The sequence below is a fragment of the Bacillus sp. M5A3_1b genome, from assembly GCF_053345335.1.
In genome coordinates, this window is the sequence record NZ_JBKEZY010000015.1 from 1 (window position 1) to 57,671 (window position 57,671).

Here is a 57,671-nt window from a genome sequence, read left to right on the forward strand (position 1 = left end):
CCAGGATCAAACTCTCCAATAAAGTTAGTTTGTCTAGCATCTAAAAATAAAAATTGACGTTTCACGTTGTTTGTTTCGTTCAGTTTTCAAAGAACTACTCGGTCGCTCATTTGCGACTTCCTTATGTTAACATCTTCGTTTTCCGATGTCAACTAAGTTTTTTAATTTCTTTTTTGTCGTTTTCTGCGTTTCCGCATCAGCGACGGTTATTAATATATCATGTAGTATATAAGGGGTCAATACTTTTCATAAAAAAATTTCACATCCCGTTAAAATCTTAAAACCATTATAGTCTCCCTTCATTCTGCATCATACTCCATATCTCATATCTTATCGGTTTATCACGTTTACGAACGAGTGAAAATTCTAAATTTTATGTTATATTATTATTATAGGAGTGTGATGCAAATGAGCATTAAGTATTCGAACAAAATCAATAAAATCCGGACCTTTGCATTAAGTTTAGTATTTATCGGCCTCTTCATTGCATACTTAGGTGTCTTTTTCCGTGAAAACATTATTATTATGACAACATTTATGATGGTTGGCTTTTTAGCTGTTATCGCTAGTACTGTCGTTTACTTTTGGATTGGCATGTTATCTACTAAAACTGTACAAATTATTTGTCCAAGCTGCGATAAGCCGACCAAAATGCTCGGTCGTGTCGACGCATGTATGCATTGCAACCAACCTTTAACAATGGATCGAAATCTAGAAGGAAAAGAATTTGATGAGAAATATAATAAGAAGAGCTATAAATCATAGGCATATATAGGTACAATGTGCCCTTACAAACCTAAACGTTAAAAGGTGATTTCTTAACAAAGAAATCACCTTTTGTATTTATCTTTAATTAAATTAGGTTCTTCACTGAACGTTTTAAATCCTCCTGAACCTAACGTAATTCCCATATATAATAAAGAAAGAGGGAGACGTTTACGTCTCCCTCTTTCTTTATTATATATTACGCCTTATGACACTCTGGACAAACGCCATAAATTTCTAAGCGATGACTATTAATAACGAAGCCTGTCGTTTTCGCAGCTTCCTCTTCAATCTGTTCCAAACCTCCATAAGGAAAATCAACAATCTTACCACATTTTTCGCAAATCACATGATAATGTTGACTTGTAACATAATCAAATCTACTTGAAGCGTCTCCATAAGTTAATTCCTTTACAAGTCCAACCTCTTTAAATACACGTAAGTTATTATAGACAGTTGCAACACTCATATTTGGAAACTTACCTTCTAATGCTTTATAAATGTCATCCGCTGTTGGGTGCGTCATAGATTCCACAAGGTACTCTAAAATAGCATGACGCTGTGGAGTAATGCGTACACCCGTATTTTTCAGCATTTCTAGCGCTTCTTTTAATTCTTCTTTGACCACCGTCATGCACCCCGATTCTATACGGATTATTATTTTATAATTCTTATAAAGAGTGTACTCCTTTTCTTATAAATCGTCAATATTTCTACTATAAGTATGTGGTTTATTTTTGTATATAGCCTTATTCTTATATATCCTTCCCCATTTTCTATACATTTACATAGAAAAAAAGTGCGACATAATCGCACTTGGAATACTATCATCTGAGGAGGTATGCCCTACACTTCACTTTATGTAAGACGATAAAATATGTATAGACACTCGCCTTACTTCTATATATTTTATCTCCACAATGGATTTACTTTATATAAGAAAGAACCTCTTCAGTATGTCCCTTCACTTTCACTTTACGCCACTCTTTTACAAGCTCACCGTCTTTATTAATAAGGAATGTAGAACGCTCGATTCCCATATACTCTTTTCCAAAGTTCTTTTTCAATTTCCAAACACCGTATAATTCCGCTACCTTATGATCTTCATCTACTAAAAGTACAAATGGAAGCTCATGCTTCTCAATGAATTTCAGATGTCTGTTCGCTGAATCAGGACTTACACCAAGAATAACTGTATCTTTCTCTTGAAATAATCCATACGCATCGCGAAAATCACATGCTTCAGTTGTACACCCTGGAGTCATATCTTTCGGATAAAAATATAGCACTACGTTTTTACCACGAAAATCAGCTAAGCGAACTTGTTCCCCGTTACTTCCCTCTAATGTAAATTCTGGAGCCATTTCTCCTACTGTGATCATTGTTATCACTCCTACTCTTTTCTTTTACTATATCAAATGCTACCTTATTTTTCATTGTCTATTACAGACCTCATTACAAAAGCAAACGGTAATGTATATCCAATTAGCGCTTCTGCAATCGCAATCCATCTCCCTATTCCAATTGGAGCTATATCACCGTACCCAACGGACAATAAAGTAACCGCGCTAAAATATAAGCAAATTTCTACAAGTTGAAAAGATTGGGCATGCAAGCTATCTCCATCTTCTTTCAAAACTGCAAAACCCATTTCTTCTAATACAACATAACTTAACCCAAACGCAATCAATACCGTTGTATAAATTAAAAATAAGGAGGCTAAATTATAAAGCGAAAAGAAACGCCTAGAATCTGAATATGAACTCCATAACAATTGGACACTTCTCAAAATAGCAATTGCTGCAATTAATAGAATAAATCCCCATAACATGTCCTCCACCTCATTTTATATGTATGAGACAGCCATTGGATTTATCCCTTAGAAACAAACAAGCTTCTATAATTAATTCCCAGCACCACGGTACCTTTTTACTCCTTGGTTCCAAAGAGTAATTGCAATCGTAAAACAGATAACACCAACGAATGGTGTTGCAAATGCATAGCTATTCCACTCTGTTTTTCTTAAAAAGTATGCTGCTGGATACACTCCGACAAACGCAAATGGTAAAACAAACGTTAAAATGAAGCGAATCACACGGTTATAAATGTTAACAGGATAGCGACCATAGTTACCTATGTTATACATTAGCGGCATAATTGAACTTTTCGCATCCGACCAAAAACCAAGGCTCGCAAGCGTAACAAATATCCCTCCATATACAAGTGCTCCTCCTCCTACCATCAGTAAGAATAAGAAGAAATCGTACCAGTAAAAAGATAATTGCAGCTCCACTGCTGCATATCCCATTACAATTATTCCTGTAATCGCTCCAATTAAAGATTCAAGTTCCATTCTTTCTAATATAATTTGAAATAAACTATGAATCGGTCTCGTTAATATACGATCCATTTCTCCTTTAATAATATAACGATCATTAAAGTCCCATATGTTAAAGAAAGCTGAGAAAATGGCAAACGGCACTAAAAAGAAACCATAAATAAAGATTACTTCTTCTCTACTCCAGCCCTTTAATGCTTGTGTATGCCCAAACACAACGAGAATAAAGATTAAATTAACAGCCTGTAGTGCTAAATCAGAAAGTAATCCAACGATAAAATCGCCCCGATACTCCAATTTTGTTTTTATATATTGGCTTGCATATTGCAAAAATAGGTTTATATATATCATCTCATCATCCCCCTTGTACAATTAGACGTTTTCTCGCCGTTCTCCACATGAGTACAATTGGAATAATAAGTACAATTGCCCAAATTACTTGGAATAATAATGCCTCATACAATTTACTTCCTTGTATACCTTCTGAAAAAATCATACTTGGAATATAACTAATCGCCTGAAACGGTAAAAACATCATTGCCTTTTGGGCCCATAACGGATAAAAACTAATTGGTAATAATAGACCTGAAAATAAATCAATAACAACACGTTTCGCATACATAATTCCACTATTATTAAATAGGAAGAACGTGAGCATTCCAGTCATTAAATTAATTTGTGTATTAATAATAAAACTAAATATTAAAGATAAGAAGAAATATAACCACGTTTGAAAATTCGTTGTAATTTGCAATGAAAATAATAAGGTAACGATAACCATACCTGGAATTGAAAAGAAAGCAAAACGAAATATTCCTTCACCAAGACCTTGCATCACTTTCATGCCTAAGTAGTTATATGGACGAATGAGTTCTACTGCTACACGTCCTTCTTGAATCTCCATCGCAATTTCCCTGTCTATATTATTAAAATAAAAGGCACGTGCCATCCACGCAATTGCGATATAAGTAGTCATTTGCGAAATAGATAAACTTTCAATATTCTCTTTTCCACTATAAATTGCTTGCCATAAAAAATAATACGCACCGATATTAATTGTATAAATTAAAATCCCGCTATAATAGTTTGTACGATACGCAAGCATCATTAAAAAGCGAATCCGAATCATTTCAATGTACTTACCCATGTTTAATACCTTCTTCATAAATGTTACGAATAATTTCCTCTGTAGACACTTCGTTAATTTTTAAATCTTTAATTTGAAAGGCTTGTACTACTTTAGAAATAAGCATTGAAATGACAACTTCTTCATTCGGTATTTTTGCAACCCACGCGTTTTCCTCTTTCGCTTTCGACCAAACGACATGACTATCTGGCATAACCATTGATAAAGCCTGATAGGAAACTGGTGCAATAAATTGAAAATGGATTTCCTTCTCTGCTCCCCACTGTGTACGAAGATTATTTAAAGAACCGTCATACATAATATTTCCTTCATCCAGCATGATAACGCGCTCACATAAAGCTTCAATATCAGTAATATCATGGGTTGTTAATAAAATTGTTGTTTTATAACGTTCATTCATTTCTTTTAAAAATTCACGTATTTTTAATTTCACAAGAACATCCAACCCAATTGTTGGTTCATCTAAAAATAATAACGGCGGATTATGAATTAATGCTGCCGCTAATTCACAACGCATTCTTTGACCTAGAGATAACTTTCGAACTGGCTTATCTAATAAAGGACCAATATCTAACGTTTCAATTACGTGTTCCATATGCTCTTTATACTGAGCGTCTGATACACCGTATACTTTTTTTAATAAACGAAAAGATTCTTGTACAGCAATATCCCACCAAAGTTGTGAGCGTTGACCAAAAACAACACCAATTGTTCTTACGAATTCTTCTCTCTGCTTATGCGGGTTCATCCCATTTACTAAAATTTCTCCTGATGTCGGAGTCAAAATCCCCGTAAGCATTTTAATAGTTGTTGATTTACCAGCACCGTTCTCACCGATATATCCAACCATTTCGCCTTGTTTCACATTAAAAGATACATCATTTACTGCTGGTACTATTTTATAATTACGATTTAATAAATCGCGAAAAGCACCCTTTAATCCCGGACGACTTGAATAGGCTGTAAACTCTTTACGTAACCCTTGTACCTCAATTACCGATTTCATAATCGGACCCCCTTCCTAAATGTCACAACGAATAGTTTACCCAACTGCCTTCTCTATCACAAACAATACGTCTTTTCGAAAAACATGTTAGAATAATACATAGATTTTTGTAAGGAGATGAATTGTAGTGAAATTCACAAAATCAGAAGCATTACATAAAGAAGCTTTAGAACATATCGTTGGCGGCGTTAATAGTCCTTCTCGTTCTTTTAAAGCAGTTGGCGGCGGCGCCCCTGTTGCTATGGAACGTGGAAAAGGTGCTTATTTCTGGGATGTAGACGGAAATAAATATATCGATTATTTAGCAGCATACGGTCCTATTATTACTGGACATGCTCACCCGCACATTACAAAAGCAATTACAACAGCTGCTGAAAATGGTGTACTTTACGGAACACCAACAGCACTAGAAGTAAAATTTGCAAAAATGTTAAAAGAAGCAATGCCTGCATTAGATAAAGTCCGCTTCGTAAACTCTGGTACTGAATCAGTAATGACAACAATTCGTGTCGCTCGTGCTTACACAGGCCGCACAAAAATTATGAAATTTGCTGGTTGTTACCACGGTCATTCTGATTTAGTACTTGTAGCAGCTGGATCTGGCCCTTCTACGCTAGGAACTCCAGACTCGGCTGGTGTACCACAAAGTATCGCTCAAGAAGTTATTACCGTTCCATTTAATAATGTAGAAACTTTAAAAGAAGCCTTAGATAAATGGGGACATGAAGTAGCAGCTATCCTTGTAGAACCGATTGTTGGAAACTTCGGTATTGTAGAGCCAAAACCTGGTTTCCTTGAGAAAGTGAACGAACTTGTTCACGCAGCTGGTGCACTAGTAATTTATGATGAAGTTATTACTGCTTTCCGCTTCATGTACGGTGGTGCTCAAGACTTACTTGGCGTAACACCAGACTTAACAGCGCTTGGTAAAGTTATTGGCGGCGGACTTCCGATCGGTGCTTATGGTGGTAAGAAAGAAATTATGGAACAAGTTGCCCCGCTCGGACCTGCATATCAAGCTGGTACAATGGCAGGAAATCCTGCTTCTATGGCATCCGGTATCGCTTGTCTAGAAGTTCTTCAACAAGAAGGTCTTTATGAGAAATTAGATGAACTTGGTGCGATGCTTGAAAAGGGAATTTTAGAGCAAGCTGCAAAACATAATATCGATATTACATTAAACCGACTAAAAGGTGCTTTAACTGTATACTTCACAACAAATACAATTGAAGATTACGATGCAGCACAAGATACAGACGGTGAAATGTTCGGTAAATTCTTCAAGCTTATGCTTCAAGAAGGAGTTAACTTAGCACCTTCTAAATACGAGGCATGGTTCTTAACGACAGAACATACAAAAGAAGATATTGAATATACAATTGAAGCTGTAGGCAGAGCATTCGCTGCTTTAGCGGATAATAAATAATCCCTTCATTAAAAAGGAAAAAAGAAAGCACATCTTTCTTTTTTCCTTTTTTCTATTTCATAAATCCCTTATTAATAGTATAATTATTCATAATTATCTGTTTTATTTTTCTTTTATATCCTTACTATCCTTGTATATAAGGCTGCTCACGCCTTTAATAGTAAGATTATTCAAACTTCAATAAGAGGGGGGATTGGCGGATGCTCAATAAAACAAATACATGGACACCGTCTTTATTTCGAGATTATAAAAATGCAGAACATGATGCGTGTGGAATCGTTTCCGTTATGGAGAAACGCAAAATTCCTACAAAAGAAAACATTGACCTTTGCATACAATCACTTGTCAAAATGAATCATCGAGCTGGTTTCATTAATGGTGAAGGAGATGGAATCGGAATTCACATTGATGTCCCAAAAGCACTTTGGAATGAAAAGCTGAAAAATAACGGATACAATCCAACGATTGTGGATCATCCCCACTTTATCGTTGGACATTTTTTTCTAAACAAAAACGCAAATATCGTTAATTTAAAAAATCATATTCGTACGCAATTAAATAACGAAAGTTTTACTATTATTTTTGAAAGTGATGATGTAATAAATTCCGATGCACTCGGTCCACTTGGTAAACAGGAAGAACCTTTATTTTGGCAAGTTGCTCTTATCGCAGAAAATAAAGGTGAAAATATTGAGCAAACATTATTTTCAGTAACGATAAAAATAGAGGAAAACGAAGCGATTCATGTTGCTTCATTAAGTCGTGACCATGTTGTATATAAAGTTCTAGGCGCTGGGGATACACTTGTTGCCTATTACAACGATTTACAACATCCACTTATCGCTTCAACTATGACACTAGGACATAACCGCTATTCTACTAATACATTATCTAATTTTTTTCGTGTACAACCATTTAGCATTCTCGGACATAATGGTGAAATTAACACAATTGCAAAATTACGTGATCAAGCTGACATGATTCATGTTCCACTTACTGCTGGGGGCAGTGACTCCCAAGATTTAAACCGCACCTTAGAAACTCTACTTGTTCAATACGACTACAGTTTATTTGAAGCAATGGATATACTATTCCCACCAATTATTAATGAAATGAAACTTTATGAACCGCATTTACAAGATTTATATACGTATATACGTGAAGCTTGGGGCCATTTTGCGCAAGGTCCAGCTGGTATTATTTCACGTTATAAAGATGAGGCTGTTTTCAGCGTTGATTCCCTTGGACTACGACCAGTATGGAAAGTAGAGACAGCGAGTTCTTATGTTTTCTCTTCTGAACCTGGAGTTGTATCACCAACTGAATATGTAGCAGAACCAAAACCACTCGCTCCTGGAGAAAAAGTCGGTCTAAAGTGGAATGAACAAGATGAACTTGTACTCTACGAATACGATGACTACCAAACTCAAGTATATAACCGTTTTAAAAAGCGAGTTAATACTAAAGATTATCATTTAAACTTATTTATCCCTGAAACGAAAGAAATCCCAGGATTATGTGATTCTATACAAGTCGAAACGAAACAATACGTTGCTTTTGGATGGGACCGAGAACATATTCAGCTTCTTGAACAGATGGCAACAAAAGGCGTTGAGCCAATTCGCTCACTTGGGCATGACTCACCACTTGCAGCACTCGATACTGATAGACGAAATATCGCTGATTTCATTAAGGAAAGTGTAGCCGTTGTTACAAATCCAGCAATCGATCGTGATCGAGAGGTCGAGCACTTCTCCACACGAACAATACTTGGAGAGCGCCCAAGTTTATTAAGCGGAGCTAAACAGCCATTTGTAGTTGAGATGCTTTCCCCCATTATTTTAGAAGGAAGTGTAGCACAATCTATTACAGAGGAATTACACACAATTACGTACGAACAACTTATAGAGCTATTCAATACTCATAGCTCTATCGCTACAATCTCTGCTACATTCAGTCAGGCAGAAACTTTACAATGCGCCTTAAATCGAATTAGTTCTGAAGCGATAAAGGCCGTGAACGATGGAGCTTCCCTACTATTAATAGACGATGCCAACGCTCATCTAAATGAACAGTTATGGATTGATCCGCATTTAGTTACCGCTAAAGTACATCAAGTATTAAGCGAAAATAAATTACGCCGAAACTGCTCTCTCGTTATACGTTCTGGTGCCCTTCGCTCCTTACATGATATCGTCACACTATATGGATTAGGAGCAGATGGTATGAATCCATATTTATTATTTGCAACCGTAAATGATGGAACAAAAACGCCAATTACGAATTTGTATAATGCTCTTAATAAAGGACTAGAAAAAGTCATTTCAACAATTGGAATTCATGAATTACGTGGTTACGGCCGCCTCTATTCTTCTATCGGATTACATGAGGAGATCGCAAATATATTACAAATTACGAATTTCTTCGGTTCAAATGATTTAGCTTTTTCACTTGAATCACTTGCTGAAGATGCACAATTGCGAGCGGATGATTATAACAATCCTAAAGTTAGAATGCGAAAATCTTTTCATATATTCCCGCGAATTTGGAAAGCAATCGGCGATGTCGCAAAAGGAAATTCTTATGATGATTACCGTGACAAATTAAGTGAGTTAGAAGAAAATAATCCAATCGCGATTAGACATCTTGTTCAAACGAAAGAAACAAAACATGTCGTTCCGGCTGAAGAAGTATCCATCAGCATTCAAAATCATGATTTACCATTTATTATTAGTTCCATGTCATTCGGTTCTCAAAATGAAATTGCCTTTCGTGCATATGCAGAAGCGGCCGATCAGCTAAATATGATTAGCTTGAACGGTGAAGGCGGCGAAATTAAAGATATGATTGGAAAATATCCACATACACGTGGACAACAAGTTGCATCTGGGCGATTTGGTGTAAACGCCGAACTACTAAATTCATCAAACTTAATTGAAATAAAAATTGGGCAAGGCGCAAAGCCTGGTGAAGGCGGACATTTGCCTGGTTCAAAAGTAACAGCAAAAATCGCTGAAGCGCGTAATGCTACAATTGGCTCTGATTTAATTTCACCTTCTAACAACCATGATATTTATTCCATTGAAGATTTAGCTCAAATGATTACAGAAATTAAAACGGCTAATCAACTTGCGAAAGTAGCTGTAAAGGTCCCTGTTGTCCCTAACATTGGAACAATTGCTGTCGGTATCGCAAAGGCTGGTGCTGACTTTATTAACATTAGCGGATTTGATGGTGGTACAGGTGCCGCACGTATTCACGCATTGCAACATGTAGGCCTTCCTGTAGAAATTGGTGTGAAAGCCGCTCACAATGCTTTATTAGAAGCAAATATGAGGCAAAAGGTAGAAATTTGGGCTGACGGTGGTATTCGAAGTGTTAATGATGCCTTGAAAATCATGCTCCTCGGGGCAAACCGTATTGGATTTGGTACATTATCCATGATTGCAATCGGCTGTACAACTTGCCGCGGATGTCATCTAGATACTTGTCACGTTGGAATTGCAACACAAATTGAGTCTGAAGCTCAGGCGAAAGAACACGGATTACGGCGCTTCGTCCCGCGCGAATTAGAAAGCGCCGTTGCTGGATTATTACATTTATTCACCACTTTTGGCGTAGAACTAAAACGATTAACAGGAAATCTTGGTTATACAAATTTACAAGAAATTGTCGGACATTCCGATTTATTAGAACAAGTTCGAGGCGAAAATTTATTAGACTTATGTAATTTACTACAAACGATAGAACACCCATCTGTTACAAAAAAAGAATACGTACCAGAAAAACAATTTGAAACAGTTCATTCCCCTCATTCAAAAGAATTAGTAGGCGTTGGCGTAGAGCAACGCGTTATGGGTGGTCTAGAATCTTGCTATCGCGTTCGTAGTAAATTATATGAAGACACGAAGCTTGAACCACTTACATTAAAGTATACGAATGGCTCTATTCCTGGAAATGGATTAGGTGCTTACAATAGTGAAAACTTATTTATACACGTAAATGGCGGTGCACAAGATGGTATTGGTAAAACCTCCTTTGGTGGTGGTATTTATATAACGAAAGCAAAAGGAAAAGACGGCATATATTATAACGGTTCTGTCGGAAAAGGTTTTGGGTACGGTGCACAAAAAGGATCGCTATACGTTCAAGGTAACGCTGATGCTCGCGCTGGCATTCGCCTCTCTGGAGCAGACATGATAATTGGAGGGCGAATGACAAAGCCACTCCGTGAAAAAGAGCAAGGGAATATAGGTGTATACTCTAATATTAAAGGTTTCGCTTTTGAATATATGACAAATGGGCGAGCGCTTGTTTTAGGGGATCCTGGTCCATGGATTTGTGCTGGTATGACTGGTGGTGTTGTTTATTTACGTCATGATTCAAGCTCAGGTTTAACAGAACACGCCTTAAAAAGAAGAATCGCAAAAGGGGCAAATGTTACATTACAACCAATTAGTAAAAACGGCGTGCAAGATGTGACTGAGTTATTGCTAGATTATATTCGTGTATTAAATGAACATGAGCAATACGAGGAAGTTGCTTTATTAACACCGTTACTCGATGATATGCAGCAACAGTTTTTTGAAATTATCCCGAAAAAAGAGCAGACTGATCCATCTATCTCAACAGAGTGATATACCAACTTTTCATTTTCAAGAAAAAATTGACGAAGTACACTTCTCATAGTAATCTATAGTAACAATTTGAAACCTGCTGAAATTCAGCAGGTTTTTTTACTAAAAATTGATGTTTAAAAAGAATTAGGAAAAATTATAAAATGAATCTCAATTTCTTATTAACGTCACTAAAATATCACTTGCTAACATATTGTAATGAATGTATAGTATCATGTTGTACATTCATTATGACAAGAGAAAGGATCTTATTAAGGGTATGAAACTTGGTGCTCGCATTTTAAAAACGGGTATTGCCATCACATTAGCTTTATTTGCTTGTATTTTACTTCAATTACCGAGTCCGGTATTTGCGGGAATCTCAGCTATATTCGCTGTTCAACCGTCTGTATACCGTTCGTATTTAACTGCACTTGAACAAATTCAAGCAAACGTCATTGGTGCGGTATTCGCTATCGCATTCGCTACTGCTTTTGGACATAATCCTTTTATTATTGGATTAACATGTATATTAGTAATTGCGCTTACGTTACAATTACGATTAGAAAACACAATATCAATTGCTTTAGTAACAGTTATCGCCATTATGGAGTATCAAGGCGAAGATTTCTTTAGTTTTGCCTTACTTCGCTTTGCGACAATTATGATTGGAATTATCGCGGCTTCACTTGTAAATTTAGTGTTTATGCCGCCAAAATACGAAACAAAGCTATACCATCGTATCGTTGATAATACAGAAGAAATTGTAAAATGGATTCGAATGAATAGCAGGCAAGCTTCTGATTTTACAACGCTAAAAACTGATATTGATCGTATGAAAGAAAAAATGATCAAACTAAACCACTACTATTTGCTGTATAAAGAAGAAAGAAGCTACACGAAAAAAGTACAGTTCGCAAAAATTCGTAAGCTCGTTTTATTTAGACAAATGTTAGCGACGACAAGCCGTGCTTTAAGTACGTTAAAATCATTACATCGTACTGAAAATGAACTGCGCTATATGCCAGAAGAATTTCAGGAATCTATCCAAAACGAACTTGACTCATTAACCCATTACCATGAACAAGTTTTATTAAAATTTATTGGTAAAGCAAAAAAACAACAATCCGTTGAAATGCTTGATGAAGTTGAAACAGGTAAACAAGAATTAATTGATATCTTTATGGATTATCAAAACAAGGACGATGAGGAAGCGTATAAAACATGGCTACACCTCTTCCCTCTTATTTCTGCCATTATTAACTATAGTGAAGAAGTAGAGCATTTAGATTTACTTGTGGATAGCTTCTACACATACCATAAACCAGAAGCAGAACTCCAAATCGAAGATAAAAAAGAAGACGAATAAAGAAAACAGCTCCTTTTACGCTAAAGGAGCTGTTTCTGTTATATGTTGAAGTTGATATAAATTGTAATAAAACCCTCTTTTTTTCATTAACTCTTCATGAGAACCTGTTTCTTTAATTTCACCATCTTCAATGTAAATAATCGTATCCACATGTGTAATCGTCGCCAATCGATGTGCGATTACGATCGTCGTCCGATCAGCAGCTAGCGTCTGAAGCGCCTGCTGAATATACCGTTCATTTTCTAAATCTAAAGCGGAAGTCGCCTCATCTAATATAAGTAACGATGGATTCTTTAGAAACACTCTTGCAATCGCTACACGTTGCCTTTGCCCACCGGATAACTTCACACCGCGTTCCCCAACGACAGTATCATAGCCATCAGGTAACTCTATAATAAAATCATGGATTTGCGCAGCTTTAGCAGCTGCAATCACTTCTTCCTCTGTAGCTTTCGGGTTTCCATATAAAATATTTGCCCCGATTGTATCACTAAATAACAAATTATCTTGCAGTACAATTCCAATATGACTACGTAAATTTCTCATATCATACTTTCTAACATCTATCCCATCTACATAAACTGCACCTGAAGAAACATCATAGAAACGTGGGATTAAGCTAGCAAGAGATGACTTCCCTCCTCCACTTGCTCCTACAAGTGCTACCTTCTCTCCTGGCAACATAGTTAACGAAAGGTTATGTAATATCTCTTTTTCATCCGAATTGTAACGAAAAGATACATTATCAAATATCACTTCACCATTTAATTTTGTCGTTTGTATCGCACTTGGCACATTGACAATATCGTATTTTTCATCTAACAATTCAAACACTCGATCCATCGATGCGAAAGACTGTGTTAATGTTGTAGAGGAATTGACAAGGCGGCGAAGCGGACTATACAAACTATCCATATATCCAACAAAGGCAACCATAGTCCCTAATGTTAACTGTCCCTGAATTACTTCATATGCTGCAAAACCGATCACCAGTAACGGGCCTAAATCAGTTAACGTATTCACTGCTGAAAATGTCCTTGCAGTCCAACTCGTATGCGTTAATGCTTTCGTCAAAAATTCATTATTTCTTTTTTCAAACTGCTTACCCTCATACTCTTCTAATGCAAAGCTACGTGTCACTTGCATCCCTTGAATACGTTCATGTAAATACCCTTGCATCGTTGCTAACGCTTGCGAACGCTCTTTCGTTAATTTTCGAAGACGCCCGAAAAAATATTTCACTGCCATTACATAAATAGGTAAAATTAATAACGCAACAAATGTTAATTTTATATTCATAGAAAACATAACAATAATAGCAATTGCAATTGTTGCAGTATCTAGCCAAACATTCATCAAACCAGTAATTACAAAATCCTTCGTTTGTTCTACATCATGGATTACACGTGAAATAAGCTCTCCTGTTTTTGTATTCGAATAATAGCGTAAACTCAACTTTTGTAAATGACCAAAAATATGTTTTCGTAAATCATATAGTATTGTATTTGCGATACGCTGCGCGAAATATTGACGATAATATTCAATTGGCGGTCTTACTACTGCAAAAATAAAAAAAGCAATCCCAACGGCTGTTACTAATTGGGATGTTTTATCTTGAAGTGATCCTCCCCCTTGAATTACATCATCGATAATATATTTTAATAACCACGGCATAATAAGCGGGATGCCGAATTTAACTAGACCAATCATAATCGTAATAGCAATAAGCCATCGATACGGTTTAACAAATTGCAAATATCTTTTTATACCTTGCACATAATCCCCCCTCTAATAGGACAAACCTGCCGGGAAATCCCCTGCAGGTTTGTTTTAATTTCTGTACATTAAATATCTTTCATACCACATATCTACGAAATCTGGCGCGAATGGCCCTTTTCTTTGATGAATCCATTGTGTTAATTGTGCTACATTTCGTTTTAAAATAGTATCAATAACAGGTGGATACTGCATAATTTGACTATGCTTTTCATACTCATCTTCATCTAAAAGCGTATATGTCATATCTGGATATACTTTAATATCTAAATCATAATCAATGTACTTTAATGCTTCAGAATCATATGCAAAAGGTGAGCCTAAATTACAATAATAATATACTCCCTCTTCCCTTAGCATCCCAATCACATTAAACCAATAGTTTGCATGAAAATAACAAATTGCTGGTTCACGAGTAATCCATGTTCGGCCATCTGATTCTGTCACTACTGTACGATCATTTGCTCCGATCACAAGGCTCTGTGTCCCTTTTAAAATTGTTGTCTCTTCCCACATTCTATGAATGGAGCCATTATGTTTATAACTATGTATTTGTACTTTTTCTCCTTCTTTGGGAAATCCCATATATGCTCCCTTCTTTCAACTGCAAATGCCCTTTGAGCTGCATTCACTTTTTTTCTATTATAACTTTTTTGTCGAAATTTTAAAACTAAAGCGACAAGACTCTATTTTTCACACTAAATACTATATCCCTAATCTTCTTAGGAGACGAGGCCTTCGCTGAATGATTTACAAACGAGGAAATAGAAATAGAAATAGCCCTTCCTTATTTCTATCTAAAGAAGGACCTTTCACCGGAAGGTAACAACATGCCTTACCCTAAATTCGAAATCATTTTTTCAGTCTCAAAAGATTGAATCACACTATTTGTTTGCTCTTCAAATTTCTCATGTAACAGTTTTAACGCTAATTCTGTTCTATATATTTCTTGGCGGATAAAATGTAATTCCTTTTTATCGCACGTATCCTTTTCGCTCATTTCAATTTGCTGATACTTCTCTAGATGAGCTTGTAACTTTAACAACTCATCCATCGTTTCCAATTGCTCTCCTACCAACTTATCAAAGTCGTTCATTACTTACCCCCTTTTGGACTTATTTATCAGTTATTCTTCCTCATTACATATTTCTCATCTTTAACTTCCTTCTCCTTTGACTACATTTGTTGACTTATTAGAAGTTATGTCGTTCACTTTATGTTCATTACTATGACCCAGGCACAAAGAAAACACTTCTCCCGAATTAGAGAAGTGTTTTTCTTTCATTACTGATTTGAACTAGAAGATTGTGATTGTTTTGCAGCTGATTGTGCATTTTGTTTTTTCACAGCATGCACATCTGTTTCAGTTGCGAATTCTGTACCATAACTAGCGTTTGCACTTTGTGCACCAGAAGCTTGTGCTTTCTTTGCTTCTGATTGTGCATTTGCTTGTTTTACTGCTTGTACATTTGTTTCAGTCGCGAACTCTGTACCATAACTAGCATTTGTACTTTGAATGCTAGCACCAGAAGTTGCCTTGTTATAACCTTGTTGTTTTTTACTCATCTTTCTCACCTCCACAACCAATAATGTAACCAATTCACTTAGAAGTTATCCGTGATTTTCTTTTTTTAATCTCCGTATATATCTCTTATCACTCATTCAAACTATAGGAGATGGAGGTGGAAATATGTATATAGGACGCGATATGACTGAACTAACGATGGTTTCAAAAAATGAGTGGAAAGAAGATGAATTAGCTTATTTTCATCACTCATTACAACAGATTTTGCCGTATTTAAATGCAGAAGGTCAAAGTATCTATAAAGAAATTGTAGTAGAAATTGAATCAAGAGGTGGCTTACAACAAGGTGAAGCTAATTGGACTCATGGGACAAAAATTTCTTACGATTAAAAAAGTGTTCCCAATCTAGGGAACACTTTTTTAATTTATCCCGCTTTAACGGGCAGTAAGACCCCAACCTCAAAATGCAGCGAAAGCAAAGAATTTAGGTGGGGGATCAACTGCCCATAAAAGTCCGATTGGTTCAACTAATAATCAGTGGGGGATGAAGAAAAACCCCACTGATTAAAGTTTCACTTTATTGCATTGTAATTTTCTCAACGCAATTCTCATAAATCGTACGATGCGATTTCGAGAATGGTAACTGCTCAAATGCTTCTTTCGATACAAATTTCAATGTATCTGTTTCAACAATATCACCAGTTACTTTTCCGTAAAATACGAATATATCCCAAGTGCGATGTGTAAATGTATGTTGTACATTCATTGCGTATTCTTCAATAGAAATCGAAAGCTCAAATTTTTCTTTCATATAATCTATAAGCTGTTCCTTCTGATTACGAATCCCTTCGCCAAGTTCAATATTCGGAAACTCCCACATGTTAGCTAATAAACCGGTACTTGGACGTTTATTAATGACGTAACGACCATCTTCTGTTTGAAGTACTCCTGCAACAATCGGTACCATCGTAGGGGCCTTCGCTTTACTTTTTACTGGTAACTCCTTTTGAACACCTTCAGCATATCCCCTGCAATGCTCACGTACAGGACAAAGTAAGCATGCTGGATTTTTAGGAATACAAATCAGTGCTCCTAATTCCATCAAACCTTGATTAAAATAAGATGGATTTTCAGCCGAAATAATTTCACGCACAATCTCTTCGAATACTTTTCTAGTTTTCGGTTTTGCAATGTCATCCCATACTGATAAAATGCGAGATAATACACGCATAACATTTCCGTCAACTGCCGGCTCTGGTATACCATATGCGATACTTAAAATAGCACCTTTTGTATAGGGACCGACTCCCTTTAATTTCTCAATCTTCTTTACATCACTTGGTACTATCCCGCCGTATACTTCTTTTACTTCTTTTACGGCTGCATGTAAATTTCGCGCTCTAGAATAATAGCCTAAACCTTCCCATGCTTTTAACACTTCTTCATCATCAGCATTTGCCAAAGCTTCTAGAGTAGGAAACTTCCCCATAAAATTCGCGTAATATGGTTTTACAGCTTCTACCCTTGTTTGCTGCAACATAATTTCCGAAACCCAGACGCGGTATGGATCTTTATTTTTACGCCACGGTAAGTCGCGTTGCTCTTTTTCAAACCAACCAATTAAATCATTTTGAAACTGCTCTATGTTAAAATTATTTAATATTTCAAGTGTCAAACTTGATCCCCCTCATTTTTTTGCATATAAGTACTATTATAAAGATTTTAGGAAAAAATTTAAGTAAGATGACATAGGAAATAGAAGGCAAAGGACTTGAGGTATCGAATAAAAAGAGTTACATTAATAAAAAACGGAGGTGGATTTCTATGGACACAGCCACTCACCTTGTTATGGGCGTTACTCTAGGCAGTTTGGCAACGTTAGATCCAGCCATAGCACAAAGTGATATTGGGCCACAAGCAGTTATGCTTGCTACAATTGCCGGTTCCAATATTCCTGACATCGATACAGTTTTAAAATTGCGTAATAACGCTAAATATATAAGAAATCATCGCGGGATTACTCATTCCATTCCTGCAGTGATTCTTTGGTCATTCCTTATAAGTGGCATCTCTTTCGCCTTCTTTTCAGACGCTCCATATTTGCATCTACTACTTTGGTCATTTATTGCCGTCTTTCTTCATGTCTTTGTAGATATTTTCAACGCCTACGGTACCCAGGCATTACGGCCCTTTACAAAAAAATGGGTAGCGCTCGGCATCATTAATACATTTGATACCGTCATTTTCTTTATCCACCTACTCGCGATTGCTTGTATGCTTGTAGGTTCCCATAAAGGATATACTGCCTTAGCAGCGTATATATTGATGATTATTTACTATATCGGACGGATTATGATGCATAGAAACATACGTAGCGTCGTATATAAACGTTTCAATCATGTGGAGAAAATAATCATTTCCCCTTCTTACAGATTTTATCATTACCATTTAGCAATCGTTACAACTGATTATTACTACGTTGCTAGATGGCATCGTGGTAACATCATGATATATGATAAGTTTGACCGGGTACCGTTCCCAGATAATGCTATTATGCGCGCAGCTAAACAAGATGAAAACATCTCAGCATTTCTATCTTTCTCCCCTGTGTATCGCTGGGACATTTTCGATTATGATCATTATTACGAAGTTCGCTTCATTGATTTGCGCTATCGCAGTAAAGATTATTATCCATTCGTTGCAATCGTTCAACTCGACCACAATTTAAATATTATTAGTTCCTATACAGGATGGATTTTTAGTGAAGAAAAACTTCGAAAAAAACTGGAATTACTTCCACATTAAAAAAAGCGACTTAAGTCGCTTTTTTTAATGTTTCAAATGATCTTCTTGATTGATTAAATGGCTATATTTCGGATTATTTGTACGCATTTCATGAAGGCGACCTCCATGATTATTAATCCATGTTCGTACCACTTGTTCAGTCATTTCATCACCTTGATAACGACCTGATTTAGCATAAGTTGTTTGAAAGTCTTCCCACAATAATTCAACCCACGCACGAGCTTGTGCGTAAGAAAGTTTGTCATTTTTGTCTAACAATTCTTTTGTTAATGTTTCGTGAATATCATTCATGTTCTATTCTCCTTTTACCTATTTATTCCCTTAATTTCTAAAGGATAGTTTCCTCTATTTTGCACATTCTATAAGTGATACTTCTTAAAGAGGTATCAACTGATGATGAGGAGGGCGTTCGCAATGGGTAAACAAGCCGAATTTTGGTCTGAGTCAAAAAACAACAGCAAAATCGATGGTCAGCCGAAAGCGAAATCACGCTTCGCTTCGAAACGACCTAACGGCACAATTAACACGCACCCACAAGAACGTATGCGTGCTGCAAATCAGCAGGAAGAATAGTTCAGGTACAACCTAAAAAATTAACTTCCTACACGAGGTGATAAAGATGAGCTACCGTGATCGCTTAGATAGTCGTTCTGAATTATTTAACCATACGTGGACTCGTCCGAAACATGCAAAAGCGCAAGTTAACGGACAGACGCAACAAACCCAGTCTCTCATTATACTGGCGAATGAATGTAAAAAACGCCAATTTTAGAATCTCCTATCTTCTGTAACGCCTACCAAAGATGAAAACCAGAGAGATATTCGCTCTCTGGTTTTCATTTTTCTTGCAATAAAGAAATCGGTATTCCAATCTCTTCATTATCATTTTGCTTATGTCCCCAAGCAAATACCCCGTTGAAATACGTAATTTCAAATAATATACCAGGTTCTTCTACTAATTCATATGTCTCACCAATATGGAATTTGTTTATATCAGTCATATAAGCACGAGCCATTGCCATCTTGCGCATTAATACATCGAACTCATTTACAATACCAAGCTGCTCTGCCTTTATTGCTTGCTCTTTCAAAACCCCAATTTCTTCCCTTAGCTCATGTGGTGTCATTTCACTGTAGCGCTTTGGCATATTCATCTTATTCCCCTCATCCCTCTTCACGTTTCATCTGCAAAAATATCTCTATTTCATCAATAGAGAACCCTTTGCGATATAACGCTTGTTTCATCTTATTTTCGAATGTCCATCCATCATACTTCTTATATTTCTCATAATATTTATTCCCATGATAGTGTAACGCTTCTTGTTGCTGTTCGTCATCTTTTTCGTCTTTCAATTCTTCCAAACAAATTTGAATCACATCTCTAGAATATCCTTTACGAACAAGCATTTCGTCTAACTTTAGCTTCATTTGTAAAAAGGAATGCTTTTGATAAGACCTTTTCTTCTTTTCTATAAGAAGTAAAGCATTCTCAATTTGCTTTTCCTTCGGATATTCTTGTAAACTATGTGTAATGATTAGATCCTGAACACCTTTATTTAATAACTCTCTTTTAATAACAGTCGGACCCTTTCGATTCACATTACTTTGCGTTCGCGTATATAAAACAGCGTACTCTTTATCATTAATATATCGATCATGTAATAATTTCGAAACGACTTCAGAGATGACGGCCTGTCCCACTTCTTTTTTTCGTAAATAGTCTTCTACTTCTTTTTTTGTTCTCATTTGATAGGATAGATAGGAAATTGCTTGTAAATATGCTTTTTGTACCTCTTCATTGTATAAAATATTCCCTAACGCTATTTCATCAATTTCTAATCCTTTTTGTAATCCATGTTTCATTAAGATTACTTGATCCACACTAAATCCGTATTCTTCACCTTGACCTTTATCAATATAAATATTAAATCGTTCTTTCGATCGTTTTTGCACTTCTATTTTTGTAATGACAGCCATACTCTCACCTCTCTATTATTTTAACATAGTCAAGGAACGTTTTTGCTTTTCAAGAATATATATAATGAGGAGGAAATAATTGTGAGAATCGCAATTTCCGGTGGTACCGGCTTTATCGGTAAATACCTTTCTACTTTTTTTATTCAAAAAGGATATAATGTTTACATTCTTACTCGAAACAAAACTACTGAAACTTCCCATCCTAACCTTCAGTATGTACAATGGACACCAGATTTACAAACCTTCCCCCTCTCTTCTATCGATGTAGTTATTAATCTAGCTGGAGAGTCTATTAATAGTAGATGGACAAAGAAACAAAAGGAATCCATTTTAAACAGTCGAATTCAAACAACAAAAGGACTCATTAAACAATTGCAAACACTTGGTACAAAGCCAAATACATTTATTAACGCAAGTGCTATTGGATACTATGGAACGTCTGAAACTGAGTCTTTTACAGAACAGCATGAGATTCCTGGAAATGACTTTTTAGCAAATACAGTATATTCATGGGAACAAGAAGCATCTAAAGCACGCTCTCTTGGAATGCGAACAATCTACGCAAGACTTGGAGTTGTATTAGGCGCAGACGGAGGAGCTCTTCCCAAAATGCTACTCCCCTATCAATTCTATATTGGAGGTACAATTGGATCTGGAAACCAATGGTTATCATGGATTCATATAGACGATGTCGTTCGCCTAATTGATTTCATCATACACAAAGAAGAAATTGATGGCCCTTTTAACATCACAGCTCCCCTACCTATAAGAATGAAGGAATTTGGAGAAACCATTGCAACTATAATGAAAAAACCTCATTGGTTACCTGTCCCTTCATTTATGCTTCACACTTTATTAGGTGAGATGAGTATACTTGTACTCGAAGGACAACATGTATTACCTAGTAAAGCAATTGAACATGGGTATCAATACACATTTCCGGCAATAGACCATGCATTACAAAATATACTTTCGCATACAATGTAGTACTTCTAAAATACAGTTTTACAGGGTCCCCTTTCAAAACTTTCATTTTCTAGAATCCGGAGCATTATTACACAAATAACCTTTCAGTTACTTTCCCTTAAATTCCATTAACATTGTAAAGTAACAGAAATGAGGTACCTATGAAAATATTGCTCAAACAAGCCATTGTCTATCCTATTACATCCCAAAAATTTCAAGGGGATGTACTCGTTATAGGAGAAAGAATTGCCGAGGTCAAGCCTTCCATTCAACCTACTCAAGATATGACAGTTATAGACGCTCGTGCTCTTCATCTTTTACCTGGATTTATTGATGTCCATACTCATCTTGGTCTCTATGATGAAGGTACTGGTTGGGCTGGCAATGATGCAAATGAAACATCTGAAGTTTCAACACCACATATCCGTTCTTTGGACGGAATCCACCCTTTTGATAGTGCATTTCAAGATGCTGTACAAAACGGAATCACAACTGTTCACGTTATGCCAGGAAGTCAAAACATTATCGGTGGTACGACTTGTGTAATAAAAACAGCTGGAACTTGTATTGATCATATGATTATTCAAGAACCTGCCGGCTTAAAGATTGCCTTTGGAGAAAATCCTAAAAAGGTCCATAGTAATGGAACAAAAGAATCCATAACACGTATGGGAATTATGGGATTACTTCGGGAATCATTCTATGAAGCACAGCACTACGGGCATGAAGCTGATTTTCGAATGCTTCCTATCTTAAAAGCATTACGCCGCGAAATACCCGTACGTATCCACGCTCACCGAGCAGATGATATTAGTTCTGCTCTACGCTTTGCAACAGAGTTCAATCTCGATTTACGTATTGAACATTGTACAGAAGGACACTTTATTGTTGAAGAACTTTCGAAACACAATTTGAAGGTTTCAGTTGGCCCCACTCTTACACGCCGTTCTAAAATCGAACTTAAAAACAAAACATGGGATACTTACCATATATTATCGAAAAATGGTGTGGAAGTTTCTATAACAACAGATCACCCTTATACACCAATTCAATATTTAAATATTTGTGCTGCTGTCGCAGTAAGAGAAGGATTAGACGAAAAAACTGCACTAGAAGGAATCACCATATTTCCAGCACGAAATTTACGTTTAGAGGATAGAATTGGAAGCATTGAGGTTGGAAAAGACGCTGATCTTGTGTTATGGACTCATCATCCTTTCCATTATTTAGCCAAGCCTGTACTAACCATGATTGATGGAAAAATAATTTACAAAGAAAATAAAAAAAACTAGTTTATTTTTTTGACTAGATAAAGTATTATACGATTATAAACTGAATGAAACCATAATCAATTTGTGTCGTGATTATCATTTTCAAATTGATGAATGGGGAAGGCAAATGGTGCGCCACCAGCGTTAGAAACTGGTTCTAGTGGGTTCGATTCCCACCCCGAAATTTTTTAAAGATTGATATAAAAATTTCGAGGGTGGGGTGTTTTTTCGTCATGCTACCCTCGTGTGAGGAGGAGTTAGTATGTTGAAAAAACGCGACTTACACGACAGCCACGTTCTATACGAGTTAATGGTGGACCCAGCTGTCTTCCCTTTTGTGCGTCAAAAGGCTTATTCTTATGAAGAGTATTTATTTTTAACGAAACAAACGATTGAAGCTGAAGAGCGTGGGGAATTAATTTCACGCACAATTTTAGATGAATGGGGTAACCCTATCGGAACAATTACTTTATTTGATGTGCAAGAAAAAGCCGGATTTCTCGGAACATGGCTTGGCAAACCCTATCATGGAAAAGGCTATAATAAATTGGCGAAAGATTCATTTTTTAGTGAACTTTTCTATGAATTAGATATTGAAACAATCTTTATGCGTATTCGTAAAATAAATATTCGTTCTATTAAAGCTGCCGAAAAACTACAATATGTAAATCTAGCAAACGAAACAAGAAAAGCCGTTTATGATGAAATTAACGCAAATGAAGAAGTATATAACTTATATGAAATCCCAAAAGATCAATATACACTTGCTACAATGCGAGATACAACGTTCCAAGATGCTCACCAATTAAAAGAAGCATAATCTAAATTTCCAGAAAAAATAATTAATCATTAACATTTTACCATATACGTATATCACCCTATGTCTTTGGAAACGATAGATAGTGACTTTAGGACACGAGGTGATTTGTAATGGATAAAAAGAAACGTGACAAAACAAAAAACACATTATCTAGTACACAAGAAGTTCTTTACCAACGAGAATTTCGCAAAGCAGATCGCGCAGCGGGTTATCGCTCGAAAAGTATTTAAAGTGAGAATGAATAATTAGAAGTTTTCCCCCCTGATTATTCATTCTCATTACATATTTTTTCTACGTGATAGAATAGACAAAAAGGTTCCTTATTTATAAGGAACCTTTTTTGTGTGGATAACGTTATCCACACAATTTATAGAATTGTGAATAAATTCAACAAATCCTTCACAAGTTTATATGTTGTAACGCATAGTAAATGTTCGAATTGTGGATAGTTTTCTAAAAATTGTGGACAATGTGGATATAGTTGTTAATATTTCGACTTTACTGTTTAATGAAAGCGTAATCTTCATGTGGATAAGTTACTACTTTATCTTATAAAACAATAAAGAACCCTCTTTAAACATATAAAAGAGGGTTTCATATTAAGTAAATAGTTGTGCAAGAGCAGGTGATTTAATAGGTATATGATTCGGTTCTACATGATTTTCTGTCAAAATTGTATCCACAATATGACCAGCTGGCTCCGGACGATAAATGCTTTTCATCGCTTCTTTCATTTGAAGAAGCTTCATATCATCTTGTAATAACGCCTCTGTCTTTGCAAAAACCTCACTATCATCACGAATGACAACTGCAGCTCCTTTTCTTTCAAAGTACATCGCATTTTCATTTTCTTGCCCTGGAACAGGCTTATATAAAATGACAGGTACTTGCAATGCTGCCGCTTCACTTAACGTAATACCGCCTGGCTTCGTAATCATACAAGAAGTAACACGGAATAATTCATCAATATTTTCAACATAACCAAATACTTTTAATGCATCAGGATTTTTTTCCTGTACTCCTAATAAATCCTGTTTTAACGCTTCATTCTTTCCACAAACGACAACTACTTGTAAATCAGGTAATGACATAAATGATTGGCATAGTTCTTTTACGCTTCCTAATACCCCATGAGCACCTGCTACAATTAGTAAAATCTTTTTATTCTTACATAACTGATATTTATTATATATAATGTCTGGATTGATCTTGAGCTCAAAACTACTACGAATCGGAATTCCAGTTTCAACAATTTGCTCCGAGGGCACACCAATATCAACCATAATTTTTTTCACGTGATCCGTTGCTACAAAATAACGATCTACTTCCCGATGAATCCATATTTTGTGCACACAAAAATCCGTTAATACGTTATAAACAGGAATTGAAATACCTGTTTGCTTTTTTAACTCTGGTACAGCTATGATGGGAAAAGTATTAATAACAATATCCGGTTTCTCTGCTTGTAAAAGTAATTTCAAACGTTTTCTTCCAAAGTTCGCATACCAAGATGCTATTTTTTTATCATAAATTTTTTCTACGCCATAATAAAACAAGCGGTATAATTCTTTTCCTATTGTATAACTTTTTAAATATAAATATTTTGTAATATCGGTTATAACTGGATGTGATTCTCCGAACAAATCGCATACAATTACATCTTTAATTCCTTTTTGGCGAAATGTTTGTTCTAATGTTTTCGCTACTTGCACATGACCATTACCGTAATGTGCAGTTAATATTAAAACCTTGGGGTTTTTTATCAAACAAATCCACTCCTAGCTTATTGTTTCTCCATATTGCATATACGACAATAGGAAAAACATTTTCCTTAAAAATTACATAAACAGATTCTAATACTTCTCTTTCAGCTATGTACCTGTCGTGGATATGCAAAGCATATAAGATTGACCCCTTAATCCTATCTGTGCTCATATCTTTACATTATACTTTCCTATAAGAGCTTTCGCAATAACTTACAAATGTTCTCTATTCCATAATACTCACTCTTTTACTTCTTAATTCTTTTTACTATTTTGATTTCCCTTTACAATTATGTAAATTTCTCCACTTATTCCTTACAAAAATATGGATATTCTATTTTTAGTATACTCTTTTCTATATACATACTCTAGGTTTTATTGTAAAGAAAGCAAAAAGCCTAATCCAATATTTGGATTAGACTGCTTGTAAAATATGTCTTGCTTGCTCTACATTTTTTTCAGTAGGTGGTTCTACATTCGCGAGTGGATACTTATGCCCAAGTGCCTCCCATTTATATACACCAAGCTTATGATATGGTAGCACTTCAACCTTCTGAACATTAGACAGGCTTTGAATAAAGCTAGATAATTTTTGTAGATCCTCTTCATTATCCGTAACACCAGGAACTAATACGTGTCTTACCCAAATTGGTTTATTTTTATCCGATAAATAACGAGCAAATTGTAAAATATGTTCATTTGGTTTCCCTGTTAATTTACGGTGTTTCTTTGAATCAATATGTTTCAAATCCAATAAAACTAAATCTGTGTAATCCATTAAAATATCTAGCTTATTTTGGAATTCTGGTTCTTCAGAATAACAACCACCCGAAGAATCAATTGTTGTATGAATTCCAACTTCCTTACATTTCTTAAATAATTCAATTAAGAAATCTAGCTGTAATAATGGTTCACCACCACTAACTGTTATACCGCCTCCAGAAGCTTCAATAAAAGGAAGGTAACATGTCACATCCTGCATTACTTCTTCAACTGTTATTTCTTTTCCTTTACCGATCTCCCACGTATCAGCATTATGACAGTATTGACAACGTAATAAACACCCTTGTGTAAATATGACATAACGAATTCCTGGGCCATCAACAGTACCACAAGACTCTACAGAATGAATTCTTCCTTTTATCATGTTACTTCCTCCTTTATTGAAGCAGCCCCCCTCTTCGATTTATAAAAAGCAGAGGGACACTTTTTCACTTACATACTTTCATGCATTGTACGATTAATTACATCGATTTGTTGTTCACGAGTTAATTTAATAAAGTTTACAGCGTAACCAGATACGCGAATTGTTAATTGTGGATATTTCTCAGGATGTTCCATCGCATCCATTAATGTTTCACGATTAAATACGTTAATATTTAAGTGATGGCCTTCTTTTACTGCATAACCATCAAGCATTGATACTAAGTTACGTACTTGTACATCATCCTCTTTACCAAGTGCTTTTGGAATAATAGAGAATGTATTAGAAATACCATCTTGTGCATCTTCATATGGTAATTTAGCTACAGATAATAATGAAGCTAATGCACCTTTTGTATCACGACCATGCATTGGGTTCGCACCTGGTGCAAATGGTTCTCCAGTACGGCGACCATCTGGAGTGTTACCAGTTTTCTTACCGTATACAACGTTAGATGTGATTGTTAAGATCGACATTGTATGAACAGAATTTCTGTATGTTTTATGTTTACGAAGTTTATTCATAAATGTTTTTACAAGATTTACAGCGATTTCATCTACACGGTCATCATTGTTACCGTATTTAGGGAAATCTCCTTCGATTTCAAAGTCAACTGCAATACCGTTTTCATCACGAATTGGTTTTACTTTTGCGTATTTAATTGCACTTAAAGAGTCTGCTACTACTGATAGACCCGCGATACCTGTTGCCATTGTACGAAGAACATTTGTATCATGAAGTGCCATTTCAATACGTTCGTAGCTATATTTATCATGCATGTAATGAATAACATTTAATGTGTTTAAATATAGACCTGCTAACCATTCCATTGTCATATCAAACTTACGCATAACTTCTTCATAATCTAATACTTCAGAAGTAATCGGTGCGTACTCAGGACCAACTTGTGCTTTAGATTTTTCATCTTTACCACCGTTAATCGCATATAGTAATGCTTTTGCTAAGTTTGCACGTGCGCCGAAGAACTGCATTTGTTTACCAATTCTCATTGCAGATACACAACAAGCAATTCCGTAGTCATCGCCGTATTCAGCACGCATAATGTCATCATTTTCATATTGAATTGCTGATGTTTTAATAGACATTTTCGCACAGTAGTTTTTAAAGTTCTGCGGTAATTGTTTAGACCAAAGAACTGTTAAGTTTGGTTCTGGAGCTGGTCCTAAATTATCTAATGTATGCAAGAAACGGAATGAGTTCTTTGTTACTAATGGACGACCATCTAATGCCATACCACCAATAGACTCAGTTACCCAAGTTGGGTCACCAGAGAATAATTCATTATAATCAGGTGTTCTTGCAAATTTCACAAGACGTAATTTCATAATGAAGTGATCCACAATTTCTTGTACTTCTTCTTCTGTTAAAGTACCATTTGCTAAATCTCTTTCAATATAAATATCTAAGAATGTAGAAGTACGTCCAAGACTCATTGCAGCTCCATTTTGCTCTTTAATCGCTGCAAGATATGCGAAGTATAACCATTGGAATGCTTCTTGTGTGTTTGTTGCTGGCTTAGAAATATCAAAGCCATGAGAAGCAGCCATTTGTTTTAACTCTTGAAGTGCACGCATTTGCTCAGATAACTCTTCGCGTAAACGCATTGTATCTTCGCTCATTACACCGCCAGTTAAATTCAAATCAACTTTTTTCGCTTCAATTAAATGATCAATACCATATAATGCTACGCGTCGGTAGTCACCGATAATACGTCCACGTCCGTATGCATCTGGAAGACCAGTAATTACACCTGATTTACGTGCATTTCTCATTTCTGGTGTATAAGCATCGAATACACCTTGGTTATGAGTTTTTCTCCAATCTCTAAAAATACGACTAAGCTCTTTATCCATTTCGTATCCATAAGATTCACAAGCTTGTTCCGCCATACGAATACCACCATATGGTTGTAAAGAACGTTTAAATGGTTTTTCAGTTTGGAAACCGACTACTTTTTCAATATCTTTATTTAAATATCCTGGTTCATGTGATGTAATAGAAGAAACAATTTTTGTATCCATATCAAGAACGCCACCATTTTCACGTTCTTTCGTTGTTAAATCCATTACTTGATCCCAAAGTTGTTTCGTTGCTTCAGTTGCTCCCGCTAAGAAAGATTCGTCCCCTTCGAAAACGTTTACATTATTTAAAATGAAATCGCGAACATCAATCTCTGCTTTCCATTTTTCACCTTTAAAGTTTTCCCATGCGTTTTTAACATTTTCTAATACTTGAGTCATCCTAATCTCCTCCATTTTTGATTAGTACAGGACTAAGATTTTTTATATAACAGCTTACACACTTAGAATACTACTTTTTTGCTAAAGTGAACGAAATAGTTGTGACATGTTTGTGAAATGTTGAGCAAACTACTATATGCATAGTGTTAACTTCACTTGAAAGTCTTTATAATTAACCCTTTCCTTAATTGTATTTTTTTGGTATCCTTATATACGAGTCCTATTTTGTAATATAAGAACAATACCCATTGTAGAGCTGTAATACTCTTATCTCCTAATCTGTTATAGTTTTTATAACAGAACAAAAAAGTGTACATATGTTGTACACTTTTTTTGTTACTACTCTAAAACATCTCTTTTTCTATTCCCATCATAGAATCCACCACGGCTACCTTCTAATACAATTAATTGCTCTAATCCTTCTATATGATCACCTATAATTCGCAAGACAGCTGGAGGATGACCTATTTTTGCAAAATGTTCACTGGGACGAATGCGGTTCATCTTATCGACCTCTACACGACTTACACACGCAATTTCGAATCCTGAAAGAATAGCTTTCACTTGCGCTACGCAAGGTGACAATAAAGACCTATACCCAATTGATTTCAAACACTTCTGGCTAAACGCATTAGGTACAGCGATAAGAGATCCTACTCCTAAATCTTTTCTATCACAAGCTAAATTTAATGCATATTTAAATGCAGTTACAAGATGAAGCGGTACTCTTAAATCTAAATAATGATTTAGATCATTTAATGCGACATCCATTCCATCTGCAATAGCTTTTGTAAATGGATATAGCTCACTAGCTGGAATAACAAAATCACCGTCTATAAATAATACAATTTCTCCTTTGGCGAAATAAGTCCCAAGCGAACGTCCCACATCGTTGCCAAGTGCTTCTTTATATACAATTGTTGTTGCTCCCTTGTCTTTTGCAATCGTTGCTGTTTGATCAGACGAACCATTTACAACAACGATAATTTCAAAAGGTTCAATTTTGCGAAGCTCTTCTATAACATTTCCAATTGTTTTCTCTTCATCTTGTACAGGAATAATGACCGATAATTGTTTTCCTTTATACAACTTAGATGTAACGCCCCATCCTTGATAAAAATCTTCGAAACTTAAAGTATGATAGACACACTCTCTTTTCCTATTTCCATCATAATACCCTCCGCGCTCATCAGTGCCTACTATTCGCTCCGCTACAGCTTCTATATGATCACCTATCATCCGTTTTTCAGATTGAGAAAGACCCGTGCCATACGCAGCATGCTCGGCCGGCCGAAATTTATTTGGCGTAATAACGTCAATTGCACAATGACGACTAATTCTCCATTTGCTTTGTACTAGGCGTAAATGAGCGACAATAGGATTAACGAAACATTCATATCCAATGCTTTGAACAACCTCTTTCGTCAACGCATGCGGTACAGCTAATAAAGAATCAATCTTTAATTCTTCGCGCTCTAATATTGCATTTAATATTTGGCGCCATACGGTAATAGAATGCGGTTTTTGTTTCTTTAAAAATAATGCGTCCAAATTATTTAAAACGATGTCGGCCTGATCATGTAAAATCGGATTCAGGAATAATTGTAATTTTGAAGTTTGAATAGCAAAATCTCCATCTATAAATAGTAATACATCACCTATCGCGTGTTTTGCGCCAATCGCGCGGCCAACATCGTTCCCTAGTAGCTCTGTATGCTTGATTACTTTACACCCTAAACGATCAGCAACCTCTTCTGTACCATCGTTACAACCGTTTGCTACTACAATAATCTCTATTGGATTTAATCCTTTTGCCGATTGGATAACATCTGAAATCGTTTCAGCTTCATTACATACAGGTATAATGACCGATAGTGACTTAGCCATTATTTTCTTCACGGAACCACTTAATAGTTTCTTTCAATCCTTCTTCCCACGTTACCTTTGCTTGAAACTGAACAAGTTCTCTTAATTTCGCAACATCTGGTCTTCTATTTGGAATTTCTTCAAAGCCATGTGGATATACCTCTTCAAAAGGAACTTGAATAATCTTTGAAGAGGATTTCGTTAGATTTTTAATTACTTCTGCTACTTCTTTTATACTCTTTTCATTCTCAGAACCTATGTTAATAATTTCACCATTTACCTTTTCATCCATTGCTCTAATCGTTGCCTCTACCGCATCACTTACATACGTAAAGCAACGTGTCTGCTCTCCATCTCCATATACGAGAATGTCTTCCCCTTGCAAAGCCGCACTAATAAATCGTGGGATTACCCCTGCATACGGACCATCTTTCGCTCTTGGACCATAAATATTAAAATAACGAACAATCGTTACCGGTAAACCTTCTAATGCGTATCCTAAACATAATGTTTCTTCTAATGTTTTACACACTGCATAACTCCAGCGTATTTTAGAAGTTGCCCCGTATAATCGATCTCCCTCTTCAGAGAAGGGTGGCTTTGCCTTACCATATACTTCTGAAGTAGAAGCAAAGACCACTTTCTTCTTTTCTTTTAGCGCTGCTTGTAAAATATTTCTCGTTCCATCAAAATTTGTTTCAATAAGCTCTATACTCTTTTCCATTGTCGTTTTCACGCCTAAAATTGCTGCTAAATGAAACACTACATCATGTTGGTTTACTAATTCATAAATAGAATTTTTATCTAAAACACTTATTGGAATAACTCGAATTTCTTTCATTAGCTCATCATGATATTTATTTTTCCCTTTATAGAAGTTATCAACGATCGTAACTCCATAGCCTCTTTTCACCAGCTCTTCAGCTAAATGTGAACCAATAAATCCTGCTCCACCTGTAATTAAACATTTCTTACTCATACACTCACCTTCTTTATAATTCCACGTGTATCTATTACTCGCTTCATTCCTTTAAAAAGCTTCCAATCGATATTAGAGTGATCAGTTAAAATTAAAATACAACCCGCTTGTTTAACCACTTGTTCATCCAAAGAAACAGATTGGTACACCTTATCTTCAAACTTTGCAGAAGAAATATATGGATCGTGATATTCGATTTCATATCCTTCTTTTATTAACAATTCAATAACTGGTAAAGCCGGTGATTCTCTCAAATCATTTACATCTTTCTTATACGCAATTCCTACAATTAAAACTGATGCAGGTGATTGCACCATGCCTTTTACTTTCCGGACTATTTTCTCTGGCATTTCCTCATTAATCACATGTGCAGCCTCAATTAATTTACTAATTTCCCCATTCCTTTTTATTCTCCATTGGAAATATAAAGGATCTACTGGAATACAATGTCCTCCTATTCCTGGTCCTGGCCAATATGGGGTAAATCCAAACGGTTTTGTAGATGCGGCTTCAAGCGCCTCATAAAAATCAATTCCTAAACTTTCACATAGTGTGTTTAACTCATTTACTAATGAAATATTGACTAGGCGCTGAATATTTTCAAACAACTTACACATTTCCGCTACTTTCGGAGAACTAACTGGAACAACGACATCAAATGTAGTGCTATATAACTCCTGTACTTTTTGTTTACACTTTTCTGTTTGTCCACTAATAACTTTTGGAATCGTTTGAACGGAATAGTGACTATTAGCCGGATCAATTCTCTCAGGGGAATATCCGATATAAAAATCTTCTCCTACCTTTTGACCTGCTTGAGAAATAATCGGAATAATAACTTCCTCGAGTGTACCTGGATATGTGGAGCTTTCAAAAATGAAGGTTTGTCCTTTTTGAAGGTTTTGTTGTATATAATGTGAGGCTGAAATGAGGGCACTTAAGTCTGGTTCTCTTTGTTCATTAATTGGAGTCGGGACAGTGACAATAACATAATCACTATTTTGAAAATCAGCAATGCCTTGATCCGGTTTGTTCACTATTAATTTTTTTTTCATCAATAAACTTTGTAACTCTTTAGAAGAAACATCCGGAATATAACTTTCTCCTTTTATAATTGATTCTATTTTTCTAATATCTTTATCTAACCCAAGTACTGTATGCCCTCTCTCTGCAAAATGGACTGCTAAAGGAAGGCCAACATACCCTAAGCCAATAATAGCTACTTTACTACTATTCATTTGTATTCTCTTCTTCCCTTCTCAAGTGTTGAATGATATCTCTATCTCTATCTCCATCCGTAAAGCCACCGCGTTCATCTGTACATTGTAATAAATACGCAATCGCCTCAATTTGATCCCCGAAAATACGATCAAATGCTGAAATACGCCCATTTACAAATTCATGTTGCTCTGGACGTACTCGATTTGTTTTTATAACATCTACTAACTCTACTGCTGTAATAGAGAATCCTTCTAAAATAGCTTTCACCTGAGCTACTGGAGGAATCATAAGAGAATCATAACCAATTTTCTCTATTACTTTTTTATGCATAGCGTGTGGTACTGCTGTTAATGAGTTATTCCATAAATCTGGTCGCTTCGCTATCAAATTCACAAAATATTTTCCCATGCTAATTGGATCTGCTGGATGAAACATATCTAATAAACACTGTAAATCATTTAATGCCACATCACTTCCATCTTCAATAGCACGCAAAAATAGAATTAAATTTGTTGCTGGAATAACAAAATCACTATCAACAAATAAACAAATATCTGCCGTAGCATACATGGCCCCTATCGCCCGTGCTACATTATGCCCAAGCACTTCCTCCAACTCAACAACAATAACATTCTCTAGCTTTACTTGTTTAATGGTCTTTACGGCAGCTCCATTCACAACAACTATAATTTCATCTACACCTACTTTTTTCACTTCTTGTATAACAGACCTTATAGTTGTTTTCTCTTCTGATACTGGGATAATGGCACTATATTTCGCTTTTTTCTTTTGTAATAAAACTGGTTTATACTTTCCTACAAACTCCCTATCTTTATTGCCCTCTGAAAAACCACCGCGATTACCGTATGTTTCGATTACGTATTGTAAAGCTCGCAAATGATCACCCATAATACGACTAGTCGCTTTCGGATAAGGAGAGCCAGGTGATGTGCCCGTATGGACAGGACGAACTTTATTTGTGTAAATGACATCAACTGAAGCCATATCAGAAATATCTACTCCTCTAGACATCGCCATCGCTTGAAATAGTGCTGGATCCGCTAAATTCCACCACCCTAGTTCTTCAATCACTTCACGACTTATCGCATGTGGTATCGCAATTAAAGATCCTACAACAAATTCTTTTTTGTTCAAATAACGGTTTAACATATATTTTCCAACCGTCGTATAATGCGGTCTCATCTTCAAATAAACTGACCATGTTAAATTATTTAAAACAATCTCATGTCCTTGCTGTATTCCTTTAATAAAATTGTATAATTCTTCACTTTTCATGACGATATCGCCATCTAAAAATAAAACAATTTCACCTTTTGCTTCTCTAGCACCAATTGCCCTTCCCACATCATTACCAAGAGAATATCTATAATAAATCACACGGCAATTATGCTGTAACGCTATTTCTTTCGTACCATCTGTCGATCCATTATCTACTATGATAATTTCATATGGTTCCAACTTCCTTACTTCTACTAAAACTTTTGATAAAGTACTTGCTTCATTATGCACTGGAATCACAACTGACACTCTCATACTTGTATCACGCTTACCCTTCCAAGCGAACATAAGCAATAATCGGAATACGTACAACTACATCTTCTGGTGGTCCATAAGAAGGAGAAGTACGAACAATTACTGCCCCATCCGTCACAGATAAAAGAACGCCTGCAATGATTTCTACAGCTGTCACAACTTGCACTAGTTCACCAACATGGTTACGTAATTCATCAGTAAATAACATATATAACTCTCCTTTCTTACACTTCTTTAATTGATATAATACTTGTAAATGGTAATAAAACTTCTGTTCCTATTCCTTCTTGCAATGTTAAGAAATCATCACCAACTGCTACAATCACACCCGTTAACTGTCCAACTGTCACAGTAATTTCTACGTTTTTACCCAAATATTGCTCTGCAATTTCTTTAAAAGGTGATGTATTACATTCTTTTAAAATGTTACAAATAATAGATTGGAATCTACTTGATTCAATAACTTCTTCCGTAGCTTGCTTAGAGTTTCTTTGAATAAATCTCGCGAAGTTTTGTGAAAATAAAAGTCTCTCCACAGCAGGCAATAACTTATTATCTAAAAAATAATCTAATTGTCTATTAAACAATCTCGATAGCTTTTTCCAATACTTACCGAACAAACACATACACTTCTCCTCCTATTATTTTTAAAGTATAAAAACACATCCATACATCTTAATGTATACAAAGCAGGCTTTTTTTGTGATAGGTAAGGCATACATTTTTCAAAGAAACCATCTTTTCTAGTCACACAAAAAAGATAGATGGTATCCCATCTATCTTTATGTATATTTTAATTTTTAATTGTAACAATGGCAGCTGCACTATAATAAACCGCTCGTGGTAATTCTGCCTGTTCACTTATAGAAGCTGTAACAAGTGAACCACCACTTGCCGAGAAATACTTAACAGCTTCTAAAGGAATACCATCTTCTTTTACATCAATATGCGTTCCATCTCGCCAATCTATTTTCTGCATTGTTGCTGAAAGGTCCCCAGTCACTTTACCAAATTCTTTACCATCCACTCCTAAAAAAATCCATTCCCACTTTGTTAAACTTAGTACTTGTTTCAATTCTCCAATTTTCTTTCCCTCTACATCGGAAAAAATATAGAAGTTACGTACTCCCATCTTCTTTTGAACACGCAATAATCTTTCTCCCGAATTATTATATAAATAAAATTGTTGCTTATGTAGTCCATTAACAAGAAAAGAGAGTACAGCTTGCCATACACTTTGAATCACAAAATCATACTCTTCTTTTAAAAATCCTACTGCACTGCCATCTAATCCAAAGTATGTAATTACTTGAAATACTCCTACTTCTTTGCGAACAACAAATTTTTGTTGCTCCAATAATTCAGAAGCCTCTATATTATAATTTTCCTGTTTGAGCATTTTTGATCTTCGTTTTTCTATAAAGCTATATATTAATAATCCAAATGCCGGTAGTACAACACCTATTAATTTCAGATTTTCTTTCTTCGAAGTGAATAGCATCCCTTTTTTATATTCCATCACTAATCCAATTGCGAGAATAATCCATACAATGACAGATACCCCAAAAATGCGTTTTGCATTACGTGCGTGATGCTTATGTATACTCATATCCCTCCCCCTTTTCCATTTACCCCGCTATTTGCCGGGCAGTAAGACCCCCATCTCAAAATTCGGCGAAAGCAAAGAAGTTAGGTGGGGGTCTTACTGCCCGAAAAAGCCCGATTGGTGAGGGCTAATAATCAGTTTGGGATGAAGCCCCCCCACTGATTAAAGTTTCACTTTATTTCATTATCCCATTGCACATACACTTCCTCAATAAAAAAGACTATCCAATAGGATAGTCTCTTACACTTCAATATTTCGCAACATCGTATAAATGTCGTTATTCACTTTACCAAACGATTTAATATTATTTTGAATGTTAGATAATAAAACGACATACACACTTCCGTTTTTACTAAATCCATTTAAACAATTCCATCCTGGCATTACACCGTGATTCGAATAACTTCCCGGGTCTACATACCAACCAAATCCGTAATCCTTTTTCACAGCCGTAAACATTTGATCATAACTCTCTTTTGAAATCAGCTTTCCAGAGAAGAGTGCTTCATTAAATAAATATAAATCATGTGCACTTGTATATATATCACCACAACCATATAGTTGTGACATACTTGGAATATTAGGTGTTGTCATATTGTTATTTACTATTTTATAACCTGTTGATGGGAACCTTGTTTGCTCTAACGCTTTACCGAAACCAGAATGTTTCATACCCGCAGTAGCAAAAATATGTTGTTTAATATAGTCTTCTAACGGTTGTCCACTTACCTTCTCAGCGATATAGGCGAGTATCGAATAGTTCGAATCGGAATATTTCCATTTCTCTCCTGGGCTCCCAACACGCTTTTGCTTTCCTATTCGTTTTATCAGTTCTTCATGAGAAATATCCTCTGTTCCTTGCTCATACTCTGGAATTCCTGATGTATGTGTTAGTAAATGCTTTAACTGAATCCCATTACCTTGAGGGAAATCTGGAATATACTTTGCAACCGTATCCTCTACATTTAATTTATTTTGATCCTTTAATTGCATAATAGCAGTCGCTACAAATGCCTTTGAAATAGAACCAATATAAAAAGTTGTCTCTGAATTATTCGGTACTTGTTTCTCTTTGTTCGCCATACCGTATCCTTTATTCAAAAGAACTTTTCCGTTCTTCACAATAACAGCTGTCCCGCTAAATCCTGCGTTTTGTAAATATTGATCTAATTGAACGTTTTCATTAATTTCTTGAGGTGGTCCCTCAGCAGGCTTTTCCACAGCTTGTGCTTGCTTCACTTGTTCTTCCTGCTCTTTTTGTTTTTGTACTTCTCGTTTCTTTTTTTCTTCGTCTTTCTTTTTCAGCTCTTCTTGTTTCTTCATTTCTGCCGCTGCTTTTAAAGTTTCTTCTTTCTTATTATACGCAACAATTTTTGTATACATGAAATATACAAGTGAAAATAGTAAGACGAGAATGATTGTTCTTTTTATGTATACAATCGGCCGACGTGCTTTCCCATTCGCATTATTTTTTTCCTGATCCATGATTGCTTTTTTCCCCTTACTCACCAATAATTTACTTCCTCTACTAAAGATTTGTTTTAGCAGATTATGGATACTCTATTCTATATCATCCCTACTTTATCACGCACTGCACATATTACCAACCTATATGTATAAAAAAGAAAAAGAAAATTTACAAAAGTAAGATTCCCGTTAAATCGTTAACATAAAAAAGAGGATATCCTCTAAAAAAATTGATGTTATCAATCTTTTGGGATATCCTCTTATCTCATTATTTATACGTGTTTTTTCATATCATCGGCAACAGATTCAACATTTGTACCTACGATAACTTGTACACTCGTGTTACTTAATTTCATAACACCTTTTGCACCAGCACGTTTTAATGCTGCTTCGTTTACTTGACCAGCATCTTTCACTTGTAAGCGTAGACGTGTTGCACAGTTATCAATAACTGTTAAGTTTTCTTTTCCACCTAAAGCTGCTACGTAAGTTTCACCAATTGAACCTGCAACTGGAGCTTCTTCACCTTCAGCTAGTTCCTCTTCGTCTTCACGACCAGGAGTTTTTAGGTCGAACTTCTTAATTAAGAAGTAGAATACTACAAAGTAAATTGCTGCGTAAATTAAACCGATTCCTGCAAGTAACAATGGTTTTGTTGCAATACCGAAGTTTAAGAAGTAATCGATTGCTCCGGCACTAAATGAGAAACCATCGTGAATGCCGAGTGTTGTTGTAATGAATAGAGACAGACCTGTTAATACAGCATGAATTCCATATAATACTGGTGATAAGAACATGAATGAGAATTCAATTGGTTCTGTAATACCAGTTAAGAATGAAGTTAATGCTAGACCACCTAACATACCTGTAACCATTTTACGTTTTTCTGGTTTAGCAGCTGCAATCATTGCGAAACATGCTGCTGGTAAACCGAACATCATGATTGGGAAGAAACCAGTCATAAACATACCTGCTGATGGATCTTTTGCAAAGAAGCGTGCAATATCACCATGAACGATATCGCCAGCTGCATTTGTAAAGTCACCAAGTACGAACCAGAAGTATGTGTTCATTACGTGGTGTAAACCGATTGGAATTAATAAACGGTTTAATAATCCGAATAAACCAGCACCAATTGAACCTAAGTTCACGATGCCATGTGCTACTGAATCAATACCACTTTGAATCGTTGGCCAAATTTGACCGAATACTAATCCTAAAAGAAGCATTACGATTGAAGTAATGATTGGTACGAAACGTTTTCCTGCAAAGAATCCTAACCATTCTGGTAGTTTAATCTTATGGAATTTGTTGTATAGTAATCCCGCAACAACCCCTGCAATAATACCACCGAGTATGGCCATATTAATTTTCGGCGTTAACGCCGCTGCTTTTGAAACCTTTGTCATTGTATCTGCTAATTTAGTTGGATCTACTGAACCTACTAAATCTTGAACACTTTTTAATTTATCATTTAACTCTGCTGCTGAATATGTCTTACTTAGAGCATTCGTTGTATTTTGTAAAACAAGATATCCAATTGCTCCGGCAAGTCCAGCTGCTCCACTACCATCAATAGACAAACCGATTGCAACACCAATTGCAAAAATAAGTGCTAAATTATCAAAAATTGCTGCACCGGCCTGTGCCATAACAGGAATGTTAAATACGTCTTCTTGTCCTAAACGAAGCAATAATCCTGCTGCTGGTAGTACGGCGATTGGAAGCATTAATGCTTTACCAATACGTTGTAGAAACTGCAACATTTTAATTCCCCCTATCAAATTTATGAAATCGTTATCATTATAAGTACGCCTTAGAAAACGCTTTCTATTTACATAACCATAATAACATATAGTTGTATAGATGTGTAGTTTTTATTTTCGAATTTTTTATGGATAAATCTCCTATTTCCAAACTGTTATATAAAAGGAAAATTCTCCTTTTTTAATATAGAATACTCGAAACGAAATACCTACTATAGAACATGTAACTTTCGTTTTATCATTCCACCTTTTCATGTTATTATTTATTTCCGAGCATATCGGGAAAAGTAAACGTAGTTAATTCGAAATAGGAGCGTTGGTACTATGCAGTGCATTGAAACAAACAACTTACAACAGTTGTTAGAACAAGTAAAACCATATACGAAAAAAGGAAAGCTTGCTACTTATATCCCCGAACTAGGAAATGCAAATCCAGACGATTTAGGGATTGCCATTTTCCATAAAGAAACAGAATATATCCATGCTGGCAACTCACAAACACTATTTACTCTTCAAAGTATTTCAAAAGTAATTACACTTGCACTTGCCCTTTTAGATCGTGGTGAAGAATATGTATTTTCTAAAGTTGGAATGGAACCAACTGGTGATCCATTCAACTCTATTATTAAGTTAGAAACAACAAGTCCATCCAAACCACTTAATCCAATGATTAATGCGGGAGCACTAGCTATTACAAGCATGTTAACAGGAAAAGATAATGAAAAAAAAATGGAGCGCATCCTTCATTTTGTACGTGAAATAACAGATAATCCTACCATTAATTATTCTTCTAAAGTTGCCAATTCAGAATTAGAGACAGCTTACTTAAACCGTTCACTTTGTTACTACATGAAACAAAACGGAATTATCGATTGTGACATCGAAGAACTTATGGATTTATACACTCGACAATGTGCAGTTGAAGTAAACTGTATCGATTTAGCACGTATCGGCTTAATTTTTGCGATGGATGGATATGATCCATATAAGAAAAAACAAATTATCCCTAAACATATTACAAAAATCTGTAAAACATTTATGGTTACATGTGGTATGTATAACGAGTCTGGTGAATTTGCGATCCGCGTTGGTATCCCCGCAAAAAGCGGCGTAGCTGGTGGCATTTTCGGCTGCGTAAAAGGAGAAATGGGAATTGGCATTTTCGGACCGGCTTTAGATGCAAATGGAAATAGTATCGCTGGTTTTAAAATTCTTGAACTTCTTTCTGCTCAAGAAGGTTGGAGCATTTTTTAATTCAGAGTTATCCTGCTATACTAGCAGGATTTTTTTATTTCATAAAACCCTCAACTTTATCGGCTATCCATCCCCTTATAAAAACCGTACTGAAAGTTTCTCTATATCATGCATATTTGCTCCCCCCTCCTGAATAATATAGTACAACCTAGCGCTATATGTGGAGGTGTGAAAGATGAAACTAATATTTCAAATGGAAAAACAGCCTGTTCTTGAAAAAACAATTCTTCTTTTTATATTGAGTATTGTAGAAAGCTTGAAGTTAAAAGTTGTTTCACTCGATGAAGCTCACCGATACATATTCAATTTAGAAGTGCTTGAACTACTAATGGATCGGAACATCGATGATCAAGTACTTGAACTCATCCATTTCGGAATGGGACTTGAAGACATTCATCATGTGCTTCCTGAAGAACTTGAACATACTATCGAAGAATTAAAGTGGCTTTGCATTCAAGTTCTAAGTGAATACAGTATGCATGAAGAATCGGAACAATTAATTGAAGATATACGTTAAAAAAGCACCTATGTAGGTGCTTTTAATGTTTTTTCAAACTATTTTTATACGTCTCAATATTTACTGGTAGTTCTTCCTCTTCTAAAGTATGTTCATTTACATCTTTATGAATGAACGCACCTTTAGGCGGTTGATGGTCATGCCCTTTTTTCTTATGATCAAATGCTTTTCCGCGTCCCATACGGATCCCCCTTTCTTTAAAAGAAATCCGTATTAGTATGGGGAAAAGTACGTCGACATATGCAATCCTTTGCCGTATTTCCAAGGAAATACTCGAACATTGTTTTCTGTTCTCCTTACAACAACTGATCGATCCCAATAAGAATTAATAACACTCCTGCGATAACAGTAGCCCATTTCCCTAAGTATTCTGCTAAAAATCGTTTTCCTACATAAGCAAAACCACTAATACAAATAAAACTAAACACCCCAGAAATAGTTGCTGTAAGCCACAGATTCAAGTTTGTTACCCCAGCGTCAAATCCACCTGCAATATTATTAATAGACAACGCAACCCCTAAAACAATTGCTTCTGAAAAACTAATTGTTTTAGAACCATCAAAATCTGCTTTTTCTGGATCACGTAAAATGCCCATAAGTACATTACCATCTTTAGAACCTACAGTATTTCTTTGCCCCAAGAAAGGCTGGCACAAAATAAACACACCGATTATACCTAAAACGATTGCTCCAATTAGGTTTGCAGTAAACTCTGAAATAAATAACGCTATCCAGTTCCCAAAAAAGCCAGCTAATAAAGTAAATAAAAAACCAAAAAATGCGATGATAAAATTGTTAAGCCACGAAATTCGAATTTTACGAATGCCATATGCAATCCCAACACCTGCATTATCTAAATTAGAAGCAATACCGATTAAAAAAATTGAAAATAGACCTGCCGTACTCATAAACAGCCACCCCTTTTTCTCACTTTTCAATGCATATTATGAAAATGTTGAGCAACTGTGCCTGTCTGTTTCATATACATGTAAGAAATGCTCAACATTTTTTCAACAATAAAAAAGGAGTGCCTTCACTATGCCTAAAGAAAACCCAAATGAGCGGCTTAGTACATTAATAAAAAAACTTTTAAAAGAACGTGCCTTATCCATGCGTCAATTAGGAATGCATACAAATATTGATCCCGCAACAATCTCAAGAATTATGAATGGTAAACAACCACCAAAACAAAAACATCTACAAAAATTTGCAGAATGTTTGCAAGTTCCACCCCAATTGTTATTTGATGAAATGTATCCTGATTCTCCTCACATTAATAAAGAAAAGACGGATATGTACACATCTCTTGATACAATTCAGCAAACGCTGCAATCCTCTAACTTATTCGATTTTGACTATACAACAACTCGCGTAAAACAAGAACTTGAAAACTATGAACGCTATGCTCAGACAACAGAAGGTGAAAAACGTATTCATGAAAGTTTCGCGAGTAAATTAGAACAAATTGATAGCGCTGGTCCTTTTATTGAACAATTAACCGATATGTATCAACAATTTTGCAATGAAACTATCTCAAAAGAAGAGCGTGCAGTTCTTGGAGGCGCATTACTGTATTTCATTTTATCGACAGATATTATTCCCGACTATCTCTTTCCAATTGGCTATTTAGATGATGCAATTGCTGTTGAATTAGCGAAAGAAAAATTGATCGAACTAAAACGAAAAACATAGAAAAATAAAGAACTATTTCAGTTGTTTCTGTTCAACTCTGAAATAGTTCACTAAAAAATCGTACAAGTATACATACCTGTACGATTTCAACACACTAATCTATTTTTTCGTGTGACACCATTCATATATAAATGCTGTTATTACTTTTGTAAATTCAATTAACTGTTCTACTTCAACTTTCTCATTTATTGAATGAGCTTCTTCTAATGTACCTGGTCCATAAATAACAGCTGGAATATGAAATTCACTAAACCAACCACCATCCGTTACCGTTGCAGACATATCTAAAATTGCATTTTTAGATAGAATTGATTCGTGTACTGAGCTAAGAGTTTTTACTGCTTCATGTTCACTATCTACTTCTAAAGAAGGGAAAATTTCGCCACGATCCACAATCATTGATTCTCCGCCCCACTTAAATTGTGGTGGATTTTCACTTAACCATGGATCGGCAGCCGCTACTTTCTCAATATACTCTTCAATTTCTTTTATTATTTGTTCATGTGTTTCATTCGGATAGAAGTGCACCGTTATCCATAACCGGCACTCATCCGCAATAAATGCTGCATGCCGTCCGCCTTCAATAACAGCTGGGTTAATTGTTGTTGTTCCAGATGGATAACCTTCATATGTTTTCATAACTGCCCAATGACGCTCTAATTCTTGTAAACTTTGCACAATTTTCATCATTTTTTCAATCGCACTCGCTCCGAATAAGCGTCCTCCAGCATGAATCATTTGCCTGCGTGTTGCATCATGAAACGTCTGGGGGCTTTTCACAGTAATCCATCCAGTAATTACGCCGCCCTGTCCTTGCATATGTAAATCACTTGTATCCACTACGACTGCAAAATCAGCATCATAACCTCTTTTGCAGCATTGAAGTGTACCTGCTTCTCCAACTTCTTCCCCAATTACTGATTGAAAGATTAAATCTCCAGGTAATTCAATTCCAGCTTCTTGTAACAGTTGAATAGCAAATAGTGCTCCAGCCAGTCCTCCTTTCATATCCGCCGCACCACGTCCAACTAACCAACCATCTTTTATAAATGGCTCAAACGGATTGGTTTCCCACGCTTCATCTACCGATACTTCTGCTACATCCACATGTCCATTAATAATAAGACTTTTATGTGTGTCACTTTCTAGCCCTTTTCTCACCCCAACAACGTTCGGGTCATTCGGATATACATCCCATTTATCAACACTAAAATTTCGTTTTTTTAGAAAATCTGCAACAAATTCTTGCGCCTCATTTGTGTTTCTCGCCGGAGGTGCTGGTGTTTCAAAACGAATTAAAGTCTTTGTAAGCTCTAGTAACTCATCTTTTCGTAAATCAATCTGTTCTAATAGCTGTGAAACTTCTTGATTCATCGCTAGTTCCCCTTTGCATACATAGTATGTTTCCAGCTTTATTTTCACAAAAAAAGAGACTGTTTACAATTTTACAGTCTCTTTTTTTAGCATAAGTTTCTAATAGATTTACAAACTTTCTGCCTCTATTGTATTCGTTTTTTCAATATGTTCTACCTTACGTGCCTTATTTCTTGTCGCACGGTAAAACAGTAAACAAACAATCATAAATGGAATACCACAATATAATGCCATTCTTTGTTCTGGAATAAAAGCCATACCAACAATTACTGTTACATTTAATACTAGCGCAAGCAGTGGTACGAATGGATACAGCGGTGTTTTAAATTTCAAGTCCTTCACATCCCCGCCCTGCTTAATGTATGACCTTCTAGCCAACAAGTTAGATAGAGCAATAGATGCCCAAACTAATATCGCCCCGAACCCGGCAATAGAAAGTAGCCATAAATAAACTGTATCTTCCGCATAAATACCTGATAGTAATGAAAGGCAACCTACAATTGTACTTACAATCAATGCATAAATAGGAACACCATTTTTAGATAACTTACCGAAAATTGGACTAATCATTCCTTGATTAGACATAGACCATAGCATACGAGAAGTTGCATATAATCCTGAATTCGCAACGGATAGAACCGCTGTAATAATAACGAAATTTATAATATCGGCTGCATAAGGAATACCAATTTTATCAAATACAACTACGAATGGACTTTCTATCACTCCCGCTTGCTGCCAAGGGAATAAGCCTGCAAGAATGAAAATAGATAATACAAAGAACACAAGTATACGCCAAACTGTATTATTAATTGCCTTCGGAATCGTTTTCTCTGGATTTTCACTCTCTCCAGCTGCAATACCAACTAGTTCCGTTCCTTGGAAGGAAAAATTAACTGCAATCATCGTAATTAAAATGGCTGATAATCCATTTGGAAACAACCCACCATAATCAGTAAAGCTAGAGAACATCGGTGCTAGTTCATTTCCTTTCATATCTAGAAAACCAAACATTGCTGCCCCGCCTAAAATAATAAATGCAATGATTGTAATGACTTTAATACTTGCAAACCAAAATTCAACTTCTGCAAAACTTCTTGAAGATAACGCATTGATAGCAAAGAGAAGCACCGCAAACGCTACACACCAAATCCATGACGGTACATCAGGAAACCATCGTTTCATTAAAATACTAACTGCAATCAGTTCAATACCTATCGTAGCAGACCAGTTTAGCCATGACATCCAGCCGACTACATAACCCGCTGCAGGGGAAATGTGCTTTGTAGCATACGTTTGATAAGATCCTGCGTCAGGCATCGCAACAGCTAACTCTCCAAGACAGAGCATCGTTAAATACATAACAAATCCTCCAACAAGATACGCTACAATCGCTCCTCCAGGCCCAGCTTCATGAATTGTATACCCAGATCCTAAAAAAAGACCGGTACCAATAACTCCTCCAAGTGCAATCATAAAGATGTGCCTGCTTTTCAATTCCCTTTTTAACCCTTGGTTTTGATCCATCATATAAATCCCCCCTTTTCACTTTGGAAACCCATTTCATGTAAGCGTTTTTAAAAATGTTCATAATAAGAATAATTATTGAAAAGAGCAAAATACATAGTATCAATCACTACCTGTTATTAAAAGATCATCCCTCACTGTTATTAATAACTTTTTATCAGCGATAGCTTGTCCTTCTACTACTTCTAATGATTCGATATATCCACTGATTCCTACTTTAATTTCTACTTTCTGTTTATCTATTGTTTCAATTAACGCTAATTTCTCCCACTCATATACGTAAGAACTTTCCGTAACAAATAACTTCTCTACTTTCCCGTAACAAGGACTATACACGCCTTCTATAACCATCTTCACTTTATAAACTCCTCCTTCTTATTAATCGGTACTGAAACGTTGCATATCCCTCCTTTAGAGATTTCAACTATTATTTATGCAAAATGCGTACCAAGTCTCTGATTCATATATTAAATGAGAGTTTCATACAAAAAAGTGTGCACAACCGCAAAATTTTTCTATCATTTGAGAAGTTTTAAAAGGAAAATAGCAAAAAAATTTTGCGATTTTATAAGAATTTTAATAAAATTATAAAAAGTCAGTCTTCATAGGGTGAAATGAGGAGAAGATAATCTATGCGTACAGAAGAAATTAATTTTAAACAGGTCATTGAAATGAATATGCTATATGAAACTTTGCTCAATGAGCTCGATATCGGGATTCATATTATTAATGAGGAAAGTAAAACGATTATCTACAACCGTAAAATGATGGAAATTGAATCAATGGAACGCTCAGATGTGCTATATAAAAGTCCTTTAGAAGTATTCGCATTTGAAGAAAATAAAAATAGTACTCTTATAGAGGCATTAAAATTGGGAAAAACAAACAAAGATATAAAGCAAACGTATTTTAACAATAAAGGGCAAGAAATTACAACGATTAACAATACTTTCCCTATAATAGAAAACGGAAAAATTAAAGGCGCTATTGAAATTTCAACAGAGATTAGCCATTTCAAACAAACGATGAAAACGAACCTTTCTCGAAAACAAAATAATAAATTTACCTTTGATCACATAATCGGTGATTCTAATGCTCTTCAATCTGTCATTACAGAAGCAAAGAGAGTAATTCGTACATCCTCATCCATACTTCTCGTAGGAGAAACAGGGACCGGTAAAGAACTATTTGCACAAAGTATCCATAATGAAAGTCAACGTTCAACAAAACCATTTATTTCACAAAACTGTGCAGCTATACCTGATACACTCATGGAAAGTTTATTATTTGGTACGAACCGAGGTGCATTTACAGGAGCTATCGATAAAGCTGGTTTATTTGAAGAAGCAAATGGAGGAACTTTGTTATTAGATGAGATCAACTCATTAAGTCCAGCACTTCAAGCGAAGTTACTACGAGCTATACAAGAAAAAACAATACGAAGAATCGGAGGCACACAAGAAAAAGAAATTGATGTTCGTATTATAGCAACTATTAATGAAGATCCTCTTGAAGCTATTACACACAATCGGTTACGGGAAGACTTATATTACCGATTAAGCGTCGTTACTTTATGTCTCCCGCCTTTACGTGAACGAAAAGAAGATATTCCTGATCTTGTGCAGCACTTTATTGAAAAGTACAACATTCAATTTGGACTTGGCGTAACGGATCTAGATGTACATGTAAGAGAATTTTTGTATGCATATGATTGGCCTGGAAACGTACGAGAATTGGAACATATCATTGAAGGTTCGATGAATTTAGTTGAAGATGAAAATATCATTACAGCGTTTCATCTTCCCACTCGCTTTCGTGAACAAATAAAAAAAGAATTCAATATGCAACCTTCCCTAACTAATAACGAGGATGATGCACCTAAAACGTTAAAGCACACAATAGAGACAATGGAGAAGAACTACATCAATCAAATTCTGACAGAGTATCACGGTAATATCTCACAGGCTGCAAAGTTTTTAGGATTAAGTAGGCAAAACTTACAATATCGAATTAAAAAATTGCATTTACACATATGAAATGAAGTGAAGCTTTAATCTGTGGAGGTTTTGTCCCCCCCACCAATTGGACTTTTATTGCCTGTTAATGCAGCATAAATCTGCTTCCAAGTGTAAATATAAATTGGAAAAATACGCTACAATAAACATATAACATACTAGAAAGGAACGATATATATGAGTAATGATAACAAATTAAAGTTATTACAATACTTAGCCTTCTTCCCTACCATTGTATGTATGATGTTACTAGTTGATATGAATGCTTATCCTTATGCAAAACTATTAGCAACAATTAGCGGCTCCTTTGCAGCTATTATACTTGCTGCTTTTTGGAATTTGAAGATACGTATGAAGAAAGAAAAATCTTCTTAATACCAAAACAATAAAAAAATCGAGCTTACACAGCTCGATTTTTTTATTGTTTATTAAAATTCAACATTCTCCAAATACAAACCACTCGCCTCAGCAAGACAATTAATTTGATTACGTTGTTTTTCCTCTAAAATATTTGGGATTGCGTCCGCATCTAATTGCCCTAATCCAACTTCAATTAATGCTCCAACAATTTTTCGTACCATGTTATGAAGGAACCCGTTACCACTTACTCTAATTTGTACAAATCCTGCTTCTTCCATCACTTCAAGTGTATATACTTCTCGAACCATAGACTTTTTCTTTGATTTCGCATTTGAAAAAGCAGTAAAGTCATGTGAACCAACTAAATGTTTCGCAGCTTCTTTCATGCTTTTCACATTTAATTTTTTATTCACATGCATGCTGTATTTACGCATAAATGGATTTGTATGCTCTTCATTCCAAATTTTATAAAGATATGTTTTTGCTTTAGAATTATAACGAGCATGGAATCGATCTTGTACTTCTTCTACATTCGTAATGCTAATATCGTTGGGTAAATGTTGATTTAAATATTTTTTCACTTTATGTTCCACTAACTTCTCATCACTTTGAAAGTTAGCAACTTGATTCAAAGCATGTACACCCGCATCTGTTCTACTACAACCGATAATTTCAATTTCTTTTCCGATCATTTCAGATATGACACTCTCGATTTTTCCTTGAATTGTATTATCGTTATTACCGAGACGTTGCCATCCTTTAAAACGTGCACCATCGTACTGAATTGTTAATTTATAATTATTCATTTTACTCTCCTTCATAGAAAATATTCCCTCATATCGTGAGGGAATATGAATAAACTTTACTTTCTAACAAGCTTCACTACATTTTCTACATGGGCTGTATGTGGGAACATATCAACTGGTTGTACATATTCCACTTCATAACTCTTCATTAATGCTTGCACATCACGTGCTAATGAAGAAGGATTACAAGATACGTAAACAACTTGTTTTGGTTTCACCTTTAAAATTGTTTCCAGTAATTTATCATCGCAACCTGTACGAGGTGGATCGACAACAATTACATCTGGACGCCATCCTTCTTTTACCCATTTCGGTAACCATTGTTCAGCTTTACCTGCTTCATATTTCGTATTTGTAAATCCGTGACGCTTCGCATTTTTTCTTGCATCTTCAATCGCTTCTGGAATTACATCCATACCACGTACTTCCGCTGCATCATTTGCAAGCCAAAGACCGATTGTACCAACACCACAATACGCATCTACAATTTTCTCATCGCCTGTTAAAGCAGCTGCTTTTTTCGCTTCATCGTATAAAACAACTGTTTGTTCTGGATTTAACTGGAAGAATGCACGTGCTGATAATTCAAATGATAAATCACCTAGTGTTTCTTGAATTACTTCTTTTCCAGCTAATTTAAATGTTTTATCACCGAAAATAACAGATGTTTTACGCCAGTTTACGTTTTGCATAATTGATTTAACAGCTGGCATCTGTTTTTGTACTTCTGCGATAAATTGATCTTTATTTGGTAATTCTTCTTTTGTTGTAATAAGTGTAACTTGTACTTCCCCTGTTTGAACTGCAGTACGTGTCACAATTGTGCGTACTAAACCTTTTTGTTTTTTCTCATTGTAAATAGAAACATTTAATTTTTCTAATATACGTCTTACAACTTTTGTCGCTTCATTCGTTGCTTTATGTTGAATCATACAGTGAGCAATATCAATTAACTGATGTGAATTTTGCTTATACAGCCCTGTAATAACCTTTTCGTCTTTACGTCCCACTTGTAATTGACTCTTATTACGATAATGCCATGGGTTTTCCATACCAAGCGTTGGACGAATTTTTTCTTCCAGACTGTTGTTCATATACTTCTCGAATGCTTGTACGACGATATCACGCTTTTGATTTAATTGTTCTTTATAATCTAAATGTTGCAGCTGACAACCGCCACACTCTTCATATACCGGACATGGTGCTTTCACACGATGTGGTGAAGCTTTACGAACTTTTTTCACTTTCGCTTCAGCGAAGCCACGCTGAATTTTCGTTGTTTCAGCAACAACTTCTTCTCCTGGTAATGCCCCTGGAATGAAAACAACTTGTCTCTTAAAATAACCAACGCCTTCTCCGTTAATCCCAAGACGTTTAATTGTCACAGGAAACGTTTGACCAACTTCCAACTTACTCTCATGTTGCTTTTGTATCATTATTACACCTCTACTCTATACTTTTCCATAAATATAACGCTGCATAACTGCAGTATGGTTCACACTCTTGTTTCACTTTTTCTAAAAATGCATCATCAGGTTTATCATCTAATTGAAATACACCTTGCACTGCACGCTGAATCCCAATGTCCGCTTTCGGAAACATATTTTTCCGTCCAAGCCCGAACATTAAAAAATTTTGCACTGTCCATGTACCAATCCCCCTAATTGGTAACAATTGTGCGGAAACCTCTTCATCCGCCCTGGTTTCTATACTCGCTAAATTTAATGTACCGCTGACAATACTTCGACCTAACCCTACTATATATTCAGCCTTTCGCTGACTAAACTTCTGCTCCCTCAATTCTTCTATTGAAATATTTGCTACTATTTCTGGAGTGGGGAAAAAGAATACACCGTTCTTCTCTGTTCCATATCGTTTCACAAACTGTTCTGTTAACACAGTAGCAAATTTCAAATTTATTTGTTGATGAATGATACAGCGAAGAAGACAAGCAAAATAATCAAACTCTAAAATAATTGGAGTATAAGCATATGTTTCAAATAGTGGACGTAATGATGTGTTTAAAAAATGATTTTGTATATCTTGAAACGGTTCATTCCAATGAAAAATGGCCCTCATTCGTTTCATGACTTTCTCTTGATCTCCTGCCTGACTAGAGATCCAAAACTGTGGATTTTGAACAGTACCAATCCCTTGCAAGCGAACAACAATCTGTTCCTCGTCTATACAAAGCGGGACATAAATGACTTTCTCATCTAATTGAATGACGTTAAGAGGATCAAAAGATAAACGTTTTAATACCTCTTCAAAATGATACGGATACTCTAACGTAACATGTTCGCTCCACATACGTTTCCCCATCCTTTTTACACATCATTATAGCATGAGAAAACCGTAAGCATACATGCTTACGGTTGATTGCTTTTTACTAAGTCATCTAGACTTTTAAAATGATACCCTTTCTCGCGCAAATCATCAATGATTTTCGCAAGTGCTTCTGCATTATCTTTTGATATTGCATGAAGTAATAAAACAGATCCTGGATGAATCATCGTCATTACATTATTATGTGCATATTGCCATCCTCTTTGCTCGTCCACTTTCCAATCCAAAAATGCAAGTGACCAAAATACATTATAATAGCCCATTTCTTTCGTAAGAGCCAACGTTCTTTCACTAAATACGCCGCGCGGCGGACGTACATATTTTACTTTTTTTTGCCCAGTTACTTTTTTAATCTCTTCCGTTACACTCGTTAATTCTTCACGAAGTTTCGCATCATTTACCGTTGTAAAATCAGGATGACTCCACGAATGATTTCCAATAATATGTCCTTCATTCTTCATTCTTAATAACAAATCTTTTTGTGTTTTAATATAATGACCCGTTACAAAGAAAGTTGCCGGTACTTTTTTCTCTTTTAATACATCTAAAATTTTCCCTGTGTATCCATTCTCGTAACCATTATCGAATGTTAAATAAATATCTTTTTTCTTTGTATCCCCTAAATAAAACCCACCATTTTTTTGTAGTAAATCTGTGTATAACTTTCCTGCATCTGGTACTGTTTCATTTTTAGGACGCGGGATTCCCCAGTTATGTGGAGTATTTGTATAAGCTAATGCTGAAACTGGAACAAGTGCCATCATAATTGAAAAAATGAGACCGATATATAACCATTTATATTTCATAAATAGTCTCCTTTCCATATATAATCGTACTTGTAGTTTCTGTTGCCGTGCATTCTTTCATGCTGAACATGTTTTTCTATATATACCAAAAAAATGCATCTCGAATCATTCGAGATGCATTTTTGTTTACTTAAATACTGGCTCTTTAAAGCTAGCTAATTTTTCAAGTGATGTTTTATCAACATCTGCATGTAAGCTATTACCATGAGAATCCATCGTTACAACTGCTTTAAATCCTTCGATACGTAAATGCCACATTGCCTCTGGAATACCAAATTGTAAGAAATCAACATCTTTTACTTCTTTAATACATTCAGCATAATATTGCGCTGCACCGCCAATTGCATTTAAATATACACCACCGTGCTCTTCTAAAGCCGCTAATGTTTTCGCACCCATACCACCTTTTCCAATGACAGCGCGAATACCGAATTTCTTCATAATATCGCCTTGGTACGGTTCTTCACGAATACTTGTCGTTGGACCTGCCGCTTTAATTTGCCAGTTTTCATTTTCATCTTTCACGACAACTGGACCACAGTGATAAATAACTTGTCCTTTTAAATCTACTGGACAATCGTTATCCATTAAATGCTTATGGATTGCGTCACGACCTGTATACATCATGCCATTAATTGTTACAACATCACCAACGCGAAGTTCACGAATTTGCTCTTCTGTAATTGGTGCTTGTAATACAATCTCACGTTGCTCTGTTTTTTCTTGCGCTTCTTGCTGAAGTGTATCCTCACCTTCTTGATATAGCCAATCCATAATTTCACCTGTTTCAGGATGGATTGTTACGCCAAGGCGGCGATATGCCCAGCAATTATACGCAACAGATACGTAGAAACTAGCTGGCAGACGATTATACACGCCAATTTTACAACCAAGTAAAGTTGTTTCTCCGCCAAATCCCATCGTACCAATGCCAAGCTTATTCGCATTTTCTAATACGTACTCTTCAAGTTTTTGTAACTCTGGTACTGGATTGACATCATCTAATGTACGGAATAATTGATTTTTTGCTAATTCGTAACCTGATGTGCGGTCTCCCCCGATACCAACACCAATTACACCTGCACTACAGCCTTGACCTTGCGCTTGATATACAGCGTGAAGAAGACATTTACGAATTCCTTCTAAATCACGGCCAGCGCGTCCAAGTCCTTCTAATTCACACGGTAAGCTATACTGAATATTTTTATTCTCACAGCCACCACCCTTTAGAATTAAGCGTGCATCAATATAATCTTTTTCCCATTGTTCAAACTTAATAACCGGTGTACCTGGTCCTAAATTATTTCCACTATTGTCTCCAAAAAGAGAATCAACAGAATTGGGACGAAGTTTACCATCTTTTGTCGCCCGCTCAAGCGCATTATAGATAGCTTCCTTCAACTTTAATTGATTCACACCAACTGGTGTATAAATTTTAAACGTTGGCATCCCTGTATCTTGGCAAATTGGCGAGATGTTATCATCAGCCATTTTAATATTATTCGTAATTGTGCCAAGTGCCATCGCAGAACGAGTCCCTGCATTTTCTCGTTCTTTCGCTTGTTGAATCGCACGACGAACATCTTTCGGTAAGTTCGTTGACGTTTCAACAATTAGTTGATACATGCTTTCTTGAAGCTTTTCCATTGTTACTTCCCCCTCAATTGTGAACGCTACCAAAACGTTATGAGCTGAAAATTCCATTGTTATGCTCTTCAGCTTTTTATTTGTTTCACGCTATTAAAGCATAAATGAAATTTTTCACAACTTGATTATACCTTTTTTTCTACCTTCCTTCTATTATCCATACAGAAAAAGGCTGCCAATTTTGCATTGGCAGCCTTTTTAATATATTATTCGTCTTTTTTAAATTGCTCACATTTTAATTCTAATTCATCTAACATCGCAAGAAGACGATCCACATCTTCTAACTCTACTTCTTCAGGTTCAATTGTATCAATTACTTCAATGAACATATTTAAACGTTCTTTTAAATATACTAGTTGTGAATCTTTATCCTCAATTGCTTTTCCCATGAAGGCACTCTCCTTTTAATTCGAGTTGCTTTTATTATACCGCAAAAATGATTGCTATGGGCATGAAATTTCATCAATTTTGTCACAGTCATTCATTCAAATGTAAGCCCTCTCTCTTTTTTCACAAAAAAGTTTCACTTTATAAAAAGTACATATTCTTCTATTATAGAGAATGGACAAATTGTTATTTCAATAGTCAAAGGAGTATTTCATATGACGATATCACAAAAAATGAAGCCGATTACTCCTTCTTACGATCCATGGGAAGCGTATATGGACCTTGAAGAGTACGGCAAACTACTATTAACAAACGTTGAGTTTACAACGACAACGTTATGCAATATGCGTTGCGAGCATTGTGCTGTTGGTTACACATTACAGCCGAAAGATCCAAATCCGCTTCCTATGGAACTTTTATTAAAACGATTAGATGAGATTCCTCATTTACGTTCTTTAAGTATTACTGGCGGAGAACCAATGCTTTCAAAGAAATCCGTCGACAACTATGTAACACCACTCTTAAAATACGCTCATGAACGAGGCGTTCGCACTCAAATCAACTCAAACTTAACCATAGATTTAGCACGTTACGAACAAATTATTCCTTATTTAGACGTATTGCATATATCTCATAACTGGGGAACAATTGATGACTTCGTTGAAGGTGGATTTGCAATGATGGAACGTAAACCTACTTATGAACAACGTGCAAAATTATTTGAACGAATGATTACAAATAGTAAAGCTCTATCAGATGCAGGTGTACTCGTATCAGCCGAAACGATGTTAAACAAAAGGACTCTACCGCATATTGAACATATTCATCGTCAAATTGTCGAAGAGATGGGCTGTAAACGTCATGAAGTTCATCCAATGTATCCAAGTGACTTCGCGAGTAATCTAGAGATCTTAACAAAAGCTGAAATTCGAGATGCAATTGAGCATTTACTAGAAATTCGCGATGAAAATGTATGGATGTTATTTGGAACTTTACCTTTCTACGCTTGTAGCGATGACGAGCGAGACATCGCCACATTTAAGAAATTACAAGAAAGCAAAAATGTAACAGTTCGTAACGATCCAGATGGTCGTTCTCGTTTAAACGTCAACATTTTCGATGGAAATATTATTGTAACTGATTTCGGTGACGTTCCTCTTCTAGGTAACGTACAAACAAACACACTACAAGAAGCGTATGACAAATGGAGTGCTTCAAAAACAGCACAATCATTAAGCTGTCACTGTCCTGCAGTAAAATGCCTTGGACCAAATGTTCTTGTAAAAAATAGCTACTATCCTACAGAAGACTTCTTATCAAAAACAGCAAACATAACATTTTAAAGTTCAACTTTAATCAGTGGGGGTTTTGTTCATTCCCCACTGATTATTAGTTGAACCAATTGCCCACAAATAGCGGGATAAATAAAAACGTCAGCTTATAAGCTGACGTTTTTTCATATTATTGCGAGTGAGAAGAAGAAATGAATTTAAAATACAAATGATCGTGAATTGGAATAGCAGCTCCGATTCCTTGTGAGGTAATATTTTTTACTACAAGCCTCTTTTGATTTCCTTTTAACACAAGGTACACTTCTCCAAATGTTACTTTTCCTTTTTCATTTACTGCTGGTGTATAAGCATATAAATATCCAAGTTGACTCGGACTAATATTATATACACGCTCATGTCCAGTACCATAACCAATGGTCGTTTTAAATGAAAGTGGCAATTGTACTTTTTCAAGTGCTTTGAGAAGCATCATTTTTTTCACATCCGCAGTATTTTTCATATCTGCTGTTAAATCACCTTCAACCGTCTTTTGCGTTTCTTGCTTATAGCGTAGCGGATATAAGCGATCTCCTCCGCGATTATCGTACACATTGCGATTTACTTGTTTATATTCCCAATTAATCGATGTATCAACCGATTCATAATTTAAAGCCCATTGACCTAAATAAATCTTCGCTCGGTACCCTACCGCAAGCGGTGCATTCGAAATTGTCGTTTCATTAAACATTCGAATTAAGTCCGGATTTTCAATTTTAATATTTGCTGTTTTCAATAGTTCTTGAGCAAACTTACTCGGTTGTAAGCGCGGCAAATCTTGCGCATCATTTGGAAACGTATTGTCTTTAGAAATATTTAAAACAGATGAAGGCATTTTTGTTTCTACCGTTGTCTTTGCAAAACTCATGTTAGGAAATAATAGAATAAACGAGACCATAGTTGAAAGACATATGCTGTATACTCGTTTCACCTGTCTGGCTCCTTCCTATGTAAAGGTATATATACTACTTTGTTTATTGTTTTCTCTCAATACAATTGTTATGCCTATTTTTCATAATAAATAAAAACCAATTCCCATAATGACATACGCCGCTAATAAAGTACCGCCTTCAAACCAATTTGTATCTCCATCATTTGAAATCGCAATCGTTAAGAAAACAGCTGTAATCATAGAAACAAGTTCTGGTATTGTAAATACTAAAGGCATCCTTTGTGCAAAGAACATAGAAAGCAGTACTAATACAGGAGCAACAAACATGGCAATTTGCAACGTAGAACCGACTGCAATTTCAACTGCAATATTTACTTTATTTTTATACGCCATAATAATTGCAGATGCATGTTCCGCTGCATTCCCAACAATTGCAACGATAATAACCCCTATAAATAACTCTGACCAACCAAATGACTTTGCAACTGTCTCAAATGTATGCACAAGCGCCTCTGACACATAAGCTACCGCAATTGTCGCTATTGCTAAAATGAGTAGCGCTTTACCTTTCGACCACTCTGGTTCTTCCTCATGAGCTACTTCATCCGTTTTATGTTGATATACACCACGATGCGTAACGAGCTTAAAGAGCAGTGCAGCAAGGTACATGATAATCATAATGATAGAAACACCGATACTTAATTGATACGTCTTTCCAGCATCCATCTTCATTGAAAAAATCTCTGGAATAACAAAAGCTACTACTACCGCAAAGATTAATAAAGCTGAATTATGCCTTGCATCATATACATTAAAACTTTGTCTTTTGTATTTAAGCCCTCCTATAAAGAAGGATAGCCCTCCTACTAATAATAAATTCCCAAGTACAGAACCCGTTAAAGAGGCTAATACAACCTCAATTAATCCCGCCTGAAGTGCAAAAATCGAAATAATTAGTTCAACAGCATTACCAAAAGTAGCATTTAATAATCCGCCTATTCTAGGTCCAGAGACAATTGCCAAACTTTCTGTCGCTCTCCCCATAAAACCCGCTAAGGCGATAATAGTAATGCAATACACAGCGAACATAATTGTTTGAGGCCAATGAAGCATTTTTCCAAGTATAGAAAGTGGTACCCCGATCAGCGCTACTATAAGAAATATTTTATTAAACATGCTTTTCATCCTTCCATCGTATGTATTTCTCCTCGATATTATTATTATTC

The 57,671-nt window shown here is 35.7% G+C and carries 58 protein-coding genes; 18 read left to right on the plus strand and 40 right to left on the minus strand.

Going from position 1 to position 57,671, the window contains the following annotated elements; genetic code table 11:
• Positions 1-408: 408 nt before the first annotated feature.
• A complete protein-coding gene (locus ACLBWW_RS26345; RefSeq protein WP_000025063.1) occupies positions 409-765 on the plus strand; it encodes a YgzB family protein in 357 nt (118 codons plus the stop codon).
• A 199-nt stretch (positions 766-964) separates the two neighbouring features.
• On the opposite strand, the gene perR is transcribed toward ACLBWW_RS26345, so the two are convergent.
• The 6 genes from perR to ACLBWW_RS26375 all read right to left on the minus strand — a co-directional run bounded on the left by perR (position 965) and on the right by ACLBWW_RS26375 (position 5,256).
• A complete protein-coding gene (perR, locus tag ACLBWW_RS26350) occupies positions 965-1,393 on the minus strand; it encodes a peroxide-responsive transcriptional repressor PerR (protein WP_170956976.1) in 429 nt (142 codons plus the stop codon).
• A gap of 298 nt (positions 1,394-1,691) precedes the next feature.
• The gene (gene bcp / locus ACLBWW_RS26355) at positions 1,692-2,147 is read right to left on the minus strand and encodes a thioredoxin-dependent thiol peroxidase (protein WP_048542083.1); all 456 of its coding nucleotides are present in this window, start codon (positions 2,145-2,147) and stop codon (positions 1,692-1,694) included.
• A gap of 44 nt (positions 2,148-2,191) precedes the next feature.
• On the minus strand, positions 2,192-2,596 hold the full coding sequence (locus tag ACLBWW_RS26360; RefSeq protein WP_048542085.1) for a potassium channel family protein: 405 nt from the start codon (positions 2,594-2,596) through the stop codon (positions 2,192-2,194).
• Positions 2,597-2,668: 72 nt separating this feature from the next.
• The gene (locus tag ACLBWW_RS26365) at positions 2,669-3,454 is read right to left on the minus strand and encodes an ABC transporter permease (RefSeq protein WP_000639385.1); all 786 of its coding nucleotides are present in this window, start codon (positions 3,452-3,454) and stop codon (positions 2,669-2,671) included.
• Between the two features lie 4 nt (positions 3,455-3,458).
• Complete coding sequence (locus ACLBWW_RS26370) at positions 3,459-4,250, minus strand: ABC transporter permease (protein WP_000521517.1); 792 nt, start codon at positions 4,248-4,250, stop codon at positions 3,459-3,461.
• Positions 4,243-5,256, minus strand: a complete 1,014-nt coding sequence (locus tag ACLBWW_RS26375) for an ABC transporter ATP-binding protein (protein ID WP_048542086.1) — start codon at positions 5,254-5,256, stop codon at positions 4,243-4,245. Before ACLBWW_RS26375 ends, ACLBWW_RS26370 begins: the two co-directional genes overlap by 8 nt.
• A gap of 127 nt (positions 5,257-5,383) precedes the next feature.
• On the opposite strand from ACLBWW_RS26375, the gene hemL reads away from it, so the two are divergent.
• The 3 genes from hemL to ACLBWW_RS26390 all read left to right on the plus strand — a co-directional run bounded on the left by hemL (position 5,384) and on the right by ACLBWW_RS26390 (position 12,667).
• The gene (hemL, locus tag ACLBWW_RS26380) at positions 5,384-6,682 is read left to right on the plus strand and encodes a glutamate-1-semialdehyde-2,1-aminomutase (RefSeq protein ID WP_048542088.1); all 1,299 of its coding nucleotides are present in this window, start codon (positions 5,384-5,386) and stop codon (positions 6,680-6,682) included.
• Between the two features lie 200 nt (positions 6,683-6,882).
• The gene (locus ACLBWW_RS26385) at positions 6,883-11,319 is read left to right on the plus strand and encodes a glutamate synthase-related protein (RefSeq protein WP_048542091.1); all 4,437 of its coding nucleotides are present in this window, start codon (positions 6,883-6,885) and stop codon (positions 11,317-11,319) included.
• A gap of 259 nt (positions 11,320-11,578) precedes the next feature.
• Positions 11,579-12,667 (plus strand): aromatic acid exporter family protein, encoded by a 1,089-nt coding sequence (locus ACLBWW_RS26390; RefSeq protein ID WP_048542093.1) that lies wholly within the window; start codon positions 11,579-11,581, stop codon positions 12,665-12,667.
• Positions 12,668-12,682: 15 nt separating this feature from the next.
• On the opposite strand, the gene ACLBWW_RS26395 is transcribed toward ACLBWW_RS26390, so the two are convergent.
• The 4 genes from ACLBWW_RS26395 to ACLBWW_RS26410 form a co-directional block, all read right to left on the minus strand.
• Positions 12,683-14,443, minus strand: a complete 1,761-nt coding sequence (locus ACLBWW_RS26395) for an ABC transporter ATP-binding protein (protein WP_447614324.1) — start codon at positions 14,441-14,443, stop codon at positions 12,683-12,685.
• Between the two features lie 54 nt (positions 14,444-14,497).
• Positions 14,498-15,028: a nucleoside tri-diphosphate phosphatase gene (gene ntdP, locus ACLBWW_RS26400; RefSeq protein WP_000506626.1), complete on the minus strand. Its 531-nt coding sequence runs from the start codon at positions 15,026-15,028 to the stop codon at positions 14,498-14,500.
• Positions 15,029-15,278: 250 nt separating this feature from the next.
• Positions 15,279-15,539: a YgaB family protein gene (locus ACLBWW_RS26405; RefSeq protein ID WP_000997582.1), complete on the minus strand. Its 261-nt coding sequence runs from the start codon at positions 15,537-15,539 to the stop codon at positions 15,279-15,281.
• A gap of 188 nt (positions 15,540-15,727) precedes the next feature.
• Positions 15,728-16,009, minus strand: a complete 282-nt coding sequence (locus tag ACLBWW_RS26410) for a gamma-type small acid-soluble spore protein (RefSeq protein ID WP_000039039.1) — start codon at positions 16,007-16,009, stop codon at positions 15,728-15,730.
• A 124-nt stretch (positions 16,010-16,133) separates the two neighbouring features.
• Between ACLBWW_RS26410 and ACLBWW_RS26415 the strand changes: the two genes are divergently transcribed.
• Positions 16,134-16,358, plus strand: a complete 225-nt coding sequence (locus ACLBWW_RS26415; RefSeq protein WP_048542097.1) for a hypothetical protein — start codon at positions 16,134-16,136, stop codon at positions 16,356-16,358.
• A gap of 187 nt (positions 16,359-16,545) precedes the next feature.
• Here ACLBWW_RS26415 and mutY read toward each other — a convergent pair whose 3' ends face one another.
• Positions 16,546-17,643, minus strand: coding sequence for an A/G-specific adenine glycosylase (gene mutY / locus ACLBWW_RS26420; RefSeq protein ID WP_048542099.1), 1,098 nt, complete (start codon positions 17,641-17,643; stop codon positions 16,546-16,548).
• A 149-nt stretch (positions 17,644-17,792) separates the two neighbouring features.
• Between mutY and ACLBWW_RS26425 the strand changes: the two genes are divergently transcribed.
• Positions 17,793-18,773 carry a metal-dependent hydrolase gene (locus ACLBWW_RS26425; RefSeq protein ID WP_048542102.1) on the plus strand — a complete coding sequence of 327 codons (981 nt, stop codon included), beginning with the start codon at positions 17,793-17,795 and terminating at the stop codon, positions 18,771-18,773.
• Between the two features lie 24 nt (positions 18,774-18,797).
• Here ACLBWW_RS26425 and ACLBWW_RS26430 read toward each other — a convergent pair whose 3' ends face one another.
• Positions 18,798-19,064 carry a YfhJ family protein gene (locus ACLBWW_RS26430; RefSeq protein WP_000997857.1) on the minus strand — a complete coding sequence of 89 codons (267 nt, stop codon included), beginning with the start codon at positions 19,062-19,064 and terminating at the stop codon, positions 18,798-18,800.
• Between the two features lie 123 nt (positions 19,065-19,187).
• On the opposite strand from ACLBWW_RS26430, the gene ACLBWW_RS26435 reads away from it, so the two are divergent.
• Both ACLBWW_RS26435 and ACLBWW_RS26440 read left to right on the plus strand, forming a co-directional pair.
• The gene (locus ACLBWW_RS26435; RefSeq protein ID WP_000517891.1) at positions 19,188-19,346 is read left to right on the plus strand and encodes a small, acid-soluble spore protein K; all 159 of its coding nucleotides are present in this window, start codon (positions 19,188-19,190) and stop codon (positions 19,344-19,346) included.
• A gap of 46 nt (positions 19,347-19,392) precedes the next feature.
• A complete protein-coding gene (locus tag ACLBWW_RS26440; protein ID WP_000122093.1) occupies positions 19,393-19,545 on the plus strand; it encodes a YpzG family protein in 153 nt (50 codons plus the stop codon).
• 64 nt (positions 19,546-19,609) lie between these two features.
• Here ACLBWW_RS26440 and ACLBWW_RS26445 read toward each other — a convergent pair whose 3' ends face one another.
• Both ACLBWW_RS26445 and recX read right to left on the minus strand, forming a co-directional pair.
• A complete protein-coding gene (locus tag ACLBWW_RS26445) occupies positions 19,610-19,927 on the minus strand; it encodes a YfhH family protein (protein ID WP_001057030.1) in 318 nt (105 codons plus the stop codon).
• A 10-nt stretch (positions 19,928-19,937) separates the two neighbouring features.
• Complete coding sequence (gene recX, locus ACLBWW_RS26450; RefSeq protein ID WP_000268506.1) at positions 19,938-20,750, minus strand: recombination regulator RecX; 813 nt, start codon at positions 20,748-20,750, stop codon at positions 19,938-19,940.
• An 81-nt stretch (positions 20,751-20,831) separates the two neighbouring features.
• Between recX and ACLBWW_RS26455 the strand changes: the two genes are divergently transcribed.
• The 4 genes from ACLBWW_RS26455 to ACLBWW_RS26470 all read left to right on the plus strand — a co-directional run bounded on the left by ACLBWW_RS26455 (position 20,832) and on the right by ACLBWW_RS26470 (position 24,037).
• The gene (locus tag ACLBWW_RS26455; protein WP_060486947.1) at positions 20,832-21,737 is read left to right on the plus strand and encodes a TIGR01777 family oxidoreductase; all 906 of its coding nucleotides are present in this window, start codon (positions 20,832-20,834) and stop codon (positions 21,735-21,737) included.
• Between the two features lie 140 nt (positions 21,738-21,877).
• Complete coding sequence (locus tag ACLBWW_RS26460) at positions 21,878-23,008, plus strand: amidohydrolase (protein WP_048542105.1); 1,131 nt, start codon at positions 21,878-21,880, stop codon at positions 23,006-23,008.
• A gap of 241 nt (positions 23,009-23,249) precedes the next feature.
• Complete coding sequence (locus ACLBWW_RS26465) at positions 23,250-23,807, plus strand: GNAT family N-acetyltransferase (RefSeq protein ID WP_000914737.1); 558 nt, start codon at positions 23,250-23,252, stop codon at positions 23,805-23,807.
• A 110-nt stretch (positions 23,808-23,917) separates the two neighbouring features.
• Entirely contained in the window at positions 23,918-24,037 is a 120-nt protein-coding gene (locus ACLBWW_RS26470; RefSeq protein ID WP_000358487.1) for a YfhE family protein, read from the plus strand.
• A gap of 369 nt (positions 24,038-24,406) precedes the next feature.
• Here ACLBWW_RS26470 and ACLBWW_RS26475 read toward each other — a convergent pair whose 3' ends face one another.
• The 13 genes from ACLBWW_RS26475 to ACLBWW_RS26535 all read right to left on the minus strand — a co-directional run bounded on the left by ACLBWW_RS26475 (position 24,407) and on the right by ACLBWW_RS26535 (position 39,749).
• Entirely contained in the window at positions 24,407-25,573 is a 1,167-nt protein-coding gene (locus ACLBWW_RS26475) for a diglucosyl diacylglycerol synthase (RefSeq protein WP_000594705.1), read from the minus strand.
• A gap of 412 nt (positions 25,574-25,985) precedes the next feature.
• Positions 25,986-26,717 carry a pyruvate formate-lyase-activating protein gene (gene pflA, locus ACLBWW_RS26480; RefSeq protein ID WP_000589742.1) on the minus strand — a complete coding sequence of 244 codons (732 nt, stop codon included), beginning with the start codon at positions 26,715-26,717 and terminating at the stop codon, positions 25,986-25,988.
• Between the two features lie 68 nt (positions 26,718-26,785).
• Entirely contained in the window at positions 26,786-29,035 is a 2,250-nt protein-coding gene (pflB, locus tag ACLBWW_RS26485) for a formate C-acetyltransferase (RefSeq protein ID WP_048542107.1), read from the minus strand.
• 339 nt (positions 29,036-29,374) lie between these two features.
• A complete protein-coding gene (locus ACLBWW_RS26490) occupies positions 29,375-30,922 on the minus strand; it encodes a glycosyltransferase family 2 protein (protein ID WP_048542155.1) in 1,548 nt (515 codons plus the stop codon).
• Positions 30,915-31,880: an NAD-dependent epimerase/dehydratase family protein gene (locus ACLBWW_RS26495; RefSeq protein WP_048542109.1), complete on the minus strand. Its 966-nt coding sequence runs from the start codon at positions 31,878-31,880 to the stop codon at positions 30,915-30,917. Before ACLBWW_RS26495 ends, ACLBWW_RS26490 begins: the two co-directional genes overlap by 8 nt.
• On the minus strand, positions 31,877-33,118 hold the full coding sequence (locus ACLBWW_RS26500; protein WP_048542110.1) for a nucleotide sugar dehydrogenase: 1,242 nt from the start codon (positions 33,116-33,118) through the stop codon (positions 31,877-31,879). The genes ACLBWW_RS26495 and ACLBWW_RS26500 overlap by 4 nt, the downstream gene beginning before the upstream one ends.
• Positions 33,111-34,655: a glycosyltransferase family 2 protein gene (locus tag ACLBWW_RS26505; protein WP_447614325.1), complete on the minus strand. Its 1,545-nt coding sequence runs from the start codon at positions 34,653-34,655 to the stop codon at positions 33,111-33,113. The genes ACLBWW_RS26500 and ACLBWW_RS26505 overlap by 8 nt, the downstream gene beginning before the upstream one ends.
• A 13-nt stretch (positions 34,656-34,668) precedes the next feature.
• Positions 34,669-34,863: a hypothetical protein gene (locus ACLBWW_RS26510; RefSeq protein WP_000899469.1), complete on the minus strand. Its 195-nt coding sequence runs from the start codon at positions 34,861-34,863 to the stop codon at positions 34,669-34,671.
• Between the two features lie 16 nt (positions 34,864-34,879).
• On the minus strand, positions 34,880-35,281 hold the full coding sequence (locus ACLBWW_RS26515) for a hypothetical protein (RefSeq protein WP_000335522.1): 402 nt from the start codon (positions 35,279-35,281) through the stop codon (positions 34,880-34,882).
• 167 nt (positions 35,282-35,448) lie between these two features.
• Positions 35,449-36,264 (minus strand): hypothetical protein, encoded by an 816-nt coding sequence (locus ACLBWW_RS26520; protein ID WP_048542111.1) that lies wholly within the window; start codon positions 36,262-36,264, stop codon positions 35,449-35,451.
• Positions 36,265-36,501: 237 nt separating this feature from the next.
• Positions 36,502-37,746: a serine hydrolase domain-containing protein gene (locus tag ACLBWW_RS26525; RefSeq protein ID WP_048542163.1), complete on the minus strand. Its 1,245-nt coding sequence runs from the start codon at positions 37,744-37,746 to the stop codon at positions 36,502-36,504.
• Between the two features lie 254 nt (positions 37,747-38,000).
• The gene (gene nagE, locus ACLBWW_RS26530) at positions 38,001-39,494 is read right to left on the minus strand and encodes an N-acetylglucosamine-specific PTS transporter subunit IIBC (protein ID WP_000938876.1); all 1,494 of its coding nucleotides are present in this window, start codon (positions 39,492-39,494) and stop codon (positions 38,001-38,003) included.
• 141 nt (positions 39,495-39,635) lie between these two features.
• Positions 39,636-39,749, minus strand: a complete 114-nt coding sequence (locus ACLBWW_RS26535; protein ID WP_074651593.1) for a transcriptional regulator — start codon at positions 39,747-39,749, stop codon at positions 39,636-39,638.
• A gap of 69 nt (positions 39,750-39,818) precedes the next feature.
• Between ACLBWW_RS26535 and glsA the strand changes: the two genes are divergently transcribed.
• Together glsA and ACLBWW_RS26545 are read left to right on the plus strand one after the other, a co-directional pair.
• The gene (glsA, locus tag ACLBWW_RS26540; protein WP_001149862.1) at positions 39,819-40,748 is read left to right on the plus strand and encodes a glutaminase A; all 930 of its coding nucleotides are present in this window, start codon (positions 39,819-39,821) and stop codon (positions 40,746-40,748) included.
• Between the two features lie 175 nt (positions 40,749-40,923).
• A complete protein-coding gene (locus ACLBWW_RS26545) occupies positions 40,924-41,265 on the plus strand; it encodes a DUF3969 family protein (protein ID WP_000766602.1) in 342 nt (113 codons plus the stop codon).
• A 22-nt stretch (positions 41,266-41,287) separates the two neighbouring features.
• Here the strand turns inward: ACLBWW_RS26545 and ACLBWW_RS26550 are convergent, their stop codons facing one another.
• Positions 41,288-41,446 carry a hypothetical protein gene (locus tag ACLBWW_RS26550; protein WP_000532411.1) on the minus strand — a complete coding sequence of 53 codons (159 nt, stop codon included), beginning with the start codon at positions 41,444-41,446 and terminating at the stop codon, positions 41,288-41,290.
• A gap of 115 nt (positions 41,447-41,561) precedes the next feature.
• Complete coding sequence (locus ACLBWW_RS26555; RefSeq protein ID WP_000100745.1) at positions 41,562-42,173, minus strand: manganese efflux pump; 612 nt, start codon at positions 42,171-42,173, stop codon at positions 41,562-41,564.
• Positions 42,174-42,303: 130 nt separating this feature from the next.
• Between ACLBWW_RS26555 and ACLBWW_RS26560 the strand changes: the two genes are divergently transcribed.
• Positions 42,304-42,957, plus strand: coding sequence for a DUF1232 domain-containing protein (locus ACLBWW_RS26560; RefSeq protein WP_001123723.1), 654 nt, complete (start codon positions 42,304-42,306; stop codon positions 42,955-42,957).
• Between the two features lie 99 nt (positions 42,958-43,056).
• Here ACLBWW_RS26560 and ACLBWW_RS26565 read toward each other — a convergent pair whose 3' ends face one another.
• The 3 genes from ACLBWW_RS26565 to ACLBWW_RS26575 all read right to left on the minus strand — a co-directional run bounded on the left by ACLBWW_RS26565 (position 43,057) and on the right by ACLBWW_RS26575 (position 46,215).
• Positions 43,057-44,379 carry an acetylornithine deacetylase gene (locus ACLBWW_RS26565; RefSeq protein WP_116442947.1) on the minus strand — a complete coding sequence of 441 codons (1,323 nt, stop codon included), beginning with the start codon at positions 44,377-44,379 and terminating at the stop codon, positions 43,057-43,059.
• Positions 44,380-44,439: 60 nt separating this feature from the next.
• Positions 44,440-45,861, minus strand: a complete 1,422-nt coding sequence (locus ACLBWW_RS26570; protein ID WP_447614326.1) for an amino acid permease — start codon at positions 45,859-45,861, stop codon at positions 44,440-44,442.
• Between the two features lie 99 nt (positions 45,862-45,960).
• A complete protein-coding gene (locus tag ACLBWW_RS26575) occupies positions 45,961-46,215 on the minus strand; it encodes a biotin/lipoyl-containing protein (RefSeq protein WP_000784766.1) in 255 nt (84 codons plus the stop codon).
• 275 nt (positions 46,216-46,490) lie between these two features.
• Between ACLBWW_RS26575 and ACLBWW_RS26580 the strand changes: the two genes are divergently transcribed.
• Together ACLBWW_RS26580 and ACLBWW_RS26585 are read left to right on the plus strand one after the other, a co-directional pair.
• The gene (locus ACLBWW_RS26580) at positions 46,491-47,894 is read left to right on the plus strand and encodes a sigma-54 interaction domain-containing protein (RefSeq protein ID WP_048542118.1); all 1,404 of its coding nucleotides are present in this window, start codon (positions 46,491-46,493) and stop codon (positions 47,892-47,894) included.
• A gap of 156 nt (positions 47,895-48,050) precedes the next feature.
• Positions 48,051-48,248, plus strand: a complete 198-nt coding sequence (locus tag ACLBWW_RS26585; RefSeq protein WP_048542120.1) for a hypothetical protein — start codon at positions 48,051-48,053, stop codon at positions 48,246-48,248.
• A gap of 53 nt (positions 48,249-48,301) precedes the next feature.
• Here ACLBWW_RS26585 and truA read toward each other — a convergent pair whose 3' ends face one another.
• The 6 genes from truA to ACLBWW_RS26615 form a co-directional block, all read right to left on the minus strand.
• Positions 48,302-49,039, minus strand: coding sequence for a tRNA pseudouridine(38-40) synthase TruA (gene truA, locus ACLBWW_RS26590; protein ID WP_048542121.1), 738 nt, complete (start codon positions 49,037-49,039; stop codon positions 48,302-48,304).
• Positions 49,040-49,095: 56 nt separating this feature from the next.
• A complete protein-coding gene (rlmD, locus tag ACLBWW_RS26595; RefSeq protein WP_000615214.1) occupies positions 49,096-50,475 on the minus strand; it encodes a 23S rRNA (uracil(1939)-C(5))-methyltransferase RlmD in 1,380 nt (459 codons plus the stop codon).
• A gap of 10 nt (positions 50,476-50,485) precedes the next feature.
• Entirely contained in the window at positions 50,486-51,349 is an 864-nt protein-coding gene (locus tag ACLBWW_RS26600) for a DNA-3-methyladenine glycosylase family protein (protein ID WP_000269433.1), read from the minus strand.
• A 59-nt stretch (positions 51,350-51,408) separates the two neighbouring features.
• Positions 51,409-52,191, minus strand: a complete 783-nt coding sequence (pdaA, locus tag ACLBWW_RS26605; RefSeq protein ID WP_447614327.1) for a delta-lactam-biosynthetic de-N-acetylase — start codon at positions 52,189-52,191, stop codon at positions 51,409-51,411.
• Between the two features lie 126 nt (positions 52,192-52,317).
• Complete coding sequence (fumA, locus tag ACLBWW_RS26610) at positions 52,318-53,838, minus strand: class I fumarate hydratase (protein ID WP_088110128.1); 1,521 nt, start codon at positions 53,836-53,838, stop codon at positions 52,318-52,320.
• Positions 53,839-54,044: 206 nt separating this feature from the next.
• A complete protein-coding gene (locus ACLBWW_RS26615) occupies positions 54,045-54,227 on the minus strand; it encodes an SE1561 family protein (RefSeq protein WP_000513547.1) in 183 nt (60 codons plus the stop codon).
• A 213-nt stretch (positions 54,228-54,440) separates the two neighbouring features.
• On the opposite strand from ACLBWW_RS26615, the gene yfkAB reads away from it, so the two are divergent.
• A complete protein-coding gene (gene yfkAB, locus ACLBWW_RS26620) occupies positions 54,441-55,568 on the plus strand; it encodes a radical SAM/CxCxxxxC motif protein YfkAB (RefSeq protein ID WP_000156029.1) in 1,128 nt (375 codons plus the stop codon).
• Positions 55,569-55,686: 118 nt separating this feature from the next.
• Here yfkAB and ACLBWW_RS26625 read toward each other — a convergent pair whose 3' ends face one another.
• Together ACLBWW_RS26625 and cax are read right to left on the minus strand one after the other, a co-directional pair.
• A complete protein-coding gene (locus ACLBWW_RS26625; protein ID WP_033662157.1) occupies positions 55,687-56,484 on the minus strand; it encodes a YfkD famly protein in 798 nt (265 codons plus the stop codon).
• Positions 56,485-56,565: 81 nt separating this feature from the next.
• On the minus strand, positions 56,566-57,621 hold the full coding sequence (cax, locus tag ACLBWW_RS26630) for a calcium/proton exchanger (RefSeq protein WP_048542131.1): 1,056 nt from the start codon (positions 57,619-57,621) through the stop codon (positions 56,566-56,568).
• Positions 57,622-57,671 lie beyond the last annotated feature (50 nt).

Excerpts from the sequence above, each read along its gene's own strand:
- fumA (WP_088110128.1), bottom strand. The coding sequence starts at position 53,838 with ATGGAAAAGCTTCAAGAAAGCATGTATCAACTAATTGTTGAAACGTCA.
- ACLBWW_RS26500 (WP_048542110.1), bottom strand. The coding sequence starts at position 33,118 with ATGAATAGTAGTAAAGTAGCTATTATTGGCTTAGGGTATGTTGGCCTT.
- ACLBWW_RS26580 (WP_048542118.1), top strand. The coding sequence starts at position 46,491 with ATGCGTACAGAAGAAATTAATTTTAAACAGGTCATTGAAATGAATATG.
- ACLBWW_RS26365 (WP_000639385.1), bottom strand. The coding sequence starts at position 3,454 with ATGATATATATAAACCTATTTTTGCAATATGCAAGCCAATATATAAAA.
- pdaA (WP_447614327.1), bottom strand. The coding sequence starts at position 52,191 with ATGAAATATAAATGGTTATATATCGGTCTCATTTTTTCAATTATGATG.
- ACLBWW_RS26385 (WP_048542091.1), top strand. The coding sequence starts at position 6,883 with ATGCTCAATAAAACAAATACATGGACACCGTCTTTATTTCGAGATTAT.
- truA (WP_048542121.1), bottom strand. The coding sequence starts at position 49,039 with ATGAATAATTATAAATTAACAATTCAGTACGATGGTGCACGTTTTAAA.
- ACLBWW_RS26370 (WP_000521517.1), bottom strand. The coding sequence starts at position 4,250 with ATGGGTAAGTACATTGAAATGATTCGGATTCGCTTTTTAATGATGCTT.
- ACLBWW_RS26415 (WP_048542097.1), top strand. The coding sequence starts at position 16,134 with ATGTATATAGGACGCGATATGACTGAACTAACGATGGTTTCAAAAAAT.
- ACLBWW_RS26525 (WP_048542163.1), bottom strand. The coding sequence starts at position 37,746 with ATGGATCAGGAAAAAAATAATGCGAATGGGAAAGCACGTCGGCCGATT.
- ACLBWW_RS26600 (WP_000269433.1), bottom strand. The coding sequence starts at position 51,349 with ATGTGGAGCGAACATGTTACGTTAGAGTATCCGTATCATTTTGAAGAG.
- ACLBWW_RS26465 (WP_000914737.1), top strand. The coding sequence starts at position 23,250 with ATGTTGAAAAAACGCGACTTACACGACAGCCACGTTCTATACGAGTTA.
- ACLBWW_RS26520 (WP_048542111.1), bottom strand. The coding sequence starts at position 36,264 with ATGAGTATACATAAGCATCACGCACGTAATGCAAAACGCATTTTTGGG.
- bcp (WP_048542083.1), bottom strand. The coding sequence starts at position 2,147 with ATGATCACAGTAGGAGAAATGGCTCCAGAATTTACATTAGAGGGAAGT.
- yfkAB (WP_000156029.1), top strand. The coding sequence starts at position 54,441 with ATGACGATATCACAAAAAATGAAGCCGATTACTCCTTCTTACGATCCA.
- cax (WP_048542131.1), bottom strand. The coding sequence starts at position 57,621 with ATGTTTAATAAAATATTTCTTATAGTAGCGCTGATCGGGGTACCACTT.
- ACLBWW_RS26560 (WP_001123723.1), top strand. The coding sequence starts at position 42,304 with ATGCCTAAAGAAAACCCAAATGAGCGGCTTAGTACATTAATAAAAAAA.
- rlmD (WP_000615214.1), bottom strand. The coding sequence starts at position 50,475 with ATGATACAAAAGCAACATGAGAGTAAGTTGGAAGTTGGTCAAACGTTT.
- ACLBWW_RS26490 (WP_048542155.1), bottom strand. The coding sequence starts at position 30,922 with ATGGCTAAGTCACTATCGGTCATTATACCTGTATGTAATGAAGCTGAA.
- ACLBWW_RS26425 (WP_048542102.1), top strand. The coding sequence starts at position 17,793 with ATGGACACAGCCACTCACCTTGTTATGGGCGTTACTCTAGGCAGTTTG.
- ACLBWW_RS26410 (WP_000039039.1), bottom strand. The coding sequence starts at position 16,009 with ATGAGTAAAAAACAACAAGGTTATAACAAGGCAACTTCTGGTGCTAGC.
- ACLBWW_RS26375 (WP_048542086.1), bottom strand. The coding sequence starts at position 5,256 with ATGAAATCGGTAATTGAGGTACAAGGGTTACGTAAAGAGTTTACAGCC.
- ACLBWW_RS26515 (WP_000335522.1), bottom strand. The coding sequence starts at position 35,281 with ATGTGTTTGTTCGGTAAGTATTGGAAAAAGCTATCGAGATTGTTTAAT.
- pflA (WP_000589742.1), bottom strand. The coding sequence starts at position 26,717 with ATGATAAAAGGAAGAATTCATTCTGTAGAGTCTTGTGGTACTGTTGAT.
- ACLBWW_RS26570 (WP_447614326.1), bottom strand. The coding sequence starts at position 45,861 with ATGATGGATCAAAACCAAGGGTTAAAAAGGGAATTGAAAAGCAGGCAC.
- ACLBWW_RS26510 (WP_000899469.1), bottom strand. The coding sequence starts at position 34,863 with ATGTTATTTACTGATGAATTACGTAACCATGTTGGTGAACTAGTGCAA.
- pflB (WP_048542107.1), bottom strand. The coding sequence starts at position 29,035 with ATGACTCAAGTATTAGAAAATGTTAAAAACGCATGGGAAAACTTTAAA.
- ACLBWW_RS26390 (WP_048542093.1), top strand. The coding sequence starts at position 11,579 with ATGAAACTTGGTGCTCGCATTTTAAAAACGGGTATTGCCATCACATTA.
- ACLBWW_RS26535 (WP_074651593.1), bottom strand. The coding sequence starts at position 39,749 with ATGAAAAGGTGGAATGATAAAACGAAAGTTACATGTTCTATAGTAGGT.
- ACLBWW_RS26445 (WP_001057030.1), bottom strand. The coding sequence starts at position 19,927 with ATGAATATGCCAAAGCGCTACAGTGAAATGACACCACATGAGCTAAGG.
- ACLBWW_RS26405 (WP_000997582.1), bottom strand. The coding sequence starts at position 15,539 with ATGAACGACTTTGATAAGTTGGTAGGAGAGCAATTGGAAACGATGGAT.
- ACLBWW_RS26430 (WP_000997857.1), bottom strand. The coding sequence starts at position 19,064 with ATGAATGATATTCACGAAACATTAACAAAAGAATTGTTAGACAAAAAT.
- ACLBWW_RS26505 (WP_447614325.1), bottom strand. The coding sequence starts at position 34,655 with ATGAGAGTGTCAGTTGTGATTCCAGTGCATAATGAAGCAAGTACTTTA.
- ACLBWW_RS26345 (WP_000025063.1), top strand. The coding sequence starts at position 409 with ATGAGCATTAAGTATTCGAACAAAATCAATAAAATCCGGACCTTTGCA.
- ACLBWW_RS26585 (WP_048542120.1), top strand. The coding sequence starts at position 48,051 with ATGAGTAATGATAACAAATTAAAGTTATTACAATACTTAGCCTTCTTC.
- ntdP (WP_000506626.1), bottom strand. The coding sequence starts at position 15,028 with ATGGGATTTCCCAAAGAAGGAGAAAAAGTACAAATACATAGTTATAAA.
- ACLBWW_RS26495 (WP_048542109.1), bottom strand. The coding sequence starts at position 31,880 with ATGAGTAAGAAATGTTTAATTACAGGTGGAGCAGGATTTATTGGTTCA.
- glsA (WP_001149862.1), top strand. The coding sequence starts at position 39,819 with ATGCAGTGCATTGAAACAAACAACTTACAACAGTTGTTAGAACAAGTA.
- ACLBWW_RS26440 (WP_000122093.1), top strand. The coding sequence starts at position 19,393 with ATGAGCTACCGTGATCGCTTAGATAGTCGTTCTGAATTATTTAACCAT.
- ACLBWW_RS26555 (WP_000100745.1), bottom strand. The coding sequence starts at position 42,173 with ATGAGTACGGCAGGTCTATTTTCAATTTTTTTAATCGGTATTGCTTCT.
- ACLBWW_RS26435 (WP_000517891.1), top strand. The coding sequence starts at position 19,188 with ATGGGTAAACAAGCCGAATTTTGGTCTGAGTCAAAAAACAACAGCAAA.
- ACLBWW_RS26550 (WP_000532411.1), bottom strand. The coding sequence starts at position 41,446 with ATGGGACGCGGAAAAGCATTTGATCATAAGAAAAAAGGGCATGACCAT.
- ACLBWW_RS26360 (WP_048542085.1), bottom strand. The coding sequence starts at position 2,596 with ATGTTATGGGGATTTATTCTATTAATTGCAGCAATTGCTATTTTGAGA.
- ACLBWW_RS26545 (WP_000766602.1), top strand. The coding sequence starts at position 40,924 with ATGAAACTAATATTTCAAATGGAAAAACAGCCTGTTCTTGAAAAAACA.
- ACLBWW_RS26615 (WP_000513547.1), bottom strand. The coding sequence starts at position 54,227 with ATGGGAAAAGCAATTGAGGATAAAGATTCACAACTAGTATATTTAAAA.
- ACLBWW_RS26470 (WP_000358487.1), top strand. The coding sequence starts at position 23,918 with ATGGATAAAAAGAAACGTGACAAAACAAAAAACACATTATCTAGTACA.
- ACLBWW_RS26460 (WP_048542105.1), top strand. The coding sequence starts at position 21,878 with ATGAAAATATTGCTCAAACAAGCCATTGTCTATCCTATTACATCCCAA.
- nagE (WP_000938876.1), bottom strand. The coding sequence starts at position 39,494 with ATGTTGCAGTTTCTACAACGTATTGGTAAAGCATTAATGCTTCCAATC.
- recX (WP_000268506.1), bottom strand. The coding sequence starts at position 20,750 with ATGGCTGTCATTACAAAAATAGAAGTGCAAAAACGATCGAAAGAACGA.